The 56420-nt window shown below is 70.4% G+C and carries 51 protein-coding genes, 4 tRNA genes and 2 pseudogenes (2 of these 57 cut by a window edge); 28 read left to right on the top strand and 29 right to left on the bottom strand.

Annotation, left to right across the window (positions count from 1 at the left end; translation table 11 throughout):
- Together ABZT93_RS18365 and ABZT93_RS18370 are read left to right on the top strand one after the other, a co-directional pair.
- Positions 1-77, top strand: the final stretch of a protein-coding gene (locus ABZT93_RS18365) for a hypothetical protein (RefSeq protein ID WP_280850557.1). 121 nt of this gene lie to the left of the window's left edge; the window shows 77 of its 198 coding nt (coding positions 122-198); the start codon falls outside the window, past its left edge; the stop codon is at positions 75-77.
- Positions 78-346: 269 nt separating this feature from the next.
- Positions 347-434, top strand: a tRNA-Ser gene (locus ABZT93_RS18370).
- Between the two features lie 438 nt (positions 435-872).
- On the opposite strand, the gene ABZT93_RS18375 is transcribed toward ABZT93_RS18370, so the two are convergent.
- From ABZT93_RS18375 to ABZT93_RS18415, 9 genes are all read right to left on the bottom strand, one after another.
- A complete protein-coding gene (locus ABZT93_RS18375) occupies positions 873-1676 on the bottom strand; it encodes an HAD family hydrolase (protein WP_356105579.1) in 804 nt (267 codons plus the stop codon).
- Positions 1673-2950 (bottom strand): serine--tRNA ligase, encoded by a 1278-nt coding sequence (serS, locus tag ABZT93_RS18380; RefSeq protein ID WP_356105581.1) that lies wholly within the window; start codon positions 2948-2950, stop codon positions 1673-1675. The genes ABZT93_RS18375 and serS overlap by 4 nt, the downstream gene beginning before the upstream one ends.
- A gap of 530 nt (positions 2951-3480) precedes the next feature.
- A complete protein-coding gene (gene pheA, locus ABZT93_RS18385; protein WP_356105583.1) occupies positions 3481-4413 on the bottom strand; it encodes a prephenate dehydratase in 933 nt (310 codons plus the stop codon).
- A gap of 68 nt (positions 4414-4481) precedes the next feature.
- Entirely contained in the window at positions 4482-5759 is a 1278-nt protein-coding gene (efeB, locus tag ABZT93_RS18390) for an iron uptake transporter deferrochelatase/peroxidase subunit (protein ID WP_356105585.1), read from the bottom strand.
- Positions 5760-5767: 8 nt separating this feature from the next.
- Entirely contained in the window at positions 5768-7699 is a 1932-nt protein-coding gene (locus tag ABZT93_RS18395; RefSeq protein ID WP_356105588.1) for a copper resistance protein CopC, read from the bottom strand.
- Between the two features lie 13 nt (positions 7700-7712).
- Entirely contained in the window at positions 7713-8165 is a 453-nt protein-coding gene (locus ABZT93_RS18400) for a copper chaperone PCu(A)C (RefSeq protein ID WP_356105591.1), read from the bottom strand.
- Complete coding sequence (locus tag ABZT93_RS18405; RefSeq protein WP_356105594.1) at positions 8162-8818, bottom strand: SCO family protein; 657 nt, start codon at positions 8816-8818, stop codon at positions 8162-8164. The genes ABZT93_RS18400 and ABZT93_RS18405 overlap by 4 nt, the downstream gene beginning before the upstream one ends.
- 78 nt (positions 8819-8896) lie before the next feature.
- The gene (locus tag ABZT93_RS18410; RefSeq protein ID WP_356105597.1) at positions 8897-9634 is read right to left on the bottom strand and encodes a YcnI family protein; all 738 of its coding nucleotides are present in this window, start codon (positions 9632-9634) and stop codon (positions 8897-8899) included.
- Positions 9635-9758: 124 nt separating this feature from the next.
- On the bottom strand, positions 9759-10607 hold the full coding sequence (locus ABZT93_RS18415) for a hypothetical protein (protein WP_356105600.1): 849 nt from the start codon (positions 10605-10607) through the stop codon (positions 9759-9761).
- A 230-nt stretch (positions 10608-10837) separates the two neighbouring features.
- Between ABZT93_RS18415 and ABZT93_RS18420 the strand changes: the two genes are divergently transcribed.
- From ABZT93_RS18420 to ABZT93_RS18430, 3 genes and pseudogenes are all read left to right on the top strand, one after another.
- Positions 10838-11278 (top strand): ATP-binding protein, encoded by a 441-nt coding sequence (locus ABZT93_RS18420; protein WP_356105603.1) that lies wholly within the window; start codon positions 10838-10840, stop codon positions 11276-11278.
- Positions 11279-11357: 79 nt separating this feature from the next.
- Positions 11358-12312, top strand: a pseudogene (locus tag ABZT93_RS18425) (intradiol ring-cleavage dioxygenase).
- A gap of 9 nt (positions 12313-12321) precedes the next feature.
- Entirely contained in the window at positions 12322-13155 is an 834-nt protein-coding gene (locus ABZT93_RS18430) for a triphosphoribosyl-dephospho-CoA synthase (RefSeq protein ID WP_356105606.1), read from the top strand.
- 24 nt (positions 13156-13179) lie between these two features.
- Here the strand turns inward: ABZT93_RS18430 and ABZT93_RS18435 are convergent, their stop codons facing one another.
- From ABZT93_RS18435 to ABZT93_RS18450, 4 genes are all read right to left on the bottom strand, one after another.
- Positions 13180-14427: an MFS transporter gene (locus ABZT93_RS18435; protein ID WP_356105609.1), complete on the bottom strand. Its 1248-nt coding sequence runs from the start codon at positions 14425-14427 to the stop codon at positions 13180-13182.
- 52 nt (positions 14428-14479) lie between these two features.
- Complete coding sequence (locus tag ABZT93_RS18440) at positions 14480-15820, bottom strand: PLP-dependent aminotransferase family protein (protein ID WP_356105612.1); 1341 nt, start codon at positions 15818-15820, stop codon at positions 14480-14482.
- Positions 15821-15881: 61 nt separating this feature from the next.
- Positions 15882-17348 (bottom strand): aminopeptidase P family protein, encoded by a 1467-nt coding sequence (locus ABZT93_RS18445; RefSeq protein WP_356105614.1) that lies wholly within the window; start codon positions 17346-17348, stop codon positions 15882-15884.
- Positions 17349-17430: 82 nt separating this feature from the next.
- Positions 17431-18942, bottom strand: a complete 1512-nt coding sequence (locus ABZT93_RS18450; protein ID WP_356105617.1) for a PP2C family protein-serine/threonine phosphatase — start codon at positions 18940-18942, stop codon at positions 17431-17433.
- Between the two features lie 453 nt (positions 18943-19395).
- On the opposite strand from ABZT93_RS18450, the gene ABZT93_RS18455 reads away from it, so the two are divergent.
- Both ABZT93_RS18455 and ABZT93_RS18460 read left to right on the top strand, forming a co-directional pair.
- Positions 19396-20061, top strand: coding sequence for a bifunctional DNA primase/polymerase (locus ABZT93_RS18455; protein ID WP_356105620.1), 666 nt, complete (start codon positions 19396-19398; stop codon positions 20059-20061).
- A gap of 56 nt (positions 20062-20117) precedes the next feature.
- Positions 20118-20798, top strand: a complete 681-nt coding sequence (locus ABZT93_RS18460) for a hypothetical protein (protein ID WP_356105623.1) — start codon at positions 20118-20120, stop codon at positions 20796-20798.
- Between the two features lie 244 nt (positions 20799-21042).
- Here ABZT93_RS18460 and ABZT93_RS18465 read toward each other — a convergent pair whose 3' ends face one another.
- The 3 genes from ABZT93_RS18465 to ABZT93_RS18475 form a co-directional block, all read right to left on the bottom strand.
- Entirely contained in the window at positions 21043-22032 is a 990-nt protein-coding gene (locus ABZT93_RS18465) for a DUF5926 family protein (protein WP_356105626.1), read from the bottom strand.
- 124 nt (positions 22033-22156) lie between these two features.
- Positions 22157-22792: an ATP-binding protein gene (locus ABZT93_RS18470; protein WP_356105629.1), complete on the bottom strand. Its 636-nt coding sequence runs from the start codon at positions 22790-22792 to the stop codon at positions 22157-22159.
- 58 nt (positions 22793-22850) lie between these two features.
- Entirely contained in the window at positions 22851-23678 is an 828-nt protein-coding gene (locus ABZT93_RS18475; RefSeq protein ID WP_356105631.1) for a glycerophosphodiester phosphodiesterase, read from the bottom strand.
- A gap of 259 nt (positions 23679-23937) precedes the next feature.
- Here ABZT93_RS18475 and ABZT93_RS18480 point away from each other — a divergent pair, with 259 nt between their 5' ends.
- Both ABZT93_RS18480 and ABZT93_RS18485 read left to right on the top strand, forming a co-directional pair.
- Positions 23938-25413, top strand: a complete 1476-nt coding sequence (locus tag ABZT93_RS18480) for a trypsin-like peptidase domain-containing protein (RefSeq protein ID WP_356105634.1) — start codon at positions 23938-23940, stop codon at positions 25411-25413.
- Positions 25414-25475: 62 nt separating this feature from the next.
- Positions 25476-25562: transfer RNA gene (locus tag ABZT93_RS18485), tRNA-Ser, on the top strand.
- A 434-nt stretch (positions 25563-25996) separates the two neighbouring features.
- On the opposite strand, the gene ABZT93_RS18490 is transcribed toward ABZT93_RS18485, so the two are convergent.
- On the bottom strand, positions 25997-26227 hold the full coding sequence (locus ABZT93_RS18490; protein ID WP_356105637.1) for a chaplin family protein: 231 nt from the start codon (positions 26225-26227) through the stop codon (positions 25997-25999).
- Between the two features lie 374 nt (positions 26228-26601).
- On the bottom strand, positions 26602-26736 hold the full coding sequence (locus tag ABZT93_RS18495; RefSeq protein ID WP_356105765.1) for a hypothetical protein: 135 nt from the start codon (positions 26734-26736) through the stop codon (positions 26602-26604).
- Between ABZT93_RS18495 and ABZT93_RS18500 the strand changes: the two genes are divergently transcribed.
- A complete protein-coding gene (locus ABZT93_RS18500; protein ID WP_356105640.1) occupies positions 26723-26941 on the top strand; it encodes a DUF6233 domain-containing protein in 219 nt (72 codons plus the stop codon). The genes ABZT93_RS18495 and ABZT93_RS18500 overlap by 14 nt on opposite strands.
- Positions 26942-27160: 219 nt before the next feature.
- Here the strand turns inward: ABZT93_RS18500 and ABZT93_RS18505 are convergent, their stop codons facing one another.
- The 5 genes from ABZT93_RS18505 to ABZT93_RS18525 all read right to left on the bottom strand — a co-directional run bounded on the left by ABZT93_RS18505 (position 27161) and on the right by ABZT93_RS18525 (position 31023).
- On the bottom strand, positions 27161-27589 hold the full coding sequence (locus tag ABZT93_RS18505) for a hypothetical protein (protein ID WP_356105643.1): 429 nt from the start codon (positions 27587-27589) through the stop codon (positions 27161-27163).
- Between the two features lie 95 nt (positions 27590-27684).
- Positions 27685-28617, bottom strand: coding sequence for a pentapeptide repeat-containing protein (locus ABZT93_RS18510; protein ID WP_356105646.1), 933 nt, complete (start codon positions 28615-28617; stop codon positions 27685-27687).
- Positions 28618-29228: 611 nt separating this feature from the next.
- Complete coding sequence (locus ABZT93_RS18515; RefSeq protein WP_356105649.1) at positions 29229-29405, bottom strand: hypothetical protein; 177 nt, start codon at positions 29403-29405, stop codon at positions 29229-29231.
- 244 nt (positions 29406-29649) lie between these two features.
- Positions 29650-30081 (bottom strand): hypothetical protein, encoded by a 432-nt coding sequence (locus ABZT93_RS18520; RefSeq protein WP_356105652.1) that lies wholly within the window; start codon positions 30079-30081, stop codon positions 29650-29652.
- Positions 30082-30150: 69 nt separating this feature from the next.
- Complete coding sequence (locus tag ABZT93_RS18525; RefSeq protein WP_356105654.1) at positions 30151-31023, bottom strand: bifunctional DNA primase/polymerase; 873 nt, start codon at positions 31021-31023, stop codon at positions 30151-30153.
- A gap of 354 nt (positions 31024-31377) precedes the next feature.
- Between ABZT93_RS18525 and ABZT93_RS18530 the strand changes: the two genes are divergently transcribed.
- The 6 genes from ABZT93_RS18530 to ABZT93_RS18555 all read left to right on the top strand — a co-directional run bounded on the left by ABZT93_RS18530 (position 31378) and on the right by ABZT93_RS18555 (position 37162).
- On the top strand, positions 31378-31692 hold the full coding sequence (locus ABZT93_RS18530; RefSeq protein WP_356105657.1) for a hypothetical protein: 315 nt from the start codon (positions 31378-31380) through the stop codon (positions 31690-31692).
- Positions 31693-31917: 225 nt separating this feature from the next.
- Complete coding sequence (locus tag ABZT93_RS18535) at positions 31918-33018, top strand: bifunctional MaoC family dehydratase N-terminal/OB-fold nucleic acid binding domain-containing protein (protein WP_356105660.1); 1101 nt, start codon at positions 31918-31920, stop codon at positions 33016-33018.
- Positions 33015-33440, top strand: coding sequence for a MaoC family dehydratase (locus ABZT93_RS18540; protein ID WP_356105662.1), 426 nt, complete (start codon positions 33015-33017; stop codon positions 33438-33440). Before ABZT93_RS18535 ends, ABZT93_RS18540 begins: the two co-directional genes overlap by 4 nt.
- Positions 33437-34603 carry a lipid-transfer protein gene (locus ABZT93_RS18545; protein WP_356105665.1) on the top strand — a complete coding sequence of 389 codons (1167 nt, stop codon included), beginning with the start codon at positions 33437-33439 and terminating at the stop codon, positions 34601-34603. Before ABZT93_RS18540 ends, ABZT93_RS18545 begins: the two co-directional genes overlap by 4 nt.
- 146 nt (positions 34604-34749) lie before the next feature.
- Positions 34750-35307, top strand: a complete 558-nt coding sequence (locus tag ABZT93_RS18550) for a SigE family RNA polymerase sigma factor (protein WP_356105667.1) — start codon at positions 34750-34752, stop codon at positions 35305-35307.
- Between the two features lie 208 nt (positions 35308-35515).
- Positions 35516-37162 carry a long-chain fatty acid--CoA ligase gene (locus ABZT93_RS18555; protein WP_356105754.1) on the top strand — a complete coding sequence of 549 codons (1647 nt, stop codon included), beginning with the start codon at positions 35516-35518 and terminating at the stop codon, positions 37160-37162.
- A 116-nt stretch (positions 37163-37278) separates the two neighbouring features.
- Here ABZT93_RS18555 and ABZT93_RS18560 read toward each other — a convergent pair whose 3' ends face one another.
- Complete coding sequence (locus tag ABZT93_RS18560) at positions 37279-38472, bottom strand: MFS transporter (protein ID WP_356105670.1); 1194 nt, start codon at positions 38470-38472, stop codon at positions 37279-37281.
- Positions 38473-38605: 133 nt separating this feature from the next.
- Here ABZT93_RS18560 and ABZT93_RS18565 point away from each other — a divergent pair, with 133 nt between their 5' ends.
- Positions 38606-39190 carry a TetR family transcriptional regulator gene (locus tag ABZT93_RS18565; RefSeq protein ID WP_356105672.1) on the top strand — a complete coding sequence of 195 codons (585 nt, stop codon included), beginning with the start codon at positions 38606-38608 and terminating at the stop codon, positions 39188-39190.
- A gap of 150 nt (positions 39191-39340) precedes the next feature.
- Here ABZT93_RS18565 and ABZT93_RS18570 read toward each other — a convergent pair whose 3' ends face one another.
- Positions 39341-43834 (bottom strand): PAS domain-containing protein, encoded by a 4494-nt coding sequence (locus ABZT93_RS18570; protein WP_356105674.1) that lies wholly within the window; start codon positions 43832-43834, stop codon positions 39341-39343.
- Between the two features lie 170 nt (positions 43835-44004).
- Positions 44005-44433, bottom strand: a complete 429-nt coding sequence (locus ABZT93_RS18575) for an SSI family serine proteinase inhibitor (protein WP_356105677.1) — start codon at positions 44431-44433, stop codon at positions 44005-44007.
- 153 nt (positions 44434-44586) lie between these two features.
- Between ABZT93_RS18575 and ABZT93_RS18580 the strand changes: the two genes are divergently transcribed.
- From ABZT93_RS18580 to ABZT93_RS18590, 3 genes are all read left to right on the top strand, one after another.
- Positions 44587-44677: transfer RNA gene (locus ABZT93_RS18580), tRNA-Ser, on the top strand.
- Between the two features lie 199 nt (positions 44678-44876).
- Positions 44877-44949, top strand: a tRNA-Arg gene (locus ABZT93_RS18585).
- A 238-nt stretch (positions 44950-45187) separates the two neighbouring features.
- A complete protein-coding gene (locus tag ABZT93_RS18590; RefSeq protein WP_356105680.1) occupies positions 45188-45754 on the top strand; it encodes a GNAT family N-acetyltransferase in 567 nt (188 codons plus the stop codon).
- Between the two features lie 26 nt (positions 45755-45780).
- Here the strand turns inward: ABZT93_RS18590 and ABZT93_RS18595 are convergent, their stop codons facing one another.
- Positions 45781-46335, bottom strand: a complete 555-nt coding sequence (locus ABZT93_RS18595; protein ID WP_356105681.1) for a DUF4760 domain-containing protein — start codon at positions 46333-46335, stop codon at positions 45781-45783.
- Positions 46336-46601: 266 nt separating this feature from the next.
- Entirely contained in the window at positions 46602-46787 is a 186-nt protein-coding gene (locus tag ABZT93_RS18600; RefSeq protein WP_356105683.1) for a hypothetical protein, read from the bottom strand.
- 169 nt (positions 46788-46956) lie between these two features.
- On the opposite strand from ABZT93_RS18600, the pseudogene ABZT93_RS18605 reads away from it, so the two are divergent.
- A pseudogene (locus ABZT93_RS18605) lies at positions 46957-47271 on the top strand (NUDIX domain-containing protein); the annotation flags it as partial.
- A 210-nt stretch (positions 47272-47481) separates the two neighbouring features.
- Here ABZT93_RS18605 and ABZT93_RS18610 read toward each other — a convergent pair.
- Entirely contained in the window at positions 47482-48000 is a 519-nt protein-coding gene (locus ABZT93_RS18610) for a GtrA family protein (RefSeq protein WP_356105685.1), read from the bottom strand.
- 228 nt (positions 48001-48228) lie between these two features.
- On the opposite strand from ABZT93_RS18610, the gene ABZT93_RS18615 reads away from it, so the two are divergent.
- The 7 genes from ABZT93_RS18615 to ABZT93_RS18645 all read left to right on the top strand — a co-directional run.
- A complete protein-coding gene (locus ABZT93_RS18615; RefSeq protein ID WP_356105687.1) occupies positions 48229-49104 on the top strand; it encodes a DUF2797 domain-containing protein in 876 nt (291 codons plus the stop codon).
- Positions 49105-49129: 25 nt separating this feature from the next.
- On the top strand, positions 49130-49621 hold the full coding sequence (locus tag ABZT93_RS18620; protein ID WP_356105689.1) for a hypothetical protein: 492 nt from the start codon (positions 49130-49132) through the stop codon (positions 49619-49621).
- A 145-nt stretch (positions 49622-49766) separates the two neighbouring features.
- Positions 49767-50507, top strand: coding sequence for a response regulator transcription factor (locus ABZT93_RS18625; RefSeq protein WP_179332490.1), 741 nt, complete (start codon positions 49767-49769; stop codon positions 50505-50507).
- Entirely contained in the window at positions 50504-52159 is a 1656-nt protein-coding gene (locus tag ABZT93_RS18630) for a HAMP domain-containing sensor histidine kinase (protein ID WP_356105691.1), read from the top strand. The genes ABZT93_RS18625 and ABZT93_RS18630 overlap by 4 nt, the downstream gene beginning before the upstream one ends.
- A 14-nt stretch (positions 52160-52173) precedes the next feature.
- Positions 52174-53739, top strand: coding sequence for a bifunctional glycosyltransferase family 2/GtrA family protein (locus tag ABZT93_RS18635; protein ID WP_356105693.1), 1566 nt, complete (start codon positions 52174-52176; stop codon positions 53737-53739).
- The gene (locus ABZT93_RS18640) at positions 53739-55925 is read left to right on the top strand and encodes a glycosyltransferase family 39 protein (RefSeq protein WP_356105695.1); all 2187 of its coding nucleotides are present in this window, start codon (positions 53739-53741) and stop codon (positions 55923-55925) included. The genes ABZT93_RS18635 and ABZT93_RS18640 overlap by 1 nt, the downstream gene beginning before the upstream one ends.
- Positions 55926-56030: 105 nt before the next feature.
- Positions 56031-56420, top strand: the 5' end (the start) of a protein-coding gene (locus tag ABZT93_RS18645) for an MFS transporter (protein WP_356105697.1). Its footprint extends 1125 nt past the window's final position; the window shows 390 of its 1515 coding nt (coding positions 1-390); the start codon lies at positions 56031-56033; the stop codon falls past the right edge of the window.

The raw sequence follows: 56420 nt of genomic DNA on the forward strand, positions 1-56420 counted from the left end.
CGCAGCCGTGGCGCTCCGACGAGCCTCCCGCCGGGTGGTTCTTCAGCAAGCGCCGACGGCGGTGGCGGCGCCGATAGGCTCGAACACCCGGCCGGATTTAATCGGTGGCGCCCAACTCGTCGTAACGGCACAGTTGGTGGTGTCCACAGCGCCGGACGTACGGTCCGGCGCCACGTTCTGGGAGAGGAGCCGGGCGATGTCCATGCACGACAGTACGTCCAGCTCCCGTCGGGGCGGCCCGTGGAGGACTCCGGTGTAGTTACGCCACCGTCGAGTACACCCGCAGGACTGCCCGGGGCGGCCGCTTCGAGCACGCGATGTCGCTCTCGCGTGAGGCCGCCCACCCGGAGGATTGGCCGAGTGGTAAGGCACCGGCTTGCTAAGCCGTGGTCGGGCCTGGAAAGCCCGCGCACGTTCGATTCGTGCATCCTCCGCGAGACGTTGTCACTGGGACCTGGCCGGGCTTCCTGGCCGGGGTACGACGAGAAGTTCGCTTGGCTCGGCGGACACGCCGATATGTGCCCGGGGTTCCGCCATGTTCCGCCACGCCCCCGTCCGTAAGGGCGCGGGCTTGCTCCCTGGGCCCAAGACCGAGCGGACCACCGCACCGGACTACCGCCGGCTCCGGCGCGGGCTCCGGATGCGGCGGAGCTCCGTGCGGCCCGGGGACCGGCTGGTGCTGACAGACGACTGGAGCGAGACCGGTGAACAGGCCTCGCCGTCAGGGCCATGGTCGAGGAGCGCGGCGCTGAGTGGGCCGGTCGCACCGTGATCGTCGATCAGCTCGGCCCCGGCGCCGAAGCGGCAGTGGGACCAGTACACGCGCTGCTGTCCTTCGACGAGCTCCCCGCCCTGCGGACGCCCCGTAGCCGTCAGCCGAGCAACCGCTCCAGCACCACAGCGATCCCGTCCTCCTCGTTGGAGGACGTCACCTCGTCGGCCACCGCCTTGAGCTCCTCGTGCGCGTCCGCCATCGCCACGCCGTAGGACGCCCAGGCGAACATCGGGATGTCGTTGGGCATGTCGCCGAAGGCGATCGTGTCCGCGGCCTTCAGCCCCAGGCGGCGGGCCGCCAGGGACAGACCGGTCGCCTTCGACAGGCCCAGCGGGAGCAGTTCGACGATCCCCTCGCCCGACATCGCGACCGTGACGAAGCCGCCCGCCGCCCGCTGGGCCGCCTCGGCCAGTGCGTCGTCCGACAGCTTCGGATGCTGAATGTAGATCTTGCTCAGCGGGGCGGCCCACAGGTCCGCGACATCGGTGAGCGGAATCGACGGCAGCGCGCCCGTCACCGCGTATCCCGCGCCGACCAGCACCTCCCCGTCCAGGCCGTCCCGGCTCGCCGCCAGATACAGCGGACCGACCTCTGCCTCGATCTTCGCGAGGGCCACGCCCGCCAGTTGCCGGTCCAGCGTCACCGACGTCAGCAGACGGTGCTCGCCGGCGTCGTACACCTGCGCGCCCTGCCCGCAGACCGCGAGACCGTCGTAACCGAGGTCGTCGAGGATGTGCCGGGTCCAGGGGACCCCGCGGCCCGTCACGACGATGTGGGCGGCGCCCGCCGCGGTGGCCGCGGCGAGCGCGTCACGGGTGCGCCGGGTGACCGATTCGTCGGAGCGCAGGAGCGTCCCGTCGAGGTCGGTCGCGATCAGCCGGTACGGAAAGCCGCCACTCACTTGGCGACCGGCTCCAGCAGCTCCCGGCCGCCCAGGTACGGACGCAGCACCTCGGGAACGCGCACCGAGCCGTCGGCCAGCTGGTGGTTCTCCAGGATCGCCACGATGGTCCGCGGTACGGCGCACAGCGTGCCGTTGAGCGTCGCCAGCGGCTGGACCTTCTTGCCGTCCCGCATACGGACGGACAGGCGGCGGGCCTGGAAGCCGTCACAGTTGGAGGCCGAGGTCAGCTCGCGGTACTTGCCCTGGGTCGGGATCCACGCCTCGCAGTCGTACTTGCGGGAGGCGGAGGCTCCGAGGTCGCCCGAGGCCACGTCGATGACCTGGAAAGGCAGCTCGAGGCCGGTGAGCCACTGCTTCTCCCAGTCCAGGAGCCGCTTGTGCTCGTTCTCCGCGTCCTCGGGGGCGACGTAGGAGAACATCTCGACCTTGTCGAACTGGTGCACGCGGAAGATGCCCCGGGTGTCCTTGCCGTAGGTGCCGGCCTCGCGGCGGAAGCACGGCGAGAAGCCGGCGTAGCGCAGCGGCAGCTTGTCGGCGTCCAGGATCTCGTCCATGTGGTACGCGGCGAGCGGGACCTCGGAGGTGCCGACCAGGTAGTAGTCGTCCTTCTCCAGGTGGTAGACGTTCTCCGCGGCCTGGCCGAGGAAGCCGGTGCCCTCCATGGCGCGCGGGCGGACCAGCGCGGGAGTGAGCATCGGAGTGAAGCCCGCCTCGGTGGCCTGCGCGATCGCCGCGTTGACGAGCGCGAGCTCCAGGAGCGCGCCGACGCCGGTCAGGTAGTAGAAGCGCGAGCCGGACACCTTCGCGCCGCGCTCGACGTCGATGGCGCCCAGCGCCTCGCCGAGCTCCAGGTGGTCCTTGGGCTCGAAGCCCTCGGCGCCGAAGTCGCGGATGGTGCCGTGCGTCTCCAGGACGACGAAGTCCTCCTCGCCGCCGACGGGGACGTCGGGGTGGACGAGGTTGCCGAGCTGGAGCAGGAGACGCTTGGTCTCCTCGTCGGCCTCGTGCTGTTCGGCGTCGGCCGCCTTGACGTCGGCCGCCAGCTGGCCCGTCTTCTTCAGCAGCTCGGCCTTCTCGTCCCCGGAGGCCTTGGGGATGAGCTTGCCGAGCGCCTTCTGCTCGGAACGCAGCTCGTCGAAGCGGACGCCGGACGACCTGCGCCGCTCGTCGGCAGACAGGAGGGCGTCGACGAGGGCGACGTCCTCTCCACGGGCGCGCTGGGACGCGCGCACTCGGTCGGGGTCCTCACGGAGCAGGCGAAGGTCAATCACGCGGTCAAGGCTACCGGTGCGGGGATACGGCCCACGACTCACTATTCCCAGCCGCACCGGATCACGCCTTACGTACCGTTATGGGTGAATTGCGAAGCGTGTCAATGAAAGGTACCCCGATCCCCGGGACGAAGCAGGGGCCGGGAGTCGGGTTGACTCGACTCCCTTGCGGAGAGCGGGACTTGGTCCGGGGTTGTCCACAGGAATCCACACCCCTCAAGAAGTTATCCACAGGGTGTGCGGGGGATCTGTGGATTTCGGAATTGATCACTCCGAAACTTGGGGATCACGCCGAGGATTCCCGGCGCAAACTTGCATTTACCCCTACTTTCGAGTGGAAAGTGGTCACTCCAAAGGGTTATCCAAGGGAAAAGAATGGACGAAGGGTGATGTGCGCGCCTGTGAACAGCGGAGGGCGCTGCAGGCCGATTTGTCGACAGGTTCGCGCTTCGGTGTCGACTTGTCCCCAGATCGAGATGCATGCCTGTGGATAACTTCTGTGGATAACTAAAATCTGCAGGTAAGACAGGTCAGAAACGCCCGTCCTGGCATCGGGCCACCCAGTCCGAGGCCGCCATGAACTCCTCGTCCGAGGTGCCGGTGAGCGGCGACCGCAGGTCCGACCGTTCCTTGTCCGCACGCGGGTACGACCCGAGGAAACGCACCTCGTGGCAGATCCGCTTGAGCCCCATCAGCGCCTCCGCCACCCGGCGGTCGGTGATGTGGCCCTCGGCGTCGATGCAGAAGCAGTAGTTGCCGATGCCCGCGCCCGTGGGCCGGGACTGGAGCAGCATCAGGTTGATACCGCGGGCGGCGAACTCGCCGAGCAGGTCGCGCAGTCCGCCGGGGTGGTCGTCGCGCTGCCACAGCACGACGGAGGTCTTGTCCGCTCCGGTCGGGGCGGCGGGCCGGGCCGGGCGGCCGACCAGCACGAACCGCGTCTGCGCGTTCTCGGCGTCGTGGATCCCGGTCTCCAGGGCCTGAAGGCCGTACCGGGCGGCCGCGAACTCGCCGGCGAAGGCCGCGTCGTACTGGCCGTCCTGGACCAGCCGGGCCGCGTCCGCGTTCGAGGCGGCCGACTCCCAGTGGACGTCCGGGAGGTGCTTCTTCAGCCAGTTGCGCACCTGCGGCTGGGCGGCCGGGTGTGCGGAGACCGTCTTGATGTCCGCCAGCTCGGTACCCGGCCTGACCAGCAGTGCGAAGGTGATCGACAGCAGCACCTCGCGGTAGATCATCAGCGGGGCGCCCGCGACCAGTTCGTCGAGGGTGGTGGTGATGCCGCCCTCGACGGAGTTCTCGATCGGCACGAACGCGGCCTCGGCCTCCCCCGAGCGCACCGCGTCCAGCGCGGACTGCACCGACACGTACGGGATCAGCTCACGGGTCGCCGCCTCGGGAAGTGTCCGCAGCGCGACTTCGGTGAAGGTCCCCTCAGGGCCGAGATACGCATAGCTCGCTGGCATGACCTCACCCTAATGGCCCTTGTGGAAGGGGGCCCACGCGTCTCACGACCGGGTGAACCCGCGTGACCTCACCCCTCCAGCAGCCCCTGCCCCACGTACTCCCCCCGCGCGGCGCCGCCCGGCACCGCGAACAGCCCGCTCGACTCGTGCCGGATGTACTGGGAGAGCGCGTCGCCGCGGTCGAGCTTGCGCTGGAGCGGGACGAAGCCGCGCAGCGGGTCCGCCTGCCAGCAGACGAACAGCAGCCCCGCGTCCGGTGCCCCGTCCGCGTCGATGCCGTCGTGGTACGAGAACGGGCGGCGCAGGATGGCCGCGCCTCCGTTCTGGTCGGGCCGGGTGATCCGGGCGTGCGCGTTGATCGGCACCATCGGATTCCCCTGGGCGTCCGTCTTCTCCAGGTCCATCGCGGTCGTCTCGGTGCCCCCGGACAGGGCCGCGCCGTTCGCCTTCCGGCGCCCGATGACGGCCTCCTGGGTCCCCAGGGACAGCTTCTCCCAGTCGTCCAACAGCATCCGGATCCGTCGTACGACCGCGTAGGAGCCGTTCGCCATCCACGCGGGTGTGCCGGATTCCGGGACGAAGACGCGCTGGTCGAAGTCGGGCTCGCTCGGTTTCGGATTGCGCGTGCCGTCCAGCTGGCCCATGAGGTTGCGGGCCGTCATGGGGTGGGCCGTGGCTCCGGGGGTGCGGTTGAAGCCGTTCATCTGCCAGCGGACCTTCGCCGCGCTGCCCGCGTCCTTCTGGACCGCGCGCAGGGCGTGGAAGGCGACCAGGGCGTCGTCGGCGCCGATCTGCACCCACAGGTCGCCGTTGCTGCGGGTCTTGTCGAGCTGGTCGGAGGAGAAGTCGGGCAGGGGGTCGAGGGCGACGGGCCGCTGCTTCTCCAGTCCGGTGCGGGAGAAGAAGCTGTGTCCGAAGCCGAAGGTCAGCGTCAGCGAGGAGGGCCCGGCGTCCCGGGCGACATCCGTGTCGTGCGACCCGGAAGCCTCTCCCGCCATCAGCCTCCGAGCCGTCTCGGACCAGCGGCGCAGCAGCGCGGCGGCCTCCTTGCGGCCGGCGCCCGCCGCCAGGTCGAAGGCGACGAGGTGGCCGCGGGCCTGGAGGCCCTCGGTGATGCCGGGCTGATGTTTCCCGTGAAACATCACCTCCTCGCTGCCGACCGAGGTCAGCGGAGTCGCCGCGGCGGGCGCGGCGGCGTACCCCGCGGCGCCGCCGGCCGCTCCCAGGACGAGCCCGGTGGCGCCGGCGGTGCCGAGCAGGGCCCGGCGTGAGATGCCCTCGCGAGAAGCGGGGCCCTCCTGCGCCGAGGCGCCTTCGTCGACGACGGGGAGGGACTGTTCAGCCATGGTGCGGTTCAGCCGATCTGCGCGTTCTTGGAGACGGTCGTCTGGTCGATGTCGGAGGTCCGCACGGTCACGGCGACCTTCCAGTCGCCCGCCATGGGGATCTGCACGTTGCTCGCCGACCAGTGGCCCGTGGCGATGCGGTCGGGGGTGATGGCCAGCGGCCCGATCTTCTTGGCCTCCAGGGTGAGGGCGACCTTCACCTCGGGGATGTCGAAGGCTCGGCCGTTGGGCCGCTGGACGTAGACGTGCATCTCGTTGCCGCCCACGCGCGCGGGGTCGAAGTCGACCGTCACGACGCCCTTGCCGTCCGTGCCGCCGGTGTCGAAGGACATGTCCAGGGTCAGCGCCCCGGAGGTGCCCGACGCGTCCGAGGAGGACGAGGAGGAGGCCGCCTTGGCCGCCTTGGCGTCCTCCTCCGTACGGCCGGGCTCGGTCTGGGTCAGTACGGTCGTGACCGCCAGCAGGACGACCGCGACCCCGGCCTCGGCGAGCACCGAGCGGCGCAGCCCGAACCGGTTCGGATCCGCGTCCCGCGTCCGCTTCTGCCGCGCGGCGTCCATCGCGGCCTGCTGTCGGGCGAGCTGAGCGGCACGCTTGGAGCCGGCGGCGCCCTTGGAGTCACCCGCCCCCTTGGACTTGCCGGAGCCGGAGCCGGAGCCGGAGGCATTCGCGGCGACCCGCTCCTTCTGCTGCGCCCGTTTGCCGCGCTGCACCACCGTGTCCGCGAGCTGTGCCGTCCACCGCCGCGAGACGAACGCGATGCCGACCAGCAGCGCCACCAGCCCGATCTTGACCAGCAGCAGCTGCCCGTACCGGGTCTCGGTGAACGCCGACCAGGAGCCGAGCTGCCGCCAGGACTGGTAGACGCCGGTCGCGACCAGCGCGACGACGCTGCCGAAGGCGACCTGGGAGAACCGTCGTACGGCGGCCGACTCGATCGGCGCGTCGGAGCGGTACAGCGCGACGAGCAGCGCGGTCAGCCCGCCGAGCCAGGTGGCGACGGCCAGCAGGTGGACGACGTCGACGGGCATCGCGATGCCTGCCTGGAGGCCGACCGAGGCGTGCTCGGCCATGGCCCAGCTCGCCGCGAGTCCGGCCGCGACGACGGTCCCGCCGATCGCGAGCCCGAAGGTCAGGTCCCGCTTCTCCTCGTCCTCGCGTTTGTCGTAGGCCCCGAAGAGCACGGAGATGAACAGGGCCGCCGCCGCGAGCAGCAGCAGCCGGGAGACGAGGGCCGCGCCCGCCTTGGTCTGCAGCACGTTCCCGAGCAGGTCCAGGTCGAAGATGTCGCCGACCTTCCCTGAGCCCGTGTAGGAGCCGCGCGCCAGGAGCAGCAGCAGGGTGGCCGAGGTGAGCGTGAGCCAACCGCCGACGACGAGGCGCTGCATGGGCCGTACCCCGGCGCCACGCTGCCAGCAGCCGAGCACGAAGGCGGCGCCGCCGACCAGGACGATGAAGCCGGCGTACGACATGTACCGCCCGAAGCCGTACAGCCAGCCGACGACCCCGCCGCCCGCCGTGTCCCCGGAGACGGAGACCGAGGTGGTCGAGGGGGCGCCGATGGAGAAGGTGAAGGCACCGGCGACGGGATGGCTGTCGGCGGAGACGACCTGGTAGGTGACGGTGTAGGTGCCGTCGGGCAGGCCGCTGTGGAGTTTCACGCCGTACGTCGTACCGCTCGCCTCGAACGGCTTGCCCTGCTGGACGGCCTTGCCCTTGGGATCGAGGACGCGCAGCGAGTCGTTCGACAGGGCGACCTTCTCGGAGAAGGTCAGCGAGACCTGGTCGGGCGCCTTGTCGACCACCACCCCCTGCTGGGGGTCGCTGCCGGTGAGCGCGGCGTGCGCGGAGGCCGGCCCGGCCGTGGTCAGCAGCAGGCCGCACGCGGCCAGGAGCAGCAATACCAGGGTCCGGACGCGGGGGGCGATGGTCTGCGTCAAGGTGATCCCTCCCTCAGTGTCCGGTCTTCGGGACGTAGGTCGCCGACTTCACCGGCATCTTCACGACGACGGGGTCGGACTGGGCGAAGTGCAGTTCGACGGTGACCGTCCGACCCTGCTTCGGGGTCTGCTTCAGCTTGTCGAACATCAGATGGTTGGCGCCGCTTTTGAACACGAGTTGACCGTGGGCCGGGACGGGGAGGCGGGAGACCTCCTCCATCGCGCCGCCGGTGGTCTCGTGCATGGTGACCTCGCCGTCGTCGCTGGTGACCGAGGTCAGCTCGTCCTTCGACGAGCCGGAGTTGGAGATGGTCAGGAACCCGGCGGCCATGTCGGCGGAGACGGGCTGCGGGATGTAGGCGCCGGAGACGGTGAGGCCCCCGGAGGAGTCGCCGGAGTCCGAACAGCCGGTCAGCAGCAGGGCCGCCCCCGTCAGGACGGCGAGCCCGGCGAGCGTTCGTTTCACGGGTTCTGCCCCTTGATGAGCTTGGGCAGGTCCTTGGTGTAGTCGTCGACGGTGGCGTCCTCGCCGTAGAGGACGTATCCCTTGTCGGTCTTCGGGGAGAAGGCGACGACCTGGGTGCCGTGCACCGAGACGGTCTTGCCGGTCTTCTTGTCCTTGTGGGTCGGCTCGATGGAGATGCCGAGGGTGCGGGCGCTCGCCTGGATGGTGGCGAAGTCGCCGGTCAGGCCCACGAACTGGGTGTCGATGCCCTTGAGCCACTTGCCGAGCTCGGCGGCGGTGTCGCGGGTCGGGTCGGTGGTGACGAACACGACGGTCAGCTTGTCCTGCTCGGATTTGGGGAGCTGCTTCTTCGCGACGGCGATGTTGTTCATCGTCAGCGGGCAGATGTCGGGGCAGTGGGTGTAGCCGAAGTAGATCAGCGTCGGCCTGCCCTTCGTCTCCTTGCGGAGGTCGTACTTCCCGCCCTTGGTGTCGGTGAGGACCAGGTCCGGCTTCTCGAACGGCTGGTCGAGGATGGTGGCCGCCTTGTCGGAACCGGCCTCCTCCGAGACCACGGAGACGGGCGAGGAGCTGTCGTCACCGCTGCCGCAGGCGGAGAGCGTCAGGGTTGCGGCGGCGATCAGCGCGGCCGCGGCGAACGTCTTCTTACGCATATCAAAATGTCCCAGATGTAAGTTTTTCGGTGTGCGCCGGGGTCGTACGGACCCCGGCGCGGGTCCCGCGAGTGCAGGTCAGGCGTCGTTGCGCCGCCGGCCGGCGAGCACGCCGTAGGCCACGCCCAGGGCGCCGACGGCGATGCCGACCACGCCCAGGACGCGGGCGGTGGTGTCACTGCTGTCTCCGGCGGCGGCCTCGGTGGTCGCGGCGGCGTTCTCGGTCTTGGCGTCCGCCTCCTCGGCGGTCGTCGAGCCGTGGTGGCCGTCCTCGGAGGCCGCGGACAGGGCGAGCACGGGAGCCGGCGTCTCGGGCTCCTCCGCGCCGTCCTCCTGGACCTCGATCCAGCGCACGACCTCCTTGTTGGAGTACGTCTGGATCGCCTTGAAGACCAGTTCGTCGGCGTCCTCGGGCAGAGCGCCGACGGAGACCGGGAACTTCTCGAAGTAGCCGGGCCGGATGCCGCCGTCCTTGCCGGTGGCGGTCCAGGTGACCTTGGAGACGGCCTCGGTGATCTGCTCGCCGTGCAGTTCGAGCGGCTTGGCGAGCTTGGACTTGGTGACCTCGATCTTCCAGCCCGGCATCGGCTCCGGCATGACCGAGGCCAGCGGGTGGTCGGCCGGGAAGTTGACCTCGAGCTTGGTGGTGGAGGCGTTGTCGCGCTCGTTGGGGACCTTGAAGTCCACGACCGCGTAACCGCCCTTGGCGGCGGTGCCCTCGGCGGCCACGCTGACGTGCGCGAAGGCGGGCGAGGACAGGACGACGACGGCGGTGGCGGCGACGGCGCCGGTGGCGGCGAGACGAGAAGCCTTCATGAAGAGCACTCCGCTTCGAAAGGGATTCCGGTGAAGAGGGATACGCGTGCGCACACGCGCGTGCCGCACGACGGCGGCCCCCATGTCCAGATCCCTCGGGAAGTGGAGCGGTGGTCGCGTCGCGTCAGGCGGCGAGAACGAGCGGGGTGGCGGCCGGTGGGCCGCGCCTGATCACCGAGTGCTGGAGAGCCGCCGTACACGGTCGGGGCGGCGTGAGGGAGGCCGACAGCGGGGCGCGCGGCCCGGCCTCGGGAGCCCCTGGCAGGCCCGCGCGCAGGGCACGCACCAGTGCGAGCGCCCCGCGCAGGGACCGCACGAGCGCCGCTTCCGCGACCGAATGCGCCGAGCAGCTGGACAGTTCGGCCAGCCGCAGCAGCGCCAGGTCCCCGCGCCGCAGCAGCCACCCGGCGGCGACGGCCGCGAGGACGTGGCCGAGGACCATCGGCAGGGACGGCCAGACGGAGTAGCCGGTCATGGCGGCCGCGGAGTGGTCCACCGCGGTGGCGCCCGTGCCGGGGTGGAGCCCGGCGTCGGTGAGGATCTTCTGGGCCTGCGCCGGGCTGATCGCCGCGGCGGTGGTCCCGCACAGCAGCCGTGCGGCCTGCTGGACCAACGTGGCGTCAGGCACCGACTGCGACGACATCGACGACACGGACGACGGCATCGATGACATGGACGACGACATCGAAGACATCGCCGTCGTGCCGTGCTGCCCGAGCCCGAACAGCACATGCAGCACGCTCTGTCCGGCCGCGAGCAGGGTGGCGATCCCCGCCAGTGAGCGCTCGCGTCCGGCAAGGGGTGCCACGACGAGAACGGCCCCGACGAACCCAGCGGCGAGCGTCCACAGCGGGACCGTGGCGCAGGAGGCGATCGAGTGACCGGCCGCGGCCAGCACGACGCAGACCGCGGCGAACACCGCGGCCCGCAGTACCCGGAGATCTCCTCCGGAGCGCGCGTGGGGGGCAGTCATGGCGGGCTCATCATCGCACTGGGCCTATCAGCGCCATACGGCAGGTCCACAAGATGACGTACGGGGTGTACGACCGGAAGGTCACTTCTGACCCGAGCTGCCCCACATACACCGTGTGTTGCTCCGTATGTATCCCCCATATGGGCGGCATCACGTCAACGATGTGCTTACACCGGGGCACGCGCGGCAATACGTAACGGTATGTCGAGCCGCGGCCGGGAGGCTGGAGCATGAGCATCTGGTGGTCACTCCATTTGCGGCGCGAGGCTGCGAGCGTTCCGCTCGCCCGGCGTCTGCTGCTCGGCACCATGGAGACCGCGGGCGTCGACCCGGATGTCTCCTACGATCTCTCCCTGGCCCTCAGCGAGGCCTGCGCCAACGCCGTGGAGCACGGCGGGGAGAGCGGACCGCAGGACTCCTCGGCGGCCTACCGGGTCACCGCCTACCTCGACGGCGAGAAGTGCCGTATCGAAGTCACCGACTCCGGGCCGGGCTTCCCGCCCGTGCGACCCCGCCTCACCCCCGTGGAGGCGGAGAACGGCCGCGGCCTCTGTCTCATCCACGAACTCGCCGACCACGTCCAGATCGGCAACAAGCCGGGCCGTGGCGCCGTGGTGAGCTTCGACAAGATCCTCAAGTGGCGCAAGGACGCACCGCTGATGGCGGTGTGAACCGGGGACCGCAGCATCCTCAGGTTGCGCACAGCGTCCTCCCAAGGTCCTGACGGACACGATTCCTACGTTCCTGGTCATGACGGGAAACCACAGGAACTCCAGCATCACCCGGCGCCGCGCCCTCGTGGTGACCGGCGGAACGGTCGCGGCGGGCGGCCTCGCCGTCACCGGCTACCAGTCTGCCTTCGCCGACAGCGCCGAGGCGACGGCCACCGCCTCGGCGACGGCCACCGCCTCGGCGACGGCCACCGGCGCCTGCATGACGCTCATGTCGAGCGTCACCGAAGGGCCGTACTACCTCGACGGGGCCCTGGTCAGGAAGGACATCACCGAGGGCAAGAGCGGTGTTCCGCTGACGCTGCGGCTGACCGTCGTGGACGCCACCGACGGCTGCACCCCGGTCAAGGGCGCGGCCGTGGAGATCTGGCACTGCGATGCCTGGGGCTACTACTCCGGCTACACCACCGCCAACCCAGGCGGCTCCGCGCCCGCGGAGAGCGAGGACGGCTCGACCGCGAACGACAACACCTACCTGCGCGGATACCAGATCGCGAACGCCAACGGGGTCGTGAAGTTCGAGACGATCTTCCCGGGCTGGTACACCCCGCGCACCTGCCACATCCACGTGAAGGTGCACACCGGCGGCGAGAAGGAGGACGGCACCTACGAGGGCGGCAAGGTCAACTACACCGGCCAGCTGTTCTTCGACGACACGGTCGCCGAGCAGATCTTCGCCCTGGAGCCCGCCCTACTCCCGGCACTCCGGCAGCTACACCACCCTCGACGACGACATGGTCTACGACGGCGGCGGCGCCTCCAGCGGCCTGCTCACCCTCGAGGTCGTGCGCAAGGCCGACCCGTCCAAGGGCTACAAGGGCTCCCTGGCCCTGGCCATCGACCCGGATGCCGAGAACACGGGCGCGGGCAGCGGCGGCGGGGGAGACACGCCCCCGAGCGGCGCCCCGACGGGCGAGCCCCCGAGCGGCACTCCGTCCGAAAGTGCCAGTCCCTCGGCCTCCGCTTCCTCGTAAGGTACGGCCATGAGCAGCCGCGAGGACGAGGCGCTGGCTCTGGCCGCCGTGGACGCGCTGACCGGTCAGCTGGCCCTGGCTCCCAAGCCGGGTCTGCCCGACCCGCGCGACCTCGGCGCCCGCGCCACCCATGAGGACCACTGTTCGCTGCGCTGGTCGGCCAAGGCGCTCGCGCCCGGCCTCACGGCGATGGCCGCCGCCGCCCGTCGCACCGGTGAGCCCAGCCCCCAACTGCGTGCGGAGCTGGGCGCGATCGGCCGGTGCACCGAGCATTCGGTCGGCCTGGCCGGCGGCGGCCACCGCGGCGCCCTGTGGACCCTCGGTCTGCTGGTCGCCGCGGCCGCCCTCGAACCGGGGGCGCGGTCCAAGGACGTGGCCACGACCGCCAAGAAGATCGCCGCGCACCGCGACAAGCGAGCCCCGCGCCGGGCCTCCAGAGGCTCCTCGGTGTCCGCGAAGTACGGCGCGGCGGGTGCCCGGGGCGAGGCGCGGGCCGGATTCCCGCACGTACGGCGGGCGTTGGACGCGTTGGCGGCCTCCCGCACGGCCGGTGCCGACGAGTCCGAGGCCCGCCTGGACGCCCTGCTCACCGTGATGTCCACCCTCCAGGACACCGAACTCCTCTATAGCGCGGGCCCGTTGGGTCTTCGACACGTCCAGGCGGGTGCCCGCGGGGTCCTGGAGGCGGGCGGCACGACGACCGACGCCGGCCGCGAGGCCCTGCTCGCCCTCGACGCCGACCTCCACACGCGTGCGTGGAGCCCTCGCGGCAGCGCGGGGCTGCTCGCGGGGGCGCTGTTCGTGGACGCGCTTCCGGTCACAGTCGGCCCAAGGGCCGCCTGACATCGGTCGGTCGGCGAGCGTCGGTCAGTTCGCGAGCGCGGGCGCCTCGACGCCCCTCCCCGGGGCGCCCGTCCGCGACACACGGTCCGCGGCCCGCCTGGTCGCCGGTCCCATGGCGTACGACGCCACGAGCGTCGCCCCGCCGAGCAGCAGCCACCCCGGCGTACCCCACTCCACCAGCAGCGTTGTCAGGACGAGCGGCCCCAATGTCCGGGCCACCGTCACCCCGGTCCCGAAGAAGCCCTGGTACTCGCCGACCCGCTCGGCCGGAGCCAGGTCGAAGGAGAGCTGCCAGGACCCGGCCGACTGCCCCATCTCGGCCACCACCTGCAGCACGGCCCCGACGACCAGCGCCCCCACGGCCACCCAGGGCGAGGCCCCCGCCGACAGCGCGAACACCGCGCAGGCCGCCAGCATGACCCACCCCGACCGCCGCACCGCGCGCGTGGCCGACGCGAGCCCGGTCACCCCGCGGGCCATCCGCACCTGGAACACCATCACGGCCCCGGTGTTGAGCACGAAGAGCGCCGAGACCAGCCAGGTGGGAGCCGCGGTCCGCTCGGCGACCCACAGCGGAATCCCCAGGCTCAGCAAGGGCATCCGCAGCAGCAGGACGGTGTTCAGCAGGGTGATCACGGTGTACGGCCGGTCGCGCAGCACCCCGGAGCCGTGCCGCTTCTCCACGGCCACGCGAGGCGCCACGGACGGCAGCCGCAGCAACAGCCCCGCACACACCAGGAAGCCCACCGCGTCCACCGCGAACACCCCGAGATACGCCGCCCGCGTCCCGGCGTGCAGCGCCAGTCCGCCGAGCCCCGCGCCGACGGCCAGCCCGGCGTTGAGCGTCGCCTGGAGGTGGGCCAGCAGCCCGGTCCGCTCCCCGGCGGACACCAGCCCCGCGAGCAGCGCCTGCCGGGCCGCCGCGAGCCCCGACTGCGCGGAGGCGTAGGCGCAGGCCGCCAGGACGAACGGCACGAAGTCCCGCACCACCAGGAAGGACGCCACCGCGAGCCCTGTGGCCAGCGCCAGAAGCACCGCCGTACCGCGCGCCCCGCGCCGGTCCGCGAGCCGGCCGAGCGGCACTCCCACCACCGACCCGACCGCCCACCCGACGGTCAGCCCGAGCCCCACGCGCGCGGGGTCGAGCCCGACGACGTGCGTGAAGTACAGCGCCGACGTCACGTAATAGGCGCCGTCCCCGACGGAGTTGCTCAACTGGGCGAGCGCCAGGACGCGTTGCGGCCCCGCGGGCGGGACGAGTGAGTTCGTCATGGGAACGACGCTAGAAGCACGGTGGACCGCTGGGCAGGCCCAATGAAGGCCTCTACGAGTGGCCCAATTCCAGCACTCGCACCAAGGCCTCCAACGCCCCGGGATAGGCCCCCTCGCGAGGAGTCCCGTATCCCACGACGAGCCCCTGGCGAGAGCCCGCCGCATGCCAGTGCTCCCGCAGAGACCCCACCGCGAGCCCCTCCGCCGCGGCCCGCTCCAGCACCGCCGTCTCGTCCCCGACCTCGACCAGCGCGTGCAGCCCGGCCGCGATCCCCTGGACCCGCCGACGCGCACCCAGCCGCTCCACGAGCCGGTCCCTGCGTCGCCGGTACCTGAGCCGGCACGCGCGCACGTGACGGTCGTAGGCGTGAGTGCGGATCAGCTCGGCGAGCGCGAGCTGTCCGATGGCCTCGGTGCTGTGGTCGCTGTGCAGCTTGGCGTCGGCGACGGGTCGGACGAGTTGCGGCGGCAGCACCATCCAGCCGAGCCGGAGCGCGGGCCCTAGCGTCTTGGACGCCGTTCCCAGGTAGACGACCTGCCCCGGCGCCATGCCCTGCAGCGCCCCGACGGGCTGCCGGTCGTACCGGAACTCCCCGTCGTAGTCGTCCTCGACGACCAGTGCCCCACGCGCGCGTGCCCAGTCGGTCAGCGCTCGTCGCCGCGAGGGGTGCAGCGTCACGCCGGTCGGGTACTGATGGGCGGGAGTGACGACGACGGCGTCGGCCGCTCCCAGGTCCTCCGGGCAGGCCCCGAGTGCATCGACCCGCACCGGCACCACCCGCCCCCCACCGTGGCGTACGACATCCCGGTGGAAGGGCAGCCCGGGGTCCTCCATGGCGACGGTGCCGCCGTCCAGAACCCGCGTGAGCAGCGCGAGCCCCTGCACGGCCCCCGAGGTGACGACGATCCGCTCGGGGGAGGCGACGACCCCACGGGTCCGTCCGAGATACTCCGCGAGCGCGACCCGCAGTTCGATACGCCCCAGGGGATCGCCGTAGTCGTACGCGGAGACGGGCGCGGCGGCGACGGCCCGCCGCACGGCCCTGAGCCAGTCGGCGGCGGGAAAGGCGCCGACGTCCGGGCTGCCGGGCCGCAGATCGAAAAGCGGCGCACGCACGCGTGCCCCGCTTTCGGACGGCCCGGCCTCAGCGACGGGCAGCGGAGCGACGACCGTCCCCGACCCCTGCCGAGCGGTCAGGTACCCCTCGGCGATCAACTGGTCGTAGGCCGCCTTCACGGTCCCCCGTGAAACCCCCAGCGCCTCGGCGAGCCGCCGAGTGGCGGGCAGCCGGGCACCGGGAGCCAGCCGCCCCTCGCGAACGGCGTCGCGCAGGGCACGTTCGAGCCCGACACGACGCAATTCACCGGGGCGAACTTCCAGATGCAGGTCCATGAGACCTACTTAGGGGCGCGGGGAACTGCGCGACCAGCCCCCACGCACCCGCACCCAGAACTCAACCCTTCAGGCCCGCCATCCACGCCTCGACCTCGTCGGACCGCCGAGGCAACCCGGACGACAGGTTCCGGTTCCCCCCGTCCGTCACCAGGATGTCGTCCTCGATCCGCACCCCGATCCCCCGGTACTCCTCGGGCACGGTCAGATCATCGGCCTGGAAGTACAGCCCGGGCTCGACGGTCAGCACCATCCCCGCCTCGAGGACCCCGTCCACATACGACTCCACCCGCGCGGCGGCGCAGTCGTGGACGTCCATGCCCAGCATGTGCCCGGTCCCGTGCAGCGTCCAGCGCCGCTGGAGCCCCAGCTCCAGCACCCGCTCCACCGGCCCCTCGACAAGCCCCCACTCCACGATCCGCTCGGCCAGCACCCGCTGGGCCGCGTCATGGAAGTCCCGGTACTTGGCACCCGGCTTCACGGCGGCGATCCCGGCCTCCTGGGCGTCGTACACGGCGTCGTAGATCTTCTTCTGGATCTCGCTGAACCGGCCGTTGATCGGCAGCGTCCGCGTGACGTCGGCCGTGTAGTACGTGTGCGTTTCGACACCGGCGTCGAGAAGCAGCAGCTCACCCGCCCGCACGGCCCCGTCGTTGCGCACCCAGTGCAGCGTGCACGCGTGCGGCCCGGCCGCGGCGATCGTGCCGTAGCCGACGTCGTTGCCCTCGACGCGCGCGCGGAGGAAGAACGTGCCCTCGATGTAGCGCTCGGAGGTGGCCTCGGCCTTGTCGAGGACCTTCACCACGTCCTCGAAGCCCCGCACCGTCGAGTCGACGGCCTTCTGCAGCTCCCCGATCTCGAACTCGTCCTTGACGAGGCGTGCCTCGGACAGGAAGACCCGCAGCTCCTCGTCCCGCTCGGCGGTGACCTTGTCGGTCAGCGCGGCCTCGATGCCGGCGTCGTAGCCGCGTACGACCCGCACCGGACCGGTGGCCTCGCGCAGCGCGTCGGCGAGCTCACGCACGTCGGAGACCGGGATGCCGTACAGCGTCGAGGCCTCGGTCAGCGAGTGCCGCCGCCCGACCCACAGCTCACCCTGCCCCGACAGCCAGAACTCACCGTTCTCGCGGTCGGAACGCGGCAGCAGGTACAGCGTGGCGGTGTGACCGTCCTGGACGGGCTCCAGGACGAGCACACCGTCCTCGGTCTGGTTGCCCGTGAGGTACGCGTACTCGACGGAGGCCCGGAAGGGGTACTCGGTGTCGTTGGAGCGGGTCTTCAGGTTGCCCGCGGGGATCACCAGCCGCTCACCGGGGAAGCGCGCGGAGAGCGCCGCGCGGCGGGCCGCGGTCTCGGCTGCCTGCGCGATCGGCTGCAGGTCGTGCAGCTCGGTGTCGGCCCAGCCGGACTTCATGCTCTCGGCCAGCTCGTCGGAGACGCCCGGGTAGAGGCCGTTCTTCCGCTTCTTGATCGGCTCTTCGGACTCATCTTCCGGGGTCGCCGGGGTGAGCTCTTCGGCCACGGTCATCCTCCTTGAAACGGCACTGGACCCCGCCCATCGTACGGTCGCACGGAAGGGGGCACAGGGCCGAAAGACCTGTTACCGCGTGCTACTCGAAGTGAGCGGCGAGCAGTACTACGTCCTCCTCGGAGTCCGCCTCGTCCAGCCCGTCCGGCAGCACGGTCCGCAGCACATGGTCGGCGACGGCGCCGGGGTCACCGCGCAGCGCCTTCGGTACCCCGGCCGCCGCCGCGTGCAGGCGCGCGAAGGCACGGTCGGTCGCGTCGCCGGTGCGGTGCAGCAGCCCGTCGGTGTACAGCAGAACCGTCTCTCCCCGCTCCGCGCACAGCTCCACGCTCGGCGCCTCCCAGCAGGCGAGCATGCCGAGCGGCGCGGACACGGACGTCTCCATGAACTCGGTGCGCCGCTCACCGATCAGCAGCGGCGGGCAGTGCCCGGCACCGGCCAGGGTGATCTTGCGCAGCGCGGGCTCGCAGTAGGCGAACAGAGCGGTGGCGGAGCGGGCAGGCTCGGTCAGCCGGAGCAGCAGCTCCAGGTCGGACAGGACGGCGACCGGGTCCTCGCCCTCCATCACGGCGTACGCCCGCAGCGAGGCTCTGAGGCGCCCCATCGCTGCGATCGCGCTGGGGCCGCTGCCGGTCACCGAACCGACCGCGAGCCCGAGCGCCGCGTCCGGCAGCGGCAGCGCGTCGTACCAGTCGCCGCCGCCGCGCGGGCCGGTGCGGTGCCGGGCGGCGAGCCTGACACCGGCGACGCGGGGGAGCCGGGACGGCAGCAGCTCCTCGGCCATCGTCGCCAGGCACGCGCGCGTGCGCTCGACCTCGAGGAGCCGGGCCAGGTGCTCGGTGGCGTAGCGGACGTAGAGACCGACGAGGTGGCGCTGGCGCTCGGACGGTTCGGCGGGCTCGTCGTAGAGCCACACGGCGGCACCGAGGCGGCCGGCGTCGTCGGTGGACAGGGGGAGTGCGTAGCAGGCCGCGTAGCCGAGGCGGGCGGCCACCTCGCGGTGGCGGGGGTCGAGTCCGTCCTCGGCGAGCAGGTCGGGTTGGGCGATCTCGCCGTCGCCGCCCGGCAGCCCGTCGAGGATGCGGCCGTACGACATCGCGCTGCGCGGCACGGTCTCGATGTGCCCGAGGTCGGCGCGGGCGAGGCCGAGGCCGATGGTGGTGTCGGGGCCGAGGCGGTCGTCCGGTTCGAGGACGACGAGTCCGCGCCGGGCTCCCACGAGGGCCGCTCCGGCGTGCAGGAGTTCCTGGAGGGCCTCGGACAGGGTGTCCGTGCGGGCGAGGCGTTCGGTGAGTTCGTGCAGGGTGGTCAGGTCGGAGACCCAGCCGGCGAGCCGGTCCTGGAGCAGGGCGCCGGGTGCGTTCGGCGCGGGGACCGGTGAGGTGCCCGGGGCGGCAGGCGCGGGCGCGACAGTGTGTGCGGGTGCGGGAACCGTTGAATCGATTCCAGCCACTTTCGGAGGGTGAGGGGCGTTCATGGCGTCCGGCTTTCCGACCGGTGCGTATTGCTCAAAAGCATCGCAAACCCCCATGTCATTCTGCGCCGCTAGCAGTGTCTCCACATGTACACGCACTCGTGAGGGGATGTCCAGCATTGTCCTGCCGGGATTCCTGGTGTCCGTGGGTAGCCGGTGGGGAGTGGGTTGACGGGCAAAGTTGGCTAAAAACTGCCTCGGGTTAAGGTGTATTGAGGTCGACTGGCCTTGCTCCACAGAGCGTCACAGCGGTCGTGATGGGTACGTACTCGGTAAGGACCAGGGGTGGTTGGACTGTCACCCGGAACCTGGTGACCGACCCGGGCGTCTTAGCCACCGACGATCGAGCCCCATCCTCCCGTGGCGGAGGCGCAGAGAAATACGCGGGACGGCAAAACGCCAGACTTCGCCACCCCCCGCCACGCCCGCGCTTTTGATAGACGCAGTATGGGGTTCCCCTTGTCTCGGACAAGGGTGTGATGCGCCAACAGGTACGCACAGTGAAGTGATCGACACATGGTGTGATGTGGTCCACGGTGTTGCCAGCGGTGCAACGGAAAGGAACGAGCGCTCATGCGCGAGATCCTCGGAAGGCGACGCAGGCTCCTGTCCCAGCGCAGCGACGGAAGGCCTGAATTGTTCAGCGCGGCCCTGACCTTCGCGACGGAATGGCAGTGGCCCGTACTCCCGGGTGTGGCACCGGACCCGGAGGGCCGGGCCCGCTGCGGATGCCCTGACCCCGAGTGCACGGTTCCCGGCGCCCATCCCTTCGACCCGGGCCTGCTCGCGGCCACCGCCGACGAGCGCATGGTGCGCTGGTGGTGGACCAACCGCCCGGCCGCGCCGATCATCCTGGCCACCGGCGGCAGCGCCCCCTGCGCGGTCAGCCTGCCGGCCCTGCCGGCCGCCCGCGCCCTGGCCGCGCTCGACCGCGAGGGCATGCGCCTCGGCCCGGTGGTCGCCTCGCCGACCCGCTGGGCGATCCTCGTGAAGCCGTACTCCCTGGAACAGCTGGGCGAACTGCTGTACGCCCAGGATCACGTCCCCGGCTCCCTCCGCTTCCACGGCGAGGGCGGCTACCTCGCCCTGCCCCCGTCCGAGACGGGTCACGGCGACATCACCTGGGAGCGGGCTCCGCTCCCCGGCTCGGCCTCCCCCTGGGTCCCTGACGTCGAGGCCGTGGTGGACGCCGTGGTCGAGGCCCTCACTCGTACGGGTGTGAGCGCACCCGAGTTGTAGGGGTGTCGGGCGCGGGCGGAACCAAGTGCCCGCGCTCGGTCGTTATCGTCCGCTTCATGAACCTTCGTCTGCTTGCCCTGTCGGGTGCTGTGGTGTGCGCGGTCGCGCTGCCTCTGGCCGTGGCCTCCGCGGGACAGGTGGGCGGAGGCCGTACGGTCGTACGCGATCTCGTACGCGTACCCGGAGCGTCCTCCGCGGTACGGCCTTCCGGGGCGGCTTCCGCGGCGGCTTCCGCTGTACGGCCTTACTCGGCGTCTTCCGGGGCGTCCTCCGCGGTACGGCCCTCCGCAGACTCCTCCGCCGCACGGCCGTCCGCGGCCGATGACTACTCGGCCGACGACTACAAGGCGCCCCTGGCCGACCCCGGCCGCTCCCCGCTGCTGCTGGGCCTGGCCACCGCCGCGCGCTGTGGTCCCGAACTGACCTCCCCCGACGGTGTCGAGGCGCAGACCTGTGTGCTCACGCAGGGCGAGGAGACCTGGGCGCGGACCTACTACCGCAATGCGACCGGTGCCGCGCTGGACGCCGCGCTCAGCTTCATGGAACCCGGCGGACGCACGGTGCGGCTGCACTGCTCGGTCGGCGCCGGGGACGAGCCGGACAGCTGCGAGACACCCCGGTCGCACACCGAGGGGACGCCGGTCGACTACACGGCGGTCGCGGAGTTCGCCCGGCGGGGCGGCGGACCACTGCTGCTGCGGGTCGGGAGCAACTCCGGGGAGACGAGGGGCAGTTGACGCGCGGCGGCGTTCCGTAAAGCTGCCCGGGCACAGAAAGACCCGGTTGCTGGCGACGGGGGATGCACCAGCAACCGGGCTATTGGAACCGTAACAAGAGATCGGCCGTTCGCAAATTCGACCGCGCCGCTCCCTGGCTTATTCGGACACCGATTCTCCTACCCCTGGGGGGAGTTGTGAGCGGAGCCGGTTTGGTTTGTGAAGATCGGTGCGGCTGACCGGTCGGTCAGCCGCACCGGTTTCGTCAACTCAGCGTGACCTGACGGTTGGTGAGGCCGCCACGGGCGCGGCGCTCGTCGGCGGTCAGCGGTGCGTCCGTGGCCAGAGCGCCCGCGAGCCGCTCGGCGAACTCGGCGGCCGGCTTCTCGACGTCGTCCGCGGTGACCCCGCTCGGCAGGTCCCAGACCGGCACGGTGAGGCCGTGGGCGCGGAAGGAACCGACGAGCCGGGTGCCCTCGCCGAGGCTCGACCTCCCGGCCGCGTGCAGTCGCGCGAGCGCGTCCAGAAGTTGCTCCTCGGGGTGCGGCATCACCCAGCGCAGGTGGTTCTTGTCCGGGGTCTCGCACCAGTAGGCGGCGTCGACACCGGTCAGCCGGACGGTCGGGATGGCCGCGGCGTTGGCCCGCTCCAGGGAGGCGGTCACCTCCTGCGTGGCGTTCTCCGCGTCCGGGACCCAGAACTCGAAGCCCTCGTGCACAACTGGCTCGAACGTGCCTTCGGGATCGAGGAGATCCTGCAGCCGCGGACCGTCGGCCGGAGCGCGCCGGCCCTCGACCGGGGTGCCCGGAGCCGCCGTGAGCGCGCGCTGGAGGGTGTCGGCGAGATCGCGGCTGATGTCGCCGGACGCCGTGTCGTTCTGCAGGCCGAGCAGTACCGAGCCGTCGTCGCGGCGCAGGGCGGGCCAGGCCATCGGCAGGACCGTGGCCAGCGTGACCGACGGGACGCCTTCGGGGAGACCGCTCTTGAGGGTCAGCTCGACCGTGGCCGCGGGGACCAGCTCGCGCAGCGCCACCCAGTCGCCCTCGCCCGCGAGGCCCTCGAACGGGCGGTGCACCAGCTCGGTCGCGGCCTGCGCGGCGGCCCGGCCGTGGCAGGCCTTGTAGCGGCGGCCGCTTCCGCACGGGCAGGGTTCGCGGGCACCGACGACCGGAATCTGACCATCAGCGCCTACGGCGCGGGCACCATCCGTGCTCTGAGGGCGCTTGGCCTTCGTCTGGGGTCGCTTCTTGGCCATCGTGGCTGTCTCCCGGTTACGGCTCGTCTCGTACGGGCGCGAGCCTAGCCGCTTGCGACTTGGCCGACGTGAGCCTGTGGACAACCACCGGGGTGTCCTTCACGGACGTCCGGTCCGGGTCGCCTCAGTCGAGATCGTCGAACGCGTCCGAGAAGTCCAGGTCGGGTATCGCGACCGACGGGGCCACGACACGCGTGGCGAAGTCGTCCCGGCGGTAACCGGCATCCGGATCGTGAACGTCCACGTGGACGATCACCCAGACCGTGACCTCGCCCCGGGCGTCGTCCCTGACGCCCCAGTCGTCGGCCAGCGCGGTGATGATGTTGAGCCCGCGGCCGCCGTGCGCGGTGACCGAGGGCGTGGCCGGAGCGGGGCGGGTGGGCCCGCCCCCGTCCGTCACCTCGACCGTGAGCCTGCCGCCCGCGTCCACCCGCCAGGCGGCGCGGACATCACCGTCCCCGGCCAGGGCGTCGCCCAGGGGCCGGCCGTGTTTGCACGCGTTGCTCAAGAGTTCGGACAGGATCAGTACGGCGTCGTCGATGACCGATTCCGCCACGCCACCCCTGCGCAGCTGCACGCGCATACGGTGTCTCGCTTTCCCCACGCCCGCAGGGCCATGGGGTACGGCCATGCTCGACGACGTGGGCACCTCCTGTGCCACCACCAACGCCACCCCCGAAACCTCCTTCGCCCCACGCCACGGAGTGGATGCCCCATTGGCCTGTACCGGAAACCGGCCAGTCACGTTCCGCCGACGCATTCGTCACGCTCGAACACGCACCGAACGCGCCGGGGCACACCCTGTGATGTGGAGGACGTCAGCGGCCCAGTCGGTCGAGCACCGCGCGCGGGCGGTTGGTGATGATGGCGTCGACGCCCAGCTCGACGCAGAGGTCCACGTCCTCGGGTTCGTTCACGGTCCACACATGCACCTGGTGGCCCGCCCGCTTCAGGCGCTCGATGTAACCGGGGTGGTTGCGCACGATCCGGATCGAGGGACCCGCGATCCGCACTCCCGCGGGCAGTCGGCCGTCCCGCAGCCGGGGCGAGACGAACTGCAGCAGATAGACCGTGGGCAGGGTCGGCGAGGCGGCACGCACGCGATGCAGCGACCGGGCCGAGAAGCTCATGACCCTGATCGGCGACTCGGCGGGCGAGGCCGGGGTGTCCAGGCCGAACCGCTTCAGGAGCAGCAGCAGCCGCTCCTCGACCTGGCCCGCCCAGCGTGTCGGGTGCTTGGTCTCGATCGCCATCTCCACCCGTCGCCCCGCGTCGGCGACGAGTTCGAGCAGCCGCTCCAGGGTGAGCACGGAGGTGTCCTCCCGGTCCTCGGGCCGGAACACCCAGTCCGGCTCCTCGTCTCGGGTGCGCCAGAACTCCCGCGTCCTGCGCGAGCCGAAGTCCAGGGCGGCGAGGTCGGCGAGCTCCAGGGCCGAGACCGCCCCGCGCCCGTTGGACGTACGGTTGACCCGGCGGTCGTGGACACACACGAGATGACCGTCGGCCGTGAGGCGGACATCGCATTCGAGGGCGTCCGCGCCGTCCTCGATCGCCTTCCGGTACGCGGCGAGAGTGTGCTCGGGAGCGTCTTCCGAGGCTCCGCGATGGGCGACGACTTGAGTCAGCTGCTGCCGTGCGTGGGTCACCGCGTCATGGTGCCACCGCTCGGGGGTACGCGTGCGAACGGAGGCATACGGATTGCGCCTCATTTGTCTTACATGGCCTATATAAAGAGCAGCCGCGGACCCACAGGCACCGCTTATGGTGCCCTGACGGCCCGTGGTAAAAGCTGACGGCATACAAAAGGACATGCACAGCTGACGCACGCCGGACACGAAAGCGGCACCGGCCGAGCGTGACCGTGTGCGACCGACAACCGACAGCCGTGGACCTAGGAGAGAAGCTGTGAGCACCGAGAACGAGGGCACCGCGGTACCCCCGGCCCCGTCTGCACCTCCCGTGCCGGTGGACGCTCCCGCGGCTTCGGCACCCCAGGCCTCCGACGCGGGCGCCCCCACCACCCCGATCCCGCCGCATTCCTCCGCCGGCCCCCAGGGCCCGGAACTCGTGCACGCGGGACCGGCTCCGGCGTACGCCTCGGCGCAGGGACAGCAGGGTGGCGCGGGCGGCCCCGAGGGCGCCTGGCCGCCGCCGCAGGCTCCGCAGGTTCCGGGCGGTGGGTCGTACGCCGACGGCGGTGCGGGTGGCGCTGGTCCGACGGGTGCCTGGGGTGCGGGCTACCAGCAGCCGACGCCGAAGCCGAAGAACGGCCGCGGCGGTCTCGTGGCCGCGATCCTGGTGGCCGCGCTGGTCGCCGGCGGCCTCGGCGGCGGTCTCGGCTACACCCTGGCCAAGAACAACGACAACGGCTCCTCGACGACCCTCTCCGCCTCCGACAGCGGCGGCAGCGTCAAGCGTGACGCCGGAACCGTCGCGGGCGTGGCGCAGCGGGCCCTGCCGAGCACGGTCACCATCGAGGCCGAGTCAACCAGCGGCGAGGGCGGCACCGGAACCGGCTTCGTCTTCGACACCCAGGGCCACATCGTCACCAACAACCACGTGGTCGCCGACGCGGTCGACGGCGGCAAGCTGACCGCCACCTTCCCGAGCGGCAAGAAGTACGACGCCGAGGTGGTCGGCCACGCGCAGGGCTACGACGTGGCGGTCATCAAGCTCAAGAACGCGCCGAGTGACCTCAAGCCGCTCACTCTGGGCAACTCCGACCAGGTGGCGGTCGGCGACTCCACGATCGCGATCGGCGCGCCCTTCGGCCTGTCGAACACCGTCACGACGGGCATCATCAGCGCGAAGAACCGCCCGGTGGCGTCGAGCGACGGCAGCGGCAGCAACGCCTCCTACATGAGCGCGTTGCAGACGGACGCGTCGATCAACCCGGGCAACTCGGGCGGCCCTCTCCTCGACGCGCAGGGCAATGTGATCGGCATCAACTCCGCGATCCAGTCCACCAGCAGCGGCGGCCTCGGCGGCACCAGCCAGTCCGGCTCGATCGGCCTCGGCTTCGCCATCCCGATCAACCAGGCCAAGTACGTCGCCCAGCAGCTGATCAAGACCGGCAAGCCGGTGTACGCCAAGATCGGCGCGTCCGTCTCCCTGCAGGACTCCACGGGCGGTGCGAAGATCACCACCGAGGGCGCCGGCGGCTCCGACCCGGTCGAGGCGGGCGGCCCCGCCGCCAAGGCCGGCCTCAAGCCCGGCGACGTGATCACCAAGCTGGACGACCACGTCATCGACTCCGGGCCCACCCTGATCGGCGAGATCTGGACCCACCAGCCCGGAGACAAGGTCAAGATCACCTACGAGCGCGACGGCAAGACCCACACGGTCGATCTCACCCTGGGCTCCCGCACCGGCGACAGCTGACCCCCACGCGCCCGCTCCGACCCGTTACTCTGTTCCCCGCGCCACGATCACCGGCGGCGCGGGGTGGGTTGCCCGAGCGGCCTAAGGGAACGGTCTTGAAAACCGTCGTGGCAGCGATGTCACCGTGGGTTCAAATCCCACACCCACCGCAGCAGGTCAGACACTTGCAGGTCGGAAGGGGTGCCACTCTCCGGAGCGGCACCCCTTCTGCGTACACCCTGTCTCACCCTGGCTCGCCCGTATCTCACCTTTGATCAGTGCGTATGGCCATCTGTGGGCCAGGATCAGGCTCATGCCTGGCATGAAGAACTATTTCCTGTGTTCAACGACGTGACGGGCTGACGGGCGTCTGTCGTGTGCCATCCGCTGGAGAGCGCCCAGCGAGACGAGCCTATTCGTAGCTTTTCCTGCAAAGACGGGAGGGGGTGGGTCGCCTATGGCTGTGCTCCTTAAGACTGGAGCCCAGGTCGGGCCTCCCCCCAGAGTCCTTGTGGCCTCGTGCGGGGCCGTCGAACCCTCCGGTTTTCCCGCTCCTCAGCCACTCGGCCTTTGGCGTCGGTGATCCGATCCCATGAAGCGCCCATCAGAAGTGGAACTGCGAGAGCAACGTCGTGACGCTGACGTTGCCCGTGTTGCCCTTGACCTGACCGTTGACGCAGGTCTGACCATGGGCCGGGTTACCGCTGCTGCCGACGTTCACGGAGTTGCCGCAGACGTTCGTAGCGGCTTCCGCAGTCCCGCCGGTCGCGGCGAGTCCGCCGAACGCCAGCAGACCGCTCACGCCCGCGACTGCGGCTATGCGCTTGAGCTTCATGTCGCCCTCCTACGGGGTTTGTTGACTACCCGCCCACTGGTTGAGCGTGGCGGCGAGCTCACAGCTTTGCGCTACCGGCGCCGCTTCTTCCCGCGCTGCCTCCGCACCTCCCTGTCGCCATCGGAGCCCAAGATTGGCTAACGAGTTTGGCTACTATCAGCAACCGCTCGCTTCGCGCCACCGAAGCGAACTCACCGCCACTTGGTGGGCGATGCCGCCTTTGGGGATGCAGGGTGGGAGGGTGGTTCGACCCCTGCTTCGACGATACGACCCGATGAATCAGGATAAAAGGGGTCTACTCGACGATCGGCTGAGGGTTGTCACTCCGTCCGGCCGCGACGGGCTGGTCACCCCTCGTCCAGCGCGACGGGCTGTCACCCCTCGTCCAGCGCGCGGGCAATCGGGCGGTTGGACTGCTGCTGGCCGCCCTTGAGGATCTTCGCGTAGAACCGGTACAGCACGGCAATGCTGTGGCCCACCATCCACTGTCGTCCGATGGGGTGCGCCAAGCTTCTGGCCAGGAAGGGAGCGTCTTTCGCGGACGACCTGGACGCCCCCGAAGAACGCCGCGGTGTACGTGCATGTCGGCGGCTGCTGGAACGCGGGTCCGCGGTCGAAGGGTGTCGAGCGGGACCAGCGGTGCGCGCGCTGGCCGAGGGCGTGACGGCATGCCCGCAGTGCCGGCCGGACACCGTGCTGGGCATCCTCGACTAGGCGCTTGGCGAGATGCCGACCCGACGCTCGACAGTGTGCGAAGACACCGATGTACACGAACTGCCGAAGAAGACCGCGGCCAACAAGACGGCGAAGCGTACTGGGGAATCAGCATTGGCAAGCCCTCGGTAAGTTGCGCGGGCCTACGTCCGGTCGCCTTCTTACCCGTGGTCTTCTTCGCGGCCGTCTTTTTAGCTGACTTCTCCTACAGGGCGCTGGTCAATAAGCCCGGATTGATCCTGAACATTTCGAGCTGCCCGCCAACGCGCCAATAAAGTGCACCATCGGAGTCTTGGCATACTCTGATGCCTCAAAGATTTCTTCGATCGGAACAATGTATGGCTTATTGCTGCCCTCTGCGCCACTTATAGTGGGCGGGCTCAACCATTTACCCCAACTTGAAGGCCATTTGACCAAATTACCATGCCTGTTGCCAACCCAGAAACTGACTTGACTATTTGAACCCGGAGTATTTCTTAGCCAGAAGTCCACTTCCTTTATCCGTGTGCGGTCATCCTGTTCTTTCCGATTGTACAGAACGCGCACAATGAGCGTTTGGCCGTGCGTCGTGCACGTACCTACCTGCTCTTTCGGTTCAGAGGGCGGCGCACCGGCTGGAGCTGCGGTGAAAGTTCCCATCGCAATCACGACCCCAAGGATGGGGAATATGGCGCGGATTTTATTCCTGTGGTCCCACTTTGAGGCCATGAGTCACCACCCACTGAGTAAATTCTACTGTTCGGTTATATATCGTCTACCTGATTCTTGGCCAGTCGCTCGTCCTCTGGGTCAATTTCAGCACCCTTCAATTGTGTCGACGAACTCATGGTTACTTTGTTCAGATCCACGTTACGGAGATCGGCGTTACGGAGATCCGCGCCGCTTATATCTGCACCATCGAGATCAGCTTCACTGAGGTCGAGCCCTCGCATGTCTGCCTTCACGAGATATGATCCTGGAAGTTTTGCAGGGTAAATATCTGCGCCACGCAGATCCGCCTCGGAAAGGTCCACGCCGGCCAGTTCGGTTTCCCTCAAGTCAGTGTCCCGCATGTCTGCCTGATGCAAAATGGCTCCATCTAGTTTCGCGCCCCTCAGTACAGAATTTCTTAAATCTGCGCCCTCAAGGTGTGAATTTTTCAATACTGCATGAGAGCAGTTTGATCCATGAAGATCCGCAGACGGGAGTTTCACGCCGGCCCAGTCCGCCCATTCAAATTCCCCTTCGCTCAATTTTGCTTCACTTACATTCGTTTCCCCCAGTCTTGTGCGCGACAAGTCAACCCTCACCTTGTTGTCGTCGTTGCTGGCGCGCTTGGCAAGGATTTCAAACGCAGCCTGCATGTCCGCCTTCTGGATGTAATCACCTGCTGGTCTCTTGGCTGAGGTAGGAGAACCGTCACGGAGAAAGCCGGCAAGCACATAGATGGTGGCTGGTTGGTCACGCTCAGAATCTTCCATAATCCTTTGCAAGGCCAGAACTGCCCCAAGGCGAACACCTAGTTTGTCTGACCCCATATTCTGCACGGCATCGTTGAATCGATCGGTTATCTGGCCCTGCCTGGAGAGTTCAAGCTGTCGTTCAACCTGGTCAAGTTGCGGCCAGGCCACCAAAGTGGTCGCCAGCGATCCGAGAGCTGCGGTGGTCGACACTGCCAAGCCGACGATCAATGCCACTCTTCCCTGAGCCCGGTTCGGCTCGCCGCCGGCGCCTGTACCTGAATCTCCCATACCTCCACTAAAACGCGCCCACTTGCCCTTCGCATCTTGGTGGAACCTGCTGTTCATTTACGTGTGATCACAGTGCTCCGTATTTCAATAGCTAGTAGCTGAGACTTTTTGTCTTTGATTAAACAAATTCGATAAAGGCCGTTCTCGGCCCTGTCTGGCTGCTGGCCGTCTGGTGTGGCGTCAGTGGATGAGAGCGCTATTAGCGGGTGCTGCGGAGCTGACACGCGTGCGAAGGCGTCCCGGGCACTAGCCGTGCGTATGTGGTCGGTCATTCGGATCCCAGCGACGATATTGCGGTGTACGGGCAGCGCAAGATTTTCGAAAGCAGGACAGTGCACGGTCGCCGGTGCTCCTCCAGAGGACATGCCTGATGCCCGCAAGGCGGACCTCATGGGCCATCTGTGGGCCAGCAGGGCAGGCGGGAGGTACCACGACGGCGTATGAGCAGGTCATCCCACACCCACCGCACGGTCAGGGGCCGTTGTGCTGCCTGTTGTCCGTCGCAAACCGTCGGTACCCTGCTGTTCCCCGCCCGATCGGGGACGCCGGGGGCACGGTCAGTCTTCGGTGGGACCAGGTGCCGTGAGGTCGATCCATATCCATGGCTTGTAGTGCCATGTGCGTACCTCGCCTATGACCAGGTCGATGGTCGCCCCTACGGGCGGCAGGTCCTGCGCGAGTCGCTGCACTCCCGGCTCGCTGCTGCGGCGAATCGTGTCCAGCGAGGCGCCCACGGGCTCGTATCCGTTGAGTTCTGCCGTGAGGCCCCACGGCTGGTGACTGGTGATCGTTGATCGGACTGTCTCGCCTTGTCGAAGCTCGCTGAGAGGGCGCCTTGATTCTTCGGCCATAAGGACATCCTCCTCCTCAACCCACGACTCGCCCCAGCTCCCATCCCGTCCGCCCTCGACCCACACGCCGTGGAGCGGGCGTGGTTCGTGGCTGGCCTCCAGAGCCCCGTCGTCCGTTTGAGGTTGTCTACAACTCGTAGTCCCGCGCCAGTTCCTCCCAGGCGATCTCCCGCAGCCCCTCCTGCGCGTCGCATCCCGACGGCACGCGCGCGTGGGGCTGGAACCAGATGATCGTGAGGTGGCTGCCGTAGAGGATGGGGTCGCGGGACGAGGTCAGGGCCGTGGAGCGGAAGACGCCGACGCAGGCGACGGCCGGCAGCATCTCGACCGGGCCGAAGGCGCCCGGGTAGTGGTCCGGGTACTCGTGCGGGGGCGGTACCAGGTGCACGGGGGCGGTCGGGTAGTCGTGCTCGGCCGATCGCAGCAGGCTTTTGATCCTCAGCTCGTTGACCGGTCTGCACGGGTAGCCGTCCAGCATCCCGCCGTACGTCGACGTCAGGCGCAGCTCCCCGAGGTCGACCCTGCGGCCGGAGGTCAGGACGAGCCGGGACAGGGTCATGATCGGCACTCTGTGGCGCTCCCATGGTTCTGGTGGTGCGGGTGGTGCTGATGGCTCCGTGGTGCTGTTCTACGGTCGGCGTCCCGTCATGCGCGCCGCCGACGCGATCGTCGCCCGTGCCTCGCGTTCCGTGAGTCCCGTGTGGAGGGCCGCGTCCACCAGGGGTGCGACCAGCGCCGGGCCGATGCCGTTCTCGTAGGCGCGGCAGGCGGCCCAGAAGAGGCGGGTGTTGCGCTGGCCCTCGTGGGCGGCGAGGACGAACTGGACCAGGCCCTGGCCCCGGTCGCCGGCCGAGGGGTGGGTCGCGGGGTGGGCCGGGCGTGGCGGGGGCAGGAGCAGTCGGAGCAGGGCCGGCGGGCAGGCCGCGGGGGCGAGGTGGGCGGTGCCGGGGGCCGTCGAGTAGGTGCCGTGGTCGGTGCGGGAGCCGGGGCCGACGAGGTAGCCGCCGGCACCCCGGATGTCGATGCCGGGGGCGAGGCGGCCGGCCGAGTTGGGGACGGCGGCGTCGGGCGGTCCGGTCAGCCAGAGGTGACGGCCGCCGCTCGGGGTCAGGACGACGACCGTGTCGGGGATCGTGAAGAGGTGGCGCAGGGCCAGTTCGCGCAGGGCCGCCGAGGAGTCCGTACCCGACTTGGTGTCCAGGTCGACGCCGATCAGATGGTGGGGTGGCAGACCGCACGCGATGCCGTAGCCCGTGGCCCAGGGGGCTGCCGCGAAGAGCTCGCGGATGCGGACGGGGTCGGTCGAGGCGTCGTAGACCCCGTGGCCGAAGGCGCCGCACTCGCCGTGGCAGCGGGTGGCCAGGGAGTCGTCGTCGCGGTGGGGGGAGCGCAGGGCCGGGAGCTTGGTGCGGGACAGGGGGATGACGGCCAGCCCGCGCTCGGCGGCTGACAGGGCGTGTGCGAGGGCCAGCGTCGTGGCCTGCCGGTCTGTGGTGGCCATGACTCCATGTTCGTACGTGTGTTCGAAAAAGGGAAGAGGTGGCGGGCTCGACGCGCCGAGGCTCGGGGAATGGCTGGAAAAGTGCCGGAACGCTTCCCCTGTTGTCCCACTTGGCAAGTAAAGGTCCGTATCGCTCCGGCTATGCGGCTGAAGTCGCGAAAGGGGTTTATCGACTTGTTCTCACGCTTCAGGGGGAATAACCGCTTCCGCTCTGGTTCGCCGGGGATTCGGTGGGCAACTCTGGTCTCGCGACGTCGTGCACAGCACCGGGGTGGTCGGCCAACTGCCCCGAAAGAAGCCTCACTTGACGTACTACCGGCTACCGGCAACAGGCCGGGTTCTGGAGGAAACACCATGGCAAGCATCCGTACCGCCCGCGTCATCGCCGCCGTCTCCGCCCTCCCGCTCGCCGCCACACTCTTCACCGGCGTCGCGGCGGCGGACAACGGAGGCTTCGCGGACGACGGATCGAACGCGGGTGTCGCGAGCATCGTCGGCAGCGGTGTCGGACACGACAACAACGGCAACTCGTCCACCACACAGCAGAGCGCCGTCGGCTCCGGGGCGTCGGCCCAGAGCAACACGGCTCAGGTCAAGGGCTCCGCGTTCACGGCCGTCAATCAGGGGAACAACAACACATCCGTCACCTTCACCCCGCTGTGGTGGTGATCCAGGAGGGGTGACCGGCCCTCGACGGGGGGTGCTTCGTGGGGTGGGACATGTCCGCGCGGCGGTGCTTCGGCGCCGCCGCGCAGGCGTGTTCGCGGGTGCGGGGACGCCGTTTCCGTGGGTGTGGTCATGGTGTGCCCGCGTGCACTGCGACAGCCTTGACACCGCATCTGATCTGACGGACAGTCAGGAAATCTTGTGGACGTGGACAAGGAGGTTGGCGTCATGGCCGACGATCCGGACGACGACCCGACGGCGCTGCCGAAGCCCCACGGTCCCGGCGGCACGCCGGCAGCCTCGCCCCAGCCCAGCCCTCCGGCAGCTCGGCCCCAGCGCCACGTTCCGATGACCTCCCCCCCTCCCAGCCCCCCGGCGGCCCAACCCCCGTCCCACCCCCCGGCGGCCCAACCCCCGCCCCCAGACCCGGCGGACGACCTGCTGACCCGCCTCAAGGGCTACGAAGGGCACCCCGCCGCCGTCTCCGCCACCGGCAAGGACCCCGTCAACCTCCCCATGATCCGCCACTGGTGCGAGGCCCTGGGGGACTCCCACCCCGCCTACGCCGGCCCCGACGCCGTCGCCCCGCCCACCATGCTCCAGGCCTGGACGATGGGCGGTCTGACCGGTCACGCGGGCAGATCGTCGGCGTACGACGAACTCCTCGCCCTCCTCGACGCGTCGGGCTGCACGTCGGTCGTCGCCACCGACTGCGAGCAGGAGTACCTCCAGCCGCTGCGCCCCGGCGACGAGATCACCTTCGACGCGGTCATCGAGTCGGTCTCCGCCCGCAAGACCACCAGACTCGGCACCGGCCACTTCGTCACGACGCGTACCGATGTCCGCGTGGGCGAGACCCTCGTCGGCACCCACCGTTTCCGCATCCTCAAGTACGCGCCCGCGCAGCGGAGGAAGACCGCTCCCCGGCCCCGCCCCGTCGTCAACCGTGACAACGCCGGCTTCTGGGAGGGCGTCGAACAGCACAGGCTCCTCATCCAGCGGTGCACCGCCTGCGCGACCCTCCGCTTCCCGTGGCTGCCGGGCTGCGCCCACTGCGGCGGCCCCGACTGGGACACCGTCGAGGCGAGCGGAGAGGGGACCGTCTACTCGTACGTCGTCATGCACCATCCGCCCTTCCCGGCCTTCGACCCTCCCTACGCCGTCGTACTCGTCGAACTCGCTGAGGGCGTGCGGATGATCAGCAACGTGGTCGGGACGCCGTACGACAAGGTGCGGATCGGGATGCCGGTGCGGCTCGCCTTCCGCTCCTACGACGGTGATCTCACCCTTCCCGTCTTCCGTGCCGCCGCAGAGGAGGCCGCCGTATGAGAACGGGCGACGAGCTGCCGCCCCTGGAGATCCCGGTCACCCGCACGCTGATCGTCGCGGGCGCGATCGCCTCCCGGGACTACCAGGACGTGCACCACGACCCGGAGTCGGCCCGGCAGAAGGGCTCCCCGGACATCTTCATGAACATCCTGACGACCAACGGGCTGGTGGGTCGCTACATCACCGACCACTTCGGACCGCGGACCGTACTGAGGAAGGTGGCCATCAGGCTGGGCGTGCCCAACTACCCCGGCGACACCATGGTGCTGAGCGGGACCATAGAGGCCGTCGAAGGCGCCACCGCGACCGTCCGGATCGTCGGATCCAACGGCATCGGCAACCACGTGACGGGCACGGTCACCTTCTCCCTCAGGGACGCCTGCCCCATCGGGGACGACATCTCCCCCAGGGACGCCGAATGAGCACACGCGCGCGTGACCGGCTCGGCGGCCTGGCCGCGATCGCCGGCATCGGGGCCACGGAGTTCTCCAAGGACTCCGGCCGCAGCGAACTGCGCCTGGCCGCCGAGGCGGTCCGCGCGGCGCTCGACGACGCGGGACTCACGGCGGCCGACGTGGACGGCATGGTCACCTTCACCATGGACACCAGCCCGGAGATCACCGTCGCCCAGGCCTGCGGGATCGGCGAGCTGTCCTTCTTCTCCCGCGTCCACTACGGCGGCGGCGCGGCCTGCGCGACCGTCCAGCAGGCGGCGCTCGCGATCGCGGCGGGTGTGGCCGAGGTCGTGGTCTGCTACCGCGCCTTCAACGAACGCTCCGGCCGCCGCTTCGGCTCCGGCGTCCAGCACCGCGAACCCTCCGCCGAGGGAGCGGCCCTCGGCTGGTCCCTCCCCTTCGGCCTGCTCACCCCGGCCTCCTGGGTGGCGATGGCCGCCCAGCGCTATCTGCACACCCACGGCCTCACCCCGGAGGCCCTCGGCCATGTGGCGGTGACCGACCGCGCGTACGCGGCCACCAACCCGGCCGCATGGTTCCACGGCCGCCCCATCACCCTCGCCGACCACGCGGCCTCCCGCTGGATCGTCGAACCGCTCAGGCTTCTGGACTGCTGCCAGGAGACCGACGGCGGTCAGGCGATCGTCGTCACCTCCCTCGCACGCGCGCGTGACCTCCCCCACCGGCCCGCCGTCGTGGCGGCCGCCGCTCAGGGCGCGGGCCGCGCCCAGGAACAGATGACCAGCTTCTACCGCGACGACCTCACCGGCCTCCCCGAGATGAACGTCGTCGCCCGCCAGCTCTGGCGCACCTCGGGCCTGGCCCCCGAGGACATCGACGTGGCGATCCTGTACGACCACTTCACCCCGTTCGTCCTGATGCAGCTGGAGGAGTTCGGCTTCTGCGCGAAGGGAGAGGCGGCGGACTTCGTACGTGAGGCCCGGCTCCCCCTCAACACGCACGGCGGCCAGCTGGGCGAGGCCTACCTCCATGGGATGAACGGCATCGCGGAAGCCGTACGACAACTGCGGGGGACGGCAGTGAACCAGATACCGGGGGCGGGACGCGTGCTGGTGACGGCGGGGACGGGGGTGCCCACCTCCGGGCTGGTGCTCACCACGGACGGGTGACCCCGCAGGGGTAAACCCGCAGTAGACGTGCGCCCCTCGTCCACCTTCAGGAGGTGCAGTCAGCCCCACCTCTACAACCTGAGGGGGAGTCCTCTTCGGGACCTGTGGCCGATGAGCGGCGGCGGTCGCGAATCTAGCGTGGAGCCATGACCACACCCGTCTGCACCAGCGCTTCGAAGGCCGCCGTACCGGCGACGCAGACCCTCGCGTACCCCTCGTTCGCCTCGTACGTGAAGGCCCGCCAGCCGGTGCTGCTGCGTACCGCCCGGTCGCTGACCGCGAACCCGAGCGACGCGGAGGACCTGCTGCAGACCGCCCTGACCAAGACCTATGTCGCCTGGGAGCGCATCGAGGACCACCGGGCCCTCGACGGCTATGTGCGCCGAGCCCTGCTGAACACGCGCACCTCGCAGTGGCGCAAGCGCAAGGTCGACGAGTTCGCGACCGACGAGATCCCCGAGCCCGACCCCGTGCCCGGCGACGACGACCCGGCCGAGCAGCAGGCGCTGCACGACGCGATGTGGCGGGCGATCATGAAGTTGCCGGCCCGGCAGCGGGCGATGGTCGTCCTCAGGTACTACGAGGACCTGAGCGAGGTGCAGACGGCCGAGGTGCTCGGAGTCTCCGTCGGGACCGTGAAGTCGGCGGTCTCGCGCGCGCTGGGCAAGCTCCGCGAGGACCCCGAACTGGTGCTCACCCGGTAGGGAACGCCGGCGACGCCAGGCCGACAGGAGCTCCAGAACGCCGGGAACGCCCGGGAACCGTTCGTGACGGTCGGCCGTTGTGAGGGCATCGTGACGTGATCGATCGCCCGGCTCTAGTGACATACCGCGCGGTATGTGCGCAGAATCGGCGCATCCCTTACTACCGCGTAGGCAATGTCGCCCCCGGGAGGACGCCGTGCTGAGCACCATGCAGGACGTACCGCTGCTGATCTCCAGGATCCTGACCCACGGGTCGTCGATCCACGGCACCTCGGAGGTGACCACCTGGACCGGCGAGCCGGAGCCCCACCGCCGCTCCTTCGCCGAGGTCGGCGCCCGCGCCGCCCAGTTGGCGCACGCCCTGCGCGAGGACCTCGAGGTCGTCGAGGACGAGCGCGTGGCGACCCTCATGTGGAACAACGCCGAGCATGTCGAGGCCTACTTCGCGATCCCCTCCATGGGCGCGGTCCTGCACACTCTCAATCTCCGCCTCCCGGCCGACCAGCTGACCTTCATCGTGGGCCACGCCGCCGACCGGGTCGTCATCGCCAACGGCTCGCTGCTCCCCCTGCTCGCCCCGCTGCTCCCGCACCTCAAGACGGTCGAGCACGTGGTGGTCTCAGGGCCCGGCGACCGCACGCTCCTCGACGGCACCCACGCGCGCGTGCACGAGTACGAGGACCTGATCGCCGGCAAGCCCACCACCTACGACTGGCCCGAGCTGGACGAGCGCCGGGCCGCCTCCATGTGCTACACCTCCGGCACCACGGGCGACCCCAAGGGCGTGGTCTACAGCCACCGTTCGATCTATCTGCACTCCATGCAGGTCAACATGGCCCAGTCGATGGGCCTGACCGACCAGGACACCTCGCTCGTGGTCGTCCCCCAGTTCCACGTCAACGCCTGGGGCCTGCCGCACGCCACCTTCATGACCGGCGTCAACATGCTGATGCCGGACCGCTTCCTGCAGCCCGCGCCCCTCGCCGAGATGATCGAGCGCGAGCGGCCGACCCACGCGGCCGCGGTCCCCACCATCTGGCAGGGCCTGCTCGGCGAGCTCACCGCCAAGCCCCGTGACGTCTCCTCCCTCACCCAGGTCACCATCGGCGGCTCAGCCTGTCCGCCCTCCCTGATGGAGGCCTTCGACAAGCTGGGCATGCGGGTCTGCCACGCCTGGGGCATGACGGAGACCTCCCCGCTCGGCACCGTCGCGCGCCCGCCGGCCCATGTGGTCGGCACGCCCGAGGAGTTCGCGTACCGCCTCACCCAGGGCCGCTTCCCGAGCGGCGTCGAGGCCCGCCTCACCGGCCCCGGCGGCGAGCGCCTGCCCTGGGACGGCGAGTCCGCGGGCGAGCTGGAGGTCCGCGGCCCCTGGATCGCCGGCGCCTACTACAACGGCCCGGACGCCGAACCCCTGCGCCCCGCCGACAAGTTCAGCGAGGACGGCTGGCTGAAGACGGGCGACGTCGGCACGATCTCCGCCGACGGCTTCCTCACCCTCACCGACCGCGCCAAGGACGTCATCAAGTCCGGCGGCGAGTGGATCTCCTCGGTCGAGCTGGAGAACGCCCTGATGTCCCACCCGGACGTCACCGAGGCCGCGGTGGTCGCCGTCCCCGACGACAAGTGGGGCGAGCGTCCCCTCGCCACGGTCGTCCTCAAGGAGGGCTCCACGGCCGACTTCGAGTCCCTGCGCGCCTTCCTGGCGAGCGATGTCTGCAGGATCGCCAAGTGGCAGCTTCCGGAGCGCTGGTCGATCGTCGAGGCGGTTCCGAAGACGAGCGTCGGCAAGTTCGACAAGAAGGTGCTCCGCAAACGCTACGCGGAGGGGGAGCTGGACATCACCCAGCTCTGAGAAGCCTCAGGGGTACGGCGATCAGGGCGCCCCGGGCCGGAACCCGGAGCCCTGATCGCCGTACGGCTGTCGTCACCGCCGACGGGCTCACCGGCGACGATGGCCTATGGCTGCCGTCACCGCCGTATCGACGTGGCGAGCCACCCCAGCCCCAGCCACACCCCGGCCACCGCGCAGACCCCGCCCCAGCCCCACCATCCGAAGGCCGACCCGGCGAGCGCGGACGCGGTCGCGCCGCCGGCGAAACCGGCCACGACGTATGCCGTGTTGGCGGTGGCCGGGGTCGAGGTCGTCGTCAGGGCGAGGGTCTGGTTGGCCACGTGGGAGGCGACCAGGGCCGCGTGGACGGCGATCGCGGCGACGAACAGCGCCCACATGACGTGGCCGCCGAGCCAGAACAACGGCACGGACACGACGGCGAGCAGATACGCCGACCGTACGACCTTGGCGGCGCCGAAGCGGTCCACGAACCCGCCGGCCAGCGGCGCCACGACGCTCGCGGCCAGCCCGAAGAGGCCGAAGAGCCCGGCGGTGGCGGTCGACAGGTCGTAGCCCGGGCCGGTCAGCAGGAGGGCCAGCGAGGTCCACAGCGCGCTCCAGGCGCCGTACATCCCCGCCTGCCGCACGCACGCGCGCCACAGGTCGGGCGAGCGGCGGACGACGGACGGCAGGGCGGCGAGTCCCGAGAAGAGCGGGCCGGAGCGGCGCACCCGCTCCGCGGGCAGGGCGTACGCCGTCGCGAGGCCGAGGACGGCCGTCAGGGCGGCCGCGCCCACGAACACCACCCGCCAGCCGAAGGCCTGTCCGATCAGTCCGCCGAGCACCCGGGCCGCGACGACCCCGGTGAACAGGCCCGCGATGACGGCCGAGACATGGCGGGCCCGGCGGTCGGCGGGGGCGCGCTGGGCGACCAGCGGGACCAGCAGCTGGGGGACGACGGTGGCCGCGGACGCGACCAGGACGGCGGCCGCGAGGGCGGTGGTGCCGGTGGCGAGCGCGGCGGCGGTCAGGGCCGCGGTGGTGACGAGCGAGAGGACGGCGACCAGGCGCCGCCGGTTCACGCTGTCGCCGAGCGGGGCGAAGACGAGCAGGCCGAAGGCGTAGCCGAACTGTGCGACCGAGGCCACCCAGGCCACCGCGGAGGGGGTCGAGCCGTAGTCACGGGCGATGAGGGGGAGCAGCGGGGCCGCGAGGTAGATGTTGGCGGCCGTGACGGCGGTGCAGACGGCGATGAGGACGAGGAGGAGCGAGTTCGCGCGCCGGGCGGGGGCCTGCGTGGACCGTCCGACGGTGACAGTTGCTGTCGGCATGACCGGGGTCCTTCGAGTCAGATCTAACAACTAACTGGTTGGTTGGTGATCGGCTCAACAGTCTGGAAGCTCCTCGGATTCCCTGTCAACCAAATAGTTGGTTACTTTCCTGGGCTGCCTCTACCCTGGCCCCATGGCAGCAGCAAGGGACCCCGAGGCCACGAAAGCCCGGATCTTCGAGGCGGCGGTCGCCGAGTTCGCCCGCCACGGCATCGCCGGCGCCCGCATCGACCGCATCGCGACCGAGGCCAAGGCCAACAAGCAGCTGATCTACGCCTACTTCGGCAACAAGGCGGAGCTGTTCACGAAGGTCCTGGGCAAGGCCATGCTGGATCTCGCGGTCGCCGTCCCGGTCGACCCGGACGACATCGAGAGCTGGATCGACCGCCTCATGGACTACCACGAGGCCCACCCCGAGGTGCTGCGCCTGCTCTTCTGGGAGGGCCTGGAGTACGGCTCGGGCACCGAACTGCCCGACGAGACCGAACGCCAGGAGCACTACCGCCGCAAGGTCGCGACGCTCCGGGACGGCCAGGAGAGGGGTGTCGTCACCGACGCGATCCCGCCCCGCGACCTGCTGTTTCTGCTGATCGCGGTGGCCAACTGGGCCGCCGTGGTCCCGCAGATGAAGCGGATCCTGGTGGGCGGCGAGCCCGCGGACCGGGAGCGGCTACGGGCATCGGTGAAGGAGGCGGCACGCCGACTGGTGGCCAAGTAAAGGTACTCAGGGTCGCCGGAAGGTTTTTCAGGGGCGCGGGGAACCGCGCGACAAGCCACGACGGCGCAGCAGCCGCCCGACGGCATGCCGGGGCACCTCGGAGGGCGTACCGAGTCGGAGGGCGCCCTCAGTCGCAGTCGGACGGCGCCCTCAGTTCGTCCCGATCCTGGCCAGCAGATCCACGATCCGCGCCTGAACCTCCGCACTCGTCGACCGCTCGGCAAGGAACAGAACCGTCTCCCCGGACGCCAGCCGAGGCAGATCCGCCTGATCCACAGCCGCCGTGTACACCACCAACGGCGTCCGGTTCAGCTGCCCGTTGGCCCGCAACCAGTCCACGATCCCGGCCCTGCGCCGATGCACCTGCATGAGGTCCATCACGACCAGGTTCGGCCTGAGCTGCCCGGCCAACGTCACCGCGTCCGCGTCACTGGCCGCGCGGGCGACCTGCATCCCGCGCCGCTCCAGCGTCGCGGTCAGCGCCAGCGCGATCTCCGCGTGCTCCTCGATCAGCAGCACGCGCGGAGGGTGCTGCTCGCTGTCCCGCGGCGCCAGCGCCTTCAGCAGTACGGCGGGATCGGCGCCGTAGGCCGCCTCCCGCGAGGCCTGCCCGAGCCCGGCGGTCACCATGATCGGCACCTCGGACGCCACCGCCGCCTGCCGCAGCGACTGGAGGGCGGTCCGCGTGATCGGCCCGGTCAGCGGGTCCACGAACAGCGCGGCGGGGAACGCCGCGATCTGCGCGTCGACCTCCTCGCGCGACTGCACGATGACGGGCCGGTACCCACGGTCGCTGAGCGCCTGCTGGGTCGTCACGTCCGGCGCGGGCCACACCAGCAGCCGCCGCGGGTTGTCCAGCGGCTCCGGGGGCAGCTCGTCGTCCATCGGCTGCGGCCGCGGGGTGTCCGGGATCTCGACGGCCCCACCGGGACCGTCCAGCGGCTCGGGCCCCTCGGCGGCGTTCTCGTCCGGCGCCCCTATGGCGTACGACCGCCCGGCCGCCTCGGTGGCGTGCGCGAGCCGCGACTGCCCGGCCAACGACGGCTGCGGCTGCGGTGCCTGCGCCGGTACGGCCTGCTCGGCCGTCGGATGCGAACGCGCTCCCTGCTCCGGCACCGCGGCAGCGGGGTCGGGCCGGGTACCGAGCTTGCGCCGCCGCCCCGAGCCACCGGCCTGGTGCGGCGGAGGCGTGGCGGCCCCCGGCTGCTGCACGTGGGCCGCCTGCCGGGTGAACGGCACCCCCTGACCGAGGGTCCGCACACTGATCGCCCGCCCCTGGGTGGAGTTCGGGTCGACGGGTGCGGCGGGGGCAGCCGCGGCTTCGGCGGGCAGCGGCTGCGCGCCCCTGGCCCCCTCCACGGACAGAGGCGGCGTGACGGGCGACGGAGCGGGTTGAGCCGTTACGGGGGCCTGCGCGGGCGGGGGCGCGGGCTGGTTCGGGGGTACGGCGGTGGCGGCGCCGTTCGCCGGTACGGGGGTGCCGGCGCCGGAGCTGTCGTGGCCGGGGGGCCACGGCTGGGGAGCGGGCGTGGCCGGTGCCGGTGCCTGGGCCGGTGCCTGGAGCTGGGGCTGCGGCGCCTCGGCAGGGAGGGGTTGTCCGGGGGCCGGTACGGGCTGGGCCGGGGCCGCCTGGAGAGGCGAGGCCGGGGCGGGCGCGGTGTGCGGGATCAGGCCGGCCTGTCCGGTCGCGTTCTGCACCGGGACACCCGGGAACTGGGCCGGCGGCACCAGGCCTGGGGCCTGCTGGGCAGGAGCCGTAGGAACTTCCACGGGCACGGGCGTGCCGGGGGCGCCTGCCTGAACACTCTGTGCCGCCGGTGCGGGTGTGCCGGCCGTCGCTTCCGCGGGCTGTCCCACGGCCCTTCGGCGGCGGCCCGTCGGCGCGGTCGTGGGGTGCGGCTGCGGCGGGGTGTGGTCGTCGGCCTGGTCGTGCGGAACGGCGTCGTGCCGGCCGTCGCCACCGTGTGCGTCGGTGGGGAGGGGCTGGACGAGGCCGTTGGCGGGGGCGGAGAAGGGAGCGGGGGCGGGAGCGGCCGTCGGGATCGGGGCCGCCTGCAGCTGACCCGGAGCTGGGATCTGACCCGGAGCTGGGATCTGACCGGGCACGTGCGGCTGTCCGAGAGCCTGTCCCGGCAGCTGGCCCTGACCGGGCACCGGCACCTGTCCCGGGAGCTGCCCCTGAGCCGCGACCTGCCCCTGAGCCTGGCCCGGCGCCGCGGCGGTCTGACCCTGTGCCTGTGCCTGTGCCTGTCCCTGTGCCGGACCCGCCGTGTCCGTGCCGTCGGCCGGTCGGTCCGCGTCGGCGGGCGGGAGGGCGAAGACCGAACGGGGGGCCGCCTCCTGCGCGGCCGCGCGCTCCGACGCGGCCGCGAGGGCGCGCCGCCGGCGTCCGTCCTGTTGAGGTGTTCCGTCGCCGGTCGCACCCTGCCCGGCGAGCTGGAGCTCGCCCTGCGGCCGACCCGGCTCGGCGGAGCCACCGGCGGGCAACGCCGCCGGCAGCGCGTGCTGTTCGCCGCCGTCGTGGCGGGCCCGACGCCCGGCCGGCACTGGTACGCCCTGCGGCGGCACGGTCCCGCCGAGACCGGTGTTCACGGCCGCGGATCCGGCGCCGTGCTCGCCGGCCATCACCACGGCACCCTCGGACACCCCCGCTTCGGCGCCCTCGGCACCTTCGGCGGGCCGTCCACGGCGCCGCCCCGTACCGCCGGAGCCGTCCCCGTCGTCACCGACGGCCTGCGCGGGTACGGACACGAGCTGTTCCTGCTCGCCCCCCGCCCGCCGCCTGCGCCGCCCGGTGGGCGGCCCGGACTCGTCGGTCGCGGCGAGCACGTCGGCGTCCAGGAAGGAGTCGGTGGAGGAACGCCGGGCCCGCCGCCGCCCGCCGCCGTCGGCAGGGGTGGCATCCATGGGGGCGCTCTCCACGGGGGAGACCACCGCGGGGGCGGCCTCCAGCGCGGCCGGACCGGGAGCCGCGACGGCCCCCGCCCCACCGCCGATGGGGACTTCGAGGACGTACGCGCTGCCGCTCATGCCCGGCACCTCGTGCGTCTGGAGCACACCGCCGTGGGCGCGCACGATCCCGCGCACGATCGGCTCGTGCACCGGGTCTCCCCCGGCGTACGGCCCGCGCACCTCGATCCGCACGCCCTCACCGCGCTGGGCGGCCGCCACTACGACGGTGTTGTCCATGTAACCGCCCGCGGACACGGGGGAGTTCCCGGTCGCGTCGACCCCGGCCACGTCCGCGATGAGATGCGCGAGCGCGGTCGCGAGGCGCTGGGCGTCGACCTCGGCCTCGATGGGCGGCGCGTGCACGGCGAACTGCACGCGCCCCGGCCCGATGAGCTCGACCGCGCCGTCCACACCGGCGGCGACGACCGCGTCGAGCATGACGTTCGTACGGACGATGTCGTCGGTGCCCGCGTCGAGGCGCTGGTAGCCGAGGACGTTGTCGATGAGGTTGGTGATGCGGGAGTAGCCGGCCGAGAGGTGGTGCAGGACCTGGTTGGCCTCGGGCCACAGCTGTCCGGCGTCGTCGGCGGCGAGCGCGGACAGTTCGCGGCGCAGTTCGTCGAGGGGCCCGCGCAGGGAACGCCCGAGCAGGGTGAGGAGCTGGTCGTGCCGGCCGGCCAGGGCCTCGTAGCGGTCCTTCTCGCGCTCCCCGAGCGCGGCGTACCGCTCCTCGCCGGCGCCGATCTCCTCGTCGTGCCGCTCCTGGAGCTCCTCCAGCTCGGTGATGTGCTTCTGGCGCAGGGCAGTGAGCTCGGAGGCGTGATCCTCCTCCAGCCTCTCCAGCTCCTCCGCGTGGGCCTTCTCGGCGGTGGACTTCTCGTCGGCCAGGGCGTCGTAGGGACGGCGGTCGGTGAAGGTGAGCACGGCGCCGACGAGCTGGTCGCCGTCGCGCACGGGCGCGGTCGTCAGATCGACCGGGACCTTCTCGCCCTTCTTCGACCACAGCACCTGTCCGCGCACCCGGTGCTTGCGCCCGGAGCGCAGGGTGTCGGCGAGCGGCGACTCCTCGTACGCGAAGGGGGTGCCGTCGGCGCGGGAGTGCAGGATGAGGTCGTGGAGCTCGCGGCCGCCGAGGTCGCTGGCCCGGTAACCCAGTATCTGGGCGGCGGCCGGGTTGACGAGCACGATCCGCCCGTCGGTGTCGGTCCCGACGACACCCTCGGAGGCGGCCCGCAGGATCATCTCGGTCTGCCGCTGCGAACGGGCCAGCTCGGCCTCGGTGTCGACGGTCCCCGTCAGATCCCTGACGACGAGCATCAGCAGCTCGTCGCTGCTGTAGCCGTAACCGTCGTAGGCCTGCTGGCCGTTCTCGAGGTTGGCGCTGGTGACCTCGACGGGGAACTCGCTGCCGTCGGTCCTGCGCGCCACCATCCGGGTCGGCTTGGTGCGCCCGCGCGGGTCCATGTGGTCGGGCCGCCGCATGGAGCCCGGGATGAGCCGCGAGTCGAACTGTGGCAGCAGATCGAGCAGCCCGCGCCCGACCAGCGCGGTGCCCGGCGCCTCGAACGCCTCCAGCGCGATGGTGTTGGCGTTGACGACGGTCCCATTGGCGTTGACCAGCACCAACGCGTCGGGAAGTGCGTCGAGTATGGCTGCGAGGCGAGCAGCGCCTCGGGATGGCCTGCTGCTCACGAGACGCTTCCTCCCTGTTACCGCACCTTGCCGACCGCTCGGGCCATCTTGCCAAGGGGCCCGCGACGTGTCACGCGAGGGAGTCTAAGCGCAGCGCCTCCGCGGGGGTGCCGGATGAGAGGGAGGTCGCACGACGAAGTGAAGTAGAACGTGTGACCGCCTGCCGGGGGCTACGTGCCCGCGCCGGGGAGGAGCGGCACGAACCGGTCCCAGCGCGCGGTCTCGCACCCGTTGCTCCGGTCGAACCTGGCGTCCACGGGGCGCCCGGCCCAGGTCCCCGTGACATGGGCGGTGGCGGGACCGCCGTAGAGCATCGTGCAGAGGCTGCCCTCGGGGACGGGCGCGAAGGTGTCGCGCCCCCACCGGGTGTTCCTGTCCAGGCCGGCGCACGCGCCCGCGGGGTCGGGGTGGGTGCCGCGCGCGGGGTGACAGTCGACCTCGAAGGTCCCGTCGGCACCGCTGCCCGCGTCCCGGACGGTGACGGTCAGATGATCGCCGGTATCGGTGTACGCCGATGCGGGGACGGGCGACAGGGCGGCGAGGAAGAGAGGGAGCGGGCTCAACCGGGCGAGCCGGCCGATCCGGGTGACGTATGACATGCCCTGACTAACGGCGGACGCGGCCGTACGTTGCGCGGAAGCACTTTGCCCTGCGCCCCGCCCGCCTAGTACCGTGGGAGTCGATTGGTGGCACGACCTCCGGCTGTGTCATCATCTGCACGCACCACTCGCGCTCGCGCGGGCGGCTGTGCTGGAGGCGTCGCCTAGTCCGGTCTATGGCGCCGCACTGCTAATGCGGTTTGGGACTTAAATCCCATCGAGGGTTCAAATCCCTCCGCCTCCGCGCAAGATCACCGAAGCCCCGGTCCGAGCGACCGGGGCTTCGTCGTTCCCGACCGTTCTCGATCTCGCTCAGATGTGCGTTTCCGCAGCTCACAAGGGGTATGGCAAACGGATTTCACATGCGAGCGGCAGTCATGTAATGTTCTTCCTGTCGCCGCGAGCGGCCCGGAAGGGCAAGGAACGGCGAGAAAACAGAACAAGCACTCGTAGCTTAACGGATAGAGCATCTGACTACGGATCAGAAGGTTGCAGGTTCGAATCCTGCCGAGTGCACACACTTCAAAGGCCCCGCCGGTTCATCCGGCGGGGCCTTTGACATCGGCTGACATCAACGCGGCCCCGAAACGCCGATCACTCCTCGGTGTCCGGCTCCTGCTCGCAGACGTTCCGAGTCGTTGCGGTTTGTCATCGCTACGTGGACGACGTCCCTTGGTCCACGCGAGCGACCTATCGTGAACCGGATGAACGACGAGATCGGCGATCTGCCCGCCCGAAGCGAGAACGAGCCTCAGTGAGAATCACCCCCGCCCAACCGAGCGACGTGTCCAAGCTGCTGGCCTTCCGGTCGGAGGCCGCAGCCTGGCTTTCTCGCCTCGGAACCGACCAGTGGCAACGGCCGTACCCGGCGGACAGGCTGTCGGACACCGTAGAGGAGGGGACTGTCTTCATGGTCCGGGACGGTGGCGCGACGGTGGCGACCATCACCCTGACCCTCAAGGTGGAGCCGGGCCTCTGGACAGAGCAAGAACTCTCCGAGCCTTCGATGTTCATCAACAAACTCTCTGTCGCGCGAACGCACGCCGGCCAGAACATCGGCGGCCGTCTGCTCGATTGGGCCGGAGACCGTGCCTGTCGAGCCGGGGCCAAATGGCTCCGGCTCGACGCGTGGACGACCAACGAGGATCTACAGGCGTACTACCTCCGCCAGGGGTTTGCGTACGTCCGCACGGTCTTGGACGGGTCGGCGATCAACGGAGGGCCCCGGGTTTCAGGTTGGCTGGCCCAGCGGCCAACGCACCCGGCCGAGCACGGCTTCGTGGACGAGACCCCGGTGTCGGAACGTCTGGGTGACGGTTAGCCCGGCATCGTCATGCCCCCGGGCCCCTACGAAACGGGTTGTCCCTGCGGGGGCAGGTTCGCGCCGGCTCCAGCGGGAGTGACGGATCGGCGTGGCGTCATCTGGCCGGCCAGCCGTTCCAGGTTCTCCCACAGGCGGGGCTCGCCGTGCGCCTCTCGCTGCGTCTCCATCCAGGGCCGGTAGTTGTTCCAGACGGCGATGATGAGACCTCCCCATGCCTCGTCGATGATTTCTGGGTCGAAGGCGTCCGACTGCGCGCCGACAGCCAGGAAGTTGAACATGGTGAGGTAAGCCGTGATCAGTTTCGTCGTTGGCTCGTCACCTGCCAGCGAGAGGCTGACCAGGGCCGCGATGGCCTCGTGATCCCGTTCGTTGGGTATCCCCTCGTCGAACAGCAACTTTCGCCGCTCCATGTTGGCCGTGAGGTACTCCATGGTCGCCTGCTTGCGGCGCCTGTCGTGATCTTGGCCTGTGCCGCGAGCCAGCAAGAGGAGCTGCCACGCCAGTGCGCCGAAAGCAACGACGCTGACCAGCAGAGAGCTGAACGATGCGATCAGGGACCACCGCTCATACGACGTCACAGCCGGAACCTTACGGAAGGCGCGCAGCCGGCGGGGCTGTTTCTGACATCGATGCCTGACATCAATGCCTGACATCAACGTCCCGTACAAAGGCGTGCAGTCACGGATCTCGCTCGGATCAGCGATGACCGATCACGACCGCACATTGACTGTGTGCCCTTGCGCGCATCGGGGAATCCTGCCGAGTGCACAGCAGACGAAGTCCCCTCCGGATCATTCCTGAGGGGACTTCGTCGTGTCGTAGGGCAGTGGCGTACGGCGACGGCTCATGCGGGGCTCGTGGCCAGGCTGTGGAAGGCCTGGGTGGTGCGGGGGTGGGCGAGTTCGTCGAGCAGGTGGCGCCAGTCGGGGTCGGTCGTGGCGGGGTGGGCCAGGTCCCAGGCGGTGAGGAGGGGGGCCAGTTCGCTCTCGGGGGAGGTCGTGACCGGCGAGGAGGACAGCAACTGGTTCATGGGGATTCCTTCCGGGAGGAGGCCGGGGCCGTTGGCTTCTACGATGCCGTCGATCCCGGGGGCGCGACATGGAGCCGGCCGCCCGAACGGGGGTGGGGGCAGCTGTACCCCCGCCGGGCTGCCAGCACCCGTCGCGGTGTTGTCGTAGCCCTCTGCGATCGTGGCCGGCATGGGTGAACTGGTCGACCGGGTGGATGAGGAGGACCGGGTCATCGGGGTGGTGGACCGGGGGGAAGCCATGGAGAAGGGGTGGCTGCACCGGGTCGCCACCACGGTCTGCCGGGATCCGGACGGGCGGATTCTCGTGCACCGGCGGTCGGAGGGCATGTCCCGCTTCCCCGGGCAGTACAACTGGCTGGTGGGCGGGGCCGCGGAGGTCGGCGAGTCGTACGAGGAGGCGGCTGCCCGTGAACTCGCCGAGGAACTGGGGGTGTTCGGGGCGCCGCGCCTTGTCTTCGCGTTCCTGTGCCGCGGCGAGATCAGCCGGTGAGTTGCTGGATGCGGTCGCGGTCCGGCCGAGGAGCGTTCGTGTCTGACGGGGTTGGAGGCCCCGCGGCGTTGTCTGGCGATCTGAATCGTGGCAGGGGCTTCTTGGTGACCGAGCACGACGGCTCCCGCTCTGGTGCTGACGGATGACGGAGTGAACCCTCGTCCGCACATGCGCAGTTGTCGCTTGGGGCGTCGACCGTGCCGGTCAGCAGGCGGTGCTGACCGCGGTCCTCGGCAGAGTCGGTCGGGACAGGGCAAGGGGTCGGGCCGGGCGCCGGTCCTTGTGGGTGCCGGTGAAGACGAACAGGCGCAGGACCAGGAAGCGGCCGATGCCGGCGAAGGCGGACGCGGTCAGGTAGACCGCCTGTTCCGTGAGCATGCTCGGCGAGGACTGGACCGCGTGCAGGAGGAACATCGCGGCGCAGGTGACGGCGTACGCGGCGGCCGCCGAGCCGGAGGACTGGAGGTGCCGGCGCCAGCCGGGGCGGCGGCCGGTGCCGAAGGTGAACAGGGCGTGGAGCTCGGTGCACAGGAGCGTGGAGGCCACGGTGATCACCGCGTTCGCCAGCGCCCACGGCATCGTCATCGCGACCAGCGGTACGGCGAAGCTGGAGAGGACGCCGATCCCGCCGCCGCAGACGACGAAGCGCACGAAGGAGGCGAGGGGGCCGGGGGTGGACGGCGTGGACGGCAACTGGGTCCGGTCGGCCGTCTGCGGCTCCATGGGTTTCCTCCGGTTCGGCGTTCGCGCTCGGCGCGTTCGATCTGCTTGATCCGGGTGGATCAGCCGAGATCAACGATGCCGCCGCGAGCCCGCCGAAACGATGGAGCACCCTCCCGAACCGGAGGTAGGGCTGGCTCCACCACCGGGGTGGGGAGGCCCCGTCACTCGCCCTTCGCGTCCTTCGCCGGCAGCTCCCGTTGTCAGTGGCGCCCCCTACCCTCGTGAGAGATGGCACAGGGATGGAAGTGCTCGGGTCTGTCGTGGTCGGCGGACGGGCCCGTGCTGCGGTGGGACGGCGGGCGGCGCAGTGCGCTGACCTGGGGGAAGCGGGTGGCCTTCGGGGTCGCGGAGGGGGGTGTGCGGACATGTGTGGGAGCGCGGGGGCACGCGTGTCCGGCGCGGGCCGCGGTGTCGGGGCGAAGTACGGGGGCGCGGTGCGAGGAGTGTGCGCGGCTGGACCAGGCGCACTCCGTGGCCGCCGACACCCTCGCGGACGACCCCCGCCCGTACCGGGTGTATCTGGCGTGGTTCGGGCCCGGCATGGTCAAGGTCGGCATCACGGCGCAGGAGCGGGGGTCCGCGCGCCTGTTGGAACAGGGGGCCGTCTGCTTCAGCTGGCTCGGCACCGGTCCGCTCATGGCCGCGCGGCGCACCGAGGAACTGCTGCGGGCGGCGCTCTCGGTGCCGGACCGCATTCCGTACGGCGCCAAGCGGGCCGTACGGTCCGTTCTGCCGGTGTCGGCGGCCGAGCGGGCCGCCGAGGTCGGCGAACTGCACGCGCGGGCGGGGGCGTTGGACGGCTGGCCGGACTCTTTGGCACGTGCGCCCTACCAACCGGTCGATCACGTCGAGATCTTCGGTCTCGCGGGCCTGCCCGCCGCCGTGGGTGAGGTGAGCGAGCTCGTCGCGAGTGGCTCGGTGGGTGGGCGGCTGCTCGCGGCCGCCGGACCGGACCTGCACCTGGAGAGGGAGAGCGGGGGAGTCGTCGTACTGGACACCCGGCTCATGACGGGCTGGGAACTGATCCCGGCCGACGGGGCGGAAATCACCGTGCCGGTGAGAGAGTTCAAGGAGGCGCCGGGGGTTCAGGACGGGTTGTTCTGACGAGTCGGACGAGGGGGGACCGGGGATGGACATCACCGTTCAGTGGATACGCACGTCGTGGACGAAGCGATCCCGCGGCGGCGAGGCCGCGACACGGAGGAACGCGGCGCCGGTCGGCTTCGCGTTGCCGCCGTCCGCGGTGGGGCGGGCCGGAGCGCCGTTCGTCCACGCGGTCCGGATGGACGAGCGGGACGACTTCGTGCCGCACGACCACCAGGGCGACAATCTCAAAGGCGTCGACGTCCAACTCCGTGAGGCGGACGGGCGGTTGCGGGTGCTGCCCAGGGTGAGGCCGATGTTCGGGGTGCCGCCCCGGCCGCGGCGGCGCCCGGGCGTACGGCTCGAGCCCGGGCAGTGGGTGCGGTGGCGGCTCAACTACCGCTTCAGCAGTGCCGTCGGCCTGCGGGACTGGTCGTACTGGCTGGACACCTTCAACATCGCCTACGGCCCGGTCGGCGCCGAGGTGTTCCTCGGGACACCGACGGTTCATGTGGACGAGCAGGGGCCGGTCCGCTAGCGGCCGGAGCCTGGGCCGGATGCCTCGTCCGTCCCGTCGGACAAGGAGTTCCCCAGGCGTTGCCTGAGAGCCGCCTGTGAGTTTCTCAGGGAAATCACAGACTGCCGAAAGGGTGTTCTCAGGGGGCCCCGACATGGTGTCCACCATGACCACGACCTCGCCCCAGGGGCGCACCGAACTGCTGAGGCCGGACGGGAGCCCCGTCCGAGTGCTTGTGGTGGACGACGAGCTGTCGATCACCGAACTGCTGTCCATGGCCCTTCGCTATGAGGGGTGGCAGATCCGCAGTGCCGGAGACGGCCAGGGTGCCGTTCAGACCGCGCGGGAGTTCCGGCCCGACGCCGTCGTTCTCGACATGATGCTTCCCGACATGGACGGACTGGCCGTCCTCGGGCGGCTCCGGCGTGAGCTCCCTGATGTGCCGGTGCTGTTCCTGACCGCGAAGGACGCCGTCGAGGACCGTATCGCCGGGCTCACCGCCGGTGGCGACGACTACGTCACCAAGCCGTTCAGCCTCGAAGAGGTCGTGGCCCGGTTGCGCGGCCTGATCCGCCGCTCCGGTGCGGCCGACCGACGCTCCGACTCCGTGCTGGTCGTCGGTGACCTCACCCTCGACGAGGACAGCCACGAGGTGTCGCGGGCCGGGGAGAACATCCACCTCACCGCGACCGAGTTCGAGCTCCTGCGGTTCCTGATGCGCAATCCTCGGCGGGTGCTCAGCAAGGCGCAGATCCTCGACCGGGTGTGGTCGTACGACTTCGGCGGCCAGGCCAACGTCGTCGAGCTCTACATCTCCTACCTGCGCCGGAAGATCGACGCGGGACGCGAGCCGATGATCCACACCCGGCGCGGCGCCGGTTACCTGATCAAGCCCGCCGCCTCATGAGCGGGCGACGACGGCCGCGGGCGCAGAAGCGAGCAGGGCGAGCAGGTAAGCCGCGCACGCTGCGGACGCGGCTCGTCGTCGCGTCGGTGGTGCTGATCGCGGTGGTCTGCTCGGTGATCGGCACGGTGACGACACTGGCGTTGCGGTCGCATCTGTACGAGCAGCTGGACGGCAAGCTGCGCGAGACAGCGGGGCGCGCGGTGGGCTTCGGCAGGGACAACGCACCGAAGGGCAAAGAGCCTCCGAAGGACCCGCCCGTCTCGCAGACGGAGATCCCGGCGAGCGCCAAGGCCGCGAACCTCATCAAGCAGGCCCCGACCCAGCCCGACACCATCGCCGCGTACGTGCAGAAGGGCAAGATCGCCAGTGCCGCCGTCGCCGAGCAGCAGAAGGACAGCAACGGCGACTTCAAGGGAATGACGGCCGCCAAGCTCAACGCCGCACAGAAGGCGGCCCTCGCCGCCGTGCCGCAGGACAAGGATGCCGATGCCCACACCGTGGACATCCCGGGCCTCGGCGAGTACCGCGTCCAGTACGTCACGAGCAGGGACAACGCCGACTCGTACTACATCGCCCTGCCCACCGACGACGTCAACAGCACCATCAACACCCTGATCCTCGTCGAGATCAGCGTCACCGCAGCCGGACTCGGCGCCGCCGTCATCGCCGGTTACGTCCTCGTCGGGCTCGCCACCCGCCCCCTGCGCAAGGTCGCCAACACCGCCACCCGGGTCTCCGAACTGCCCCTGCACACCGGGGAGGTCAATCTGAGCGAGCGGGTGCCCGAAGCGGAGTGCGACCCGCACACCGAGGTCGGCCAGGTGGGCTCCGCGCTCAATCGCATGCTGGACCACGTCCACGGCGCCCTGCACGCACGGCAGCAGAGCGAGATGCGGGTGCGTCAGTTCGTGGCCGACGCCAGTCACGAGCTCAGAACACCGCTCGCCTCCATCCGCGGATACGCCGAGCTCACCCGGCGCGGCAGAGAAGAGGTCGGCCCCGACACCCGGCACGCTCTGGGCCGTATCGAGTCCGAGGCGGGCCGGATGACGCTGCTCGTGGAGGACCTGCTGCTGCTCGCGCGCCTGGACGCCGGCCGGCCGCTCCAGTTCGAGCAGACCGACCTCATCCCGCTCGTCGTGGACACCATCAGTGACGCCCGCGCGGCCGGCATGGACCACAACTGGCGCCTCGACCTGCCCGACGAACCCGCCCTCGTCTCCGGTGACGCGGCCCGCCTGCAGCAGGTGCTCATCAACCTGCTCGGCAACGCCCGCAAACACACCCCGGAGGGGACGACCGTCACCGCACGGGTGCAGCGGCGCGGTCCCTGGATGTGCGTGGACGTCGAGGACAACGGCCAGGGCATTCCGTCCGACCTGCTCCCACACGTCTTCGAACGGTTCGCGCGCGGCGACTCCGCGCGCTCCCGCGCCACCGGATCCACCGGCCTCGGCCTCGCCATCGTGCAGGCCGTCGCGACCGCGCACGGCGGCGCGGTGACCGTGGACAGCGTTCCGGGGCGGACGGTGTTCACCATGCACCTGCCCGCGGTCGGCCCCGTGGCCCCCCGTCCGGCGCCCGAAACGAACTGGCAATCGCACTCACAGGCGCAGCACAGCGCCGCCATATGGGTGCAACAGGGGGCTTGACCAGAGTCGTTCACATGCGAACCGACTCTTCTCCCGGCACCCTGCCGGCGCGGGAGCACCTCCCGGCCGGCGACGCCGGTACGCCTGTCCTGGACGTAGTGATCCCCGTCTACAACGAGGAGAAGGACCTCCAGCCGTGTGTGCTGAGACTGCACGAGCACCTCAAGCGCACGTTCCCGTACGCGTTCCGCATCACCATCGCGGACAACGCCTCGACGGACACCACGCCCCTGGTGTCGCGGCGGCTGGAGGCGGAGATACCGGAGGTCAGGGCCTTCCGGCTGGAGCAGAAGGGCCGCGGCCGGGCGCTGCGGACCGTCTGGTCCGCCTCGGACGCCCCGGTCCTCGCCTACATGGACGTCGATCTGTCCACCGACCTCAACGCCCTGCTGCCGCTGGTGGCCCCGCTGATCTCGGGCCACTCCGACCTGGCGATCGGCTCCCGGCTCGCCCGCAGCTCCCGGGTCGTGCGCGGCCCCAAGCGCGAGTTCATCAGCCGCGCCTACAACCTCATCCTGCGCGGCTCCCTCCAGGCCCGCTTCTCCGACGCGCAGTGCGGCTTCAAGGCCATCCGGCGGGACGTGGCGCAGGTCCTGCTGCCGCTCGTGGAGGACAGCGGCTGGTTCTTCGACACCGAGATGCTGGTCATCGCCGAGCGCGCGGGCCTTCGTATCCACGAAGTGCCCGTCGACTGGGTCGACGACCCCGACTCCACCGTCCACATCGTGAAGACGGCCACCGAGGACCTCAAGGGGGTGTGGCGGGTGGGAAAGGCCCTGGCGAGCGGATCGCTGCCGCTGGACCGGATCACCCGGCCCTTCGGCGACGACCCGCGCGACCGCGAGATCCAGGACGTGCCGAAGGGGCTGGCCCGCCAGCTCGTCGGGTTCTGTGTCGTCGGCGGTCTGTCGACCCTCTTCTACCTCGTCCTCTACAGCGCCTTCCGGCAGTTCGGCGGCTCCCAGACCGCCAACGCGCTGGCCCTGCTGGTCTCCGCGGTCGCCAACACCGCCGCCAACCGGCGCCTGACCTTCGGGGTGCGCGGGAAGGGCGGCGCCGTCCGCCATCAGGCGCAGGGCCTGGTCGTCTTCGGCATCGGCCTGGCGCTGACCAGCGGCTCCCTCGCCGCGCTCAACGCGGCCAGCAGCGACCCCGCGCACTCCACCGAGCTGGCGGTCCTGATCGCCGCCAACCTCGCGGCGACCGTGCTGCGCTTCCTGCTCTTCCGGGCCTGGGTCTTCCCCGACCGCGGTGACGACCAGCCCCGGTCCACCGTCGTCGCCGCCCACGCCCCGTCCTCGCCGGCCTACTCGACCCAGCAGCTCCCGCAGCAGCAGCTCCCGCGGCAGCCCCACGCGCCGCTGCCCCAGCGCCCGACGGCGAACCAGTACGCCACGACGCCGCACGCCACGACGCCGCACGCCACGACGCCGCACGCCACGACGCCGTACGCCCCGACCTCCCCGTACGACACGACCGAGTTCCGCGCCGGTGAAGCCGCGGAGCAGCGCTCCTGGAAGGACGCCACCGTGCAGTTGCAGCCGGTGCGCCCGACCGACACCGACCCGAGGAAGCCCTGATGACCACGCAGACCGACCATCCGACCCAGCGGGGTTCCGGGTGGGGTCCGGCGGCGACGGCCCCCGAGGCGCCGGTCGCTCCCCCGGCCCCCGAGTCCGGTGAACCCCAGCAGCCCTTCGTCCGCAGACTGTGGCGTGGCCGCCCCGAGGACCCCCGCTGGGCTCGGCCGGCCTTCCTCGGCCTGCTGGCCGCTACCCTTCTGCTCTACCTCTACAACCTGAGCTCCTCCGGCTACGCCAACTCCTTCTACTCGGCGGCGGTCCAGGCCGGCAGCCAGTCCTGGAAGGCCTTCTTCTTCGGCTCGCTCGACGCGGGCAACGCGATCACCGTCGACAAGCCCCCGGCCTCGCTGTGGCCGATGGAACTGTCGGTGCGGATCTTCGGCCTGAACTCCTGGGCCATCCTCGCGCCCGAGGTCCTCATGGGCGTCGGCTCGGTCGCCGTCGTCCACGCCTCCGTGCGCCGCCGGTTCAGCCCCGCGGCCGGTCTGATCGCGGGTGCGGTGCTCGCGCTCACCCCCGTCGCGGCGCTGATGTTCCGGTTCAACAACCCCGACGCCATGCTGGCGCTGCTGATGGCGCTCGCCTGCTACTTCGTGATCCGCGCCCTGGAGGACGGCCGCACCAAGTGGCTGCTGTGGGCCGGTGCCGCGATCGGCTTCGCGTTCCTCGCGAAGACCCTCCAGGCCTTCCTGATCCTGCCGCCGCTGGCGATCGTCTACGCCGTCTGCGCGCCGGTCTCCGTCAGGAAGCGGCTCGGTCAACTGGCTGCGGCCACCCTCGCGTTGGTCGTCTCCGGCGGCTGGTGGGTGGCGATCGTCGAACTGTGGCCCGCCTCCTCGCGCCCCTACATCGGCGGCTCCCAGAACAACTCCTTCCTTGAACTGACCTTCGGCTACAACGGTTTCGGCCGTCTCAGCGGCGACGAGACCGGCTCGGTCGGCGGCGGCGGTGGCGGAGGCGGCACCGGGCAGTGGGGCGAGACCGGCTGGGACCGGATGTTCAACTCCGAGATCGGCGGCCAGATCTCCTGGCTGCTGCCGGCCGCGCTGATCCTCCTCGTCGCCGGTCTGGTGGCGACCCGCAAGCTCAGCAGGACCAGCGTCAGGCGCGGTTCGTTCCTGGTCTGGGGCGGCTCGCTGCTGATGACCATGGTCGTCTTCAGCTACATGGCGGGCATCTTCCACCAGTACTACACGGTGGCCCTCGCCCCCTACATCGCGGCCGTGATCGGCATGGGCGCGGGCATCCTGTGGGAGAAGCGCGCCGAACTGTGGGCGTCGATCACCCTCGCGGCCTCGGTCGTGGCAGCGGCGGCCTGGAGCTACCTCCTGCTCAACCGCACCTCCGACTACCTGCCCTGGCTGAAGTACCTGGTCCTGATCGGCGGCCTGGTCGCCGCGCTCGGCCTGATCTTCGCGGGCCGCGTCAGCCGTCAACTCGCCCTCGCGGCGGCCTCGCTGGGCCTGGTGGCCGCTCTGGCCGGCCCGACGGCGTACACGATCAGCACCCTCCAGGAGGGCCACACCGGGTCCATCGTGACGGCGGGCCCGGCGGGCGCGTCCATGATGGGCGGCGGCGGTCCGGGCGGTGGCGGCGGTGGCCGGGGCCGCTTCGGCGGCGGTATGCCCGGCCAGCAGGGCCAGAACCAGCAGAACGGCAACACACAGGGCGGCGGCACGGGCGGCTTCCCCGGTGGCGGCATGCCCGGCCAGAACCAGCAGAACGGCAACGGCGGCACTCAGAACCAGCAGACCGGCCCCGGCGGACGGACGGGCGACGGCGGCGGCATGGGCGGCGGCGGTGGCGCCGGCGGCCTGCTGAACGGCGCGAGCGTCACCTCCGAGGCCAAGAAGCTGCTGGAGACGGACTCGTCGAAGTACACCTGGGCCGCGGCGGCCATCGGCGCCCAGAACGCGGCGAGCTACCAGCTCTCCACGGGCGATCCGGTGATGGCGATCGGCGGCTTCAACGGCACCGACCCGTCCCCGACGCTGGCCCAGTTCAAGAAGTACGTGGAAGACGGCAGGATCCACTACTTCATCTCCAGCGGCTCCGGCGGCGGCATGGGCGGCAGCAGCAGCGGTACGTCCTCGCAGATCACCTCGTGGGTCGAGGCCAACTTCAAGAAGGTCACGGTCGGTTCGGCCACCTTCTACGACCTCACCCAGAAGGCGAGCAGCTGACGGTTCTCCCCAGCAGAAGGGCGGTGACTTCGGTCGCCGCCCTTCTCGTCGTACGGCGAGAAAGCGCGTTGTACGCCGTATAAGAACTGTTCTACGGTGTACGGCATGACCGCTCCCGCCCCCGCAGCCGTCGCCCAGGGCCACCCCCAGCGCTGGCTGATACTCGGCGTCATCTGTCTCGCGCAGCTCACCGTGCTGCTCGACAACACGATCCTGAACGTGGCGATCCCCTCCCTCACCAGCGAACTGGGCGCCGCCACCTCCGACATCCAGTGGATGATCAACGCGTACTCGCTGGTGCAGTCCGGGCTGCTGCTCACCGCGGGCAGCGCGGCCGACCGCTACGGCCGCAAGAAGATGCTGGCCGCGGGACTGGTGCTGTTCGGCGTCGGATCGCTGGTCGCGGGGCTGGCCGACTCCACCGCCCAACTGATCGCGGCACGGGCCGGGATGGGCGTGGGCGGCGCGCTGCTGATGACCACCACACTGGCCGTG

The organism is Streptomyces sp. NPDC005303, assembly GCF_040607335.1.
Classification (GTDB): Bacteria; Actinomycetota; Actinomycetes; order Streptomycetales; family Streptomycetaceae; genus Streptomyces.

What these genes read in the sequence shown, in the direction of transcription:
- pheA (WP_356105583.1), bottom strand. Translation starts at nt 4,413, where the DNA reads ATGCCAGCGAGCTATGCGTATCTCGGCCCTGAGGGGACCTTCACCGAA.
- efeB (WP_356105585.1), bottom strand. Translation starts at nt 5,759, where the DNA reads ATGGCTGAACAGTCCCTCCCCGTCGTCGACGAAGGCGCCTCGGCGCAG.
- ABZT93_RS18405 (WP_356105594.1), bottom strand. Translation starts at nt 8,818, where the DNA reads ATGCGTAAGAAGACGTTCGCCGCGGCCGCGCTGATCGCCGCCGCAACC.
- ABZT93_RS18410 (WP_356105597.1), bottom strand. Translation starts at nt 9,634, where the DNA reads ATGAAGGCTTCTCGTCTCGCCGCCACCGGCGCCGTCGCCGCCACCGCC.
- ABZT93_RS18415 (WP_356105600.1), bottom strand. Translation starts at nt 10,607, where the DNA reads ATGACTGCCCCCCACGCGCGCTCCGGAGGAGATCTCCGGGTACTGCGG.
- ABZT93_RS18420 (WP_356105603.1), top strand. Translation starts at nt 10,838, where the DNA reads ATGAGCATCTGGTGGTCACTCCATTTGCGGCGCGAGGCTGCGAGCGTT.
- ABZT93_RS18430 (WP_356105606.1), top strand. Translation starts at nt 12,322, where the DNA reads ATGAGCAGCCGCGAGGACGAGGCGCTGGCTCTGGCCGCCGTGGACGCG.
- ABZT93_RS18435 (WP_356105609.1), bottom strand. Translation starts at nt 14,427, where the DNA reads ATGACGAACTCACTCGTCCCGCCCGCGGGGCCGCAACGCGTCCTGGCG.
- ABZT93_RS18440 (WP_356105612.1), bottom strand. Translation starts at nt 15,820, where the DNA reads ATGGACCTGCATCTGGAAGTTCGCCCCGGTGAATTGCGTCGTGTCGGG.
- ABZT93_RS18445 (WP_356105614.1), bottom strand. Translation starts at nt 17,348, where the DNA reads ATGACCGTGGCCGAAGAGCTCACCCCGGCGACCCCGGAAGATGAGTCC.
- ABZT93_RS18450 (WP_356105617.1), bottom strand. Translation starts at nt 18,942, where the DNA reads ATGCTGGACATCCCCTCACGAGTGCGTGTACATGTGGAGACACTGCTA.
- ABZT93_RS18455 (WP_356105620.1), top strand. Translation starts at nt 19,396, where the DNA reads ATGCGCGAGATCCTCGGAAGGCGACGCAGGCTCCTGTCCCAGCGCAGC.
- ABZT93_RS18460 (WP_356105623.1), top strand. Translation starts at nt 20,118, where the DNA reads ATGAACCTTCGTCTGCTTGCCCTGTCGGGTGCTGTGGTGTGCGCGGTC.
- ABZT93_RS18465 (WP_356105626.1), bottom strand. Translation starts at nt 22,032, where the DNA reads ATGGCCAAGAAGCGACCCCAGACGAAGGCCAAGCGCCCTCAGAGCACG.
- ABZT93_RS18470 (WP_356105629.1), bottom strand. Translation starts at nt 22,792, where the DNA reads ATGCGTCGGCGGAACGTGACTGGCCGGTTTCCGGTACAGGCCAATGGG.
- ABZT93_RS18490 (WP_356105637.1), bottom strand. Translation starts at nt 26,227, where the DNA reads ATGAAGCTCAAGCGCATAGCCGCAGTCGCGGGCGTGAGCGGTCTGCTG.
- ABZT93_RS18500 (WP_356105640.1), top strand. Translation starts at nt 26,723, where the DNA reads ATGGGGTGCGCCAAGCTTCTGGCCAGGAAGGGAGCGTCTTTCGCGGAC.
- ABZT93_RS18520 (WP_356105652.1), bottom strand. Translation starts at nt 30,081, where the DNA reads ATGACCCTGTCCCGGCTCGTCCTGACCTCCGGCCGCAGGGTCGACCTC.
- ABZT93_RS18525 (WP_356105654.1), bottom strand. Translation starts at nt 31,023, where the DNA reads ATGGCCACCACAGACCGGCAGGCCACGACGCTGGCCCTCGCACACGCC.
- ABZT93_RS18530 (WP_356105657.1), top strand. Translation starts at nt 31,378, where the DNA reads ATGGCAAGCATCCGTACCGCCCGCGTCATCGCCGCCGTCTCCGCCCTC.
- ABZT93_RS18535 (WP_356105660.1), top strand. Translation starts at nt 31,918, where the DNA reads ATGGCCGACGATCCGGACGACGACCCGACGGCGCTGCCGAAGCCCCAC.
- ABZT93_RS18540 (WP_356105662.1), top strand. Translation starts at nt 33,015, where the DNA reads ATGAGAACGGGCGACGAGCTGCCGCCCCTGGAGATCCCGGTCACCCGC.
- ABZT93_RS18545 (WP_356105665.1), top strand. Translation starts at nt 33,437, where the DNA reads ATGAGCACACGCGCGCGTGACCGGCTCGGCGGCCTGGCCGCGATCGCC.
- ABZT93_RS18550 (WP_356105667.1), top strand. Translation starts at nt 34,750, where the DNA reads ATGACCACACCCGTCTGCACCAGCGCTTCGAAGGCCGCCGTACCGGCG.
- ABZT93_RS18555 (WP_356105754.1), top strand. Translation starts at nt 35,516, where the DNA reads ATGCAGGACGTACCGCTGCTGATCTCCAGGATCCTGACCCACGGGTCG.
- ABZT93_RS18560 (WP_356105670.1), bottom strand. Translation starts at nt 38,472, where the DNA reads ATGCCGACAGCAACTGTCACCGTCGGACGGTCCACGCAGGCCCCCGCC.
- ABZT93_RS18565 (WP_356105672.1), top strand. Translation starts at nt 38,606, where the DNA reads ATGGCAGCAGCAAGGGACCCCGAGGCCACGAAAGCCCGGATCTTCGAG.
- ABZT93_RS18575 (WP_356105677.1), bottom strand. Translation starts at nt 44,433, where the DNA reads ATGTCATACGTCACCCGGATCGGCCGGCTCGCCCGGTTGAGCCCGCTC.
- ABZT93_RS18600 (WP_356105683.1), bottom strand. Translation starts at nt 46,787, where the DNA reads ATGAACCAGTTGCTGTCCTCCTCGCCGGTCACGACCTCCCCCGAGAGC.
- ABZT93_RS18610 (WP_356105685.1), bottom strand. Translation starts at nt 48,000, where the DNA reads ATGGAGCCGCAGACGGCCGACCGGACCCAGTTGCCGTCCACGCCGTCC.
- ABZT93_RS18615 (WP_356105687.1), top strand. Translation starts at nt 48,229, where the DNA reads ATGGCACAGGGATGGAAGTGCTCGGGTCTGTCGTGGTCGGCGGACGGG.
- ABZT93_RS18620 (WP_356105689.1), top strand. Translation starts at nt 49,130, where the DNA reads ATGGACATCACCGTTCAGTGGATACGCACGTCGTGGACGAAGCGATCC.
- ABZT93_RS18625 (WP_179332490.1), top strand. Translation starts at nt 49,767, where the DNA reads ATGACCACGACCTCGCCCCAGGGGCGCACCGAACTGCTGAGGCCGGAC.
- ABZT93_RS18630 (WP_356105691.1), top strand. Translation starts at nt 50,504, where the DNA reads ATGAGCGGGCGACGACGGCCGCGGGCGCAGAAGCGAGCAGGGCGAGCA.
- ABZT93_RS18635 (WP_356105693.1), top strand. Translation starts at nt 52,174, where the DNA reads ATGCGAACCGACTCTTCTCCCGGCACCCTGCCGGCGCGGGAGCACCTC.
- ABZT93_RS18640 (WP_356105695.1), top strand. Translation starts at nt 53,739, where the DNA reads ATGACCACGCAGACCGACCATCCGACCCAGCGGGGTTCCGGGTGGGGT.